46 protein-coding genes and 1 pseudogene (1 of these 47 running past the window's edge) are annotated in these 57,671 nt (G+C 37.3%); 24 read left to right on the top strand and 23 right to left on the bottom strand.

Translation table 11 applies throughout. The annotated features are described in order from the left end of the window. Positions 1–344, top strand: a pseudogene (locus H592_RS21735) (putative bifunctional diguanylate cyclase/phosphodiesterase) (its annotated part extends 1,138 nt beyond the left edge of the window); the annotation flags it as partial. Positions 345–626: 282 nt separating this feature from the next. Here H592_RS21735 and H592_RS23235 read toward each other — a convergent pair. After that, positions 627–2,645 carry a methyl-accepting chemotaxis protein gene (locus H592_RS23235; RefSeq protein WP_051369072.1) on the bottom strand — a complete coding sequence of 673 codons (2,019 nt, stop codon included), beginning with the start codon at positions 2,643–2,645 and terminating at the stop codon, positions 627–629. An 851-nt stretch (positions 2,646–3,496) separates the two neighbouring features. Between H592_RS23235 and H592_RS0107450 the strand changes: the two genes are divergently transcribed. The 4 genes from H592_RS0107450 to acuI all read left to right on the top strand — a co-directional run bounded on the left by H592_RS0107450 (position 3,497) and on the right by acuI (position 8,792). After that, entirely contained in the window at positions 3,497–5,176 is a 1,680-nt protein-coding gene (locus tag H592_RS0107450) for a methyl-accepting chemotaxis protein (RefSeq protein ID WP_084296224.1), read from the top strand. 368 nt (positions 5,177–5,544) lie between these two features. Continuing rightward, a complete protein-coding gene (locus tag H592_RS0107445; protein WP_028868221.1) occupies positions 5,545–6,873 on the top strand; it encodes an anaerobic C4-dicarboxylate transporter in 1,329 nt (442 codons plus the stop codon). 130 nt (positions 6,874–7,003) lie between these two features. After that, on the top strand, positions 7,004–7,636 hold the full coding sequence (acuR, locus tag H592_RS0107440; protein ID WP_028868220.1) for an acrylate utilization transcriptional regulator AcuR: 633 nt from the start codon (positions 7,004–7,006) through the stop codon (positions 7,634–7,636). Between the two features lie 172 nt (positions 7,637–7,808). Next, on the top strand, positions 7,809–8,792 hold the full coding sequence (gene acuI, locus H592_RS0107435) for an acrylyl-CoA reductase (NADPH) (protein WP_028868219.1): 984 nt from the start codon (positions 7,809–7,811) through the stop codon (positions 8,790–8,792). Positions 8,793–8,954: 162 nt separating this feature from the next. Here acuI and H592_RS0107430 read toward each other — a convergent pair whose 3' ends face one another. Then, positions 8,955–9,734, bottom strand: a complete 780-nt coding sequence (locus H592_RS0107430) for an SDR family NAD(P)-dependent oxidoreductase (RefSeq protein ID WP_037071234.1) — start codon at positions 9,732–9,734, stop codon at positions 8,955–8,957. Positions 9,735–10,218: 484 nt separating this feature from the next. Next, positions 10,219–11,589 carry an aminotransferase family protein gene (locus H592_RS0107425; protein WP_156916087.1) on the bottom strand — a complete coding sequence of 457 codons (1,371 nt, stop codon included), beginning with the start codon at positions 11,587–11,589 and terminating at the stop codon, positions 10,219–10,221. Positions 11,590–11,823: 234 nt separating this feature from the next. Between H592_RS0107425 and H592_RS0107420 the strand changes: the two genes are divergently transcribed. Then, a complete protein-coding gene (locus H592_RS0107420) occupies positions 11,824–12,561 on the top strand; it encodes a sulfite exporter TauE/SafE family protein (RefSeq protein ID WP_051369071.1) in 738 nt (245 codons plus the stop codon). Between the two features lie 909 nt (positions 12,562–13,470). On the opposite strand, the gene H592_RS0107415 is transcribed toward H592_RS0107420, so the two are convergent. The 3 genes from H592_RS0107415 to tauA form a co-directional block, all read right to left on the bottom strand. Then, entirely contained in the window at positions 13,471–14,457 is a 987-nt protein-coding gene (locus H592_RS0107415) for an ABC transporter permease subunit (RefSeq protein WP_084296223.1), read from the bottom strand. Positions 14,458–14,466: 9 nt separating this feature from the next. Further along, positions 14,467–15,306, bottom strand: a complete 840-nt coding sequence (locus H592_RS0107410; protein WP_028868214.1) for a taurine ABC transporter ATP-binding protein — start codon at positions 15,304–15,306, stop codon at positions 14,467–14,469. Between the two features lie 93 nt (positions 15,307–15,399). After that, positions 15,400–16,407: a taurine ABC transporter substrate-binding protein gene (tauA, locus tag H592_RS0107405; RefSeq protein WP_028868213.1), complete on the bottom strand. Its 1,008-nt coding sequence runs from the start codon at positions 16,405–16,407 to the stop codon at positions 15,400–15,402. A 315-nt stretch (positions 16,408–16,722) separates the two neighbouring features. Here tauA and pdxR point away from each other — a divergent pair, with 315 nt between their 5' ends. Then, a complete protein-coding gene (gene pdxR, locus H592_RS0107400) occupies positions 16,723–18,243 on the top strand; it encodes a MocR-like pyridoxine biosynthesis transcription factor PdxR (protein WP_028868212.1) in 1,521 nt (506 codons plus the stop codon). A gap of 124 nt (positions 18,244–18,367) precedes the next feature. Here the strand turns inward: pdxR and kduD are convergent, their stop codons facing one another. Next, on the bottom strand, positions 18,368–19,129 hold the full coding sequence (gene kduD / locus H592_RS0107395) for a 2-dehydro-3-deoxy-D-gluconate 5-dehydrogenase KduD (RefSeq protein WP_028868211.1): 762 nt from the start codon (positions 19,127–19,129) through the stop codon (positions 18,368–18,370). Positions 19,130–19,383: 254 nt separating this feature from the next. Here kduD and kdgR point away from each other — a divergent pair, with 254 nt between their 5' ends. Together kdgR and H592_RS23230 are read left to right on the top strand one after the other, a co-directional pair. Next, positions 19,384–20,169: a DNA-binding transcriptional regulator KdgR gene (gene kdgR / locus H592_RS0107390; protein WP_028868210.1), complete on the top strand. Its 786-nt coding sequence runs from the start codon at positions 19,384–19,386 to the stop codon at positions 20,167–20,169. After that, complete coding sequence (locus H592_RS23230; RefSeq protein ID WP_051369070.1) at positions 20,166–20,498, top strand: hypothetical protein; 333 nt, start codon at positions 20,166–20,168, stop codon at positions 20,496–20,498. The genes kdgR and H592_RS23230 overlap by 4 nt, the downstream gene beginning before the upstream one ends. Positions 20,499–20,515: 17 nt before the next feature. Here the strand turns inward: H592_RS23230 and H592_RS0107380 are convergent, their stop codons facing one another. The 3 genes from H592_RS0107380 to H592_RS0107370 all read right to left on the bottom strand — a co-directional run bounded on the left by H592_RS0107380 (position 20,516) and on the right by H592_RS0107370 (position 22,923). Next, positions 20,516–21,370, bottom strand: a complete 855-nt coding sequence (locus tag H592_RS0107380) for a universal stress protein (protein ID WP_028868209.1) — start codon at positions 21,368–21,370, stop codon at positions 20,516–20,518. 141 nt (positions 21,371–21,511) lie between these two features. Then, positions 21,512–21,964 (bottom strand): hypothetical protein, encoded by a 453-nt coding sequence (locus H592_RS0107375; protein ID WP_028868208.1) that lies wholly within the window; start codon positions 21,962–21,964, stop codon positions 21,512–21,514. Next, positions 21,955–22,923, bottom strand: coding sequence for a magnesium transporter CorA family protein (locus tag H592_RS0107370; RefSeq protein WP_028868207.1), 969 nt, complete (start codon positions 22,921–22,923; stop codon positions 21,955–21,957). The genes H592_RS0107375 and H592_RS0107370 overlap by 10 nt, the downstream gene beginning before the upstream one ends. A gap of 173 nt (positions 22,924–23,096) precedes the next feature. Between H592_RS0107370 and H592_RS0107365 the strand changes: the two genes are divergently transcribed. The 4 genes from H592_RS0107365 to H592_RS0107350 all read left to right on the top strand — a co-directional run bounded on the left by H592_RS0107365 (position 23,097) and on the right by H592_RS0107350 (position 27,658). Beyond that, positions 23,097–24,152, top strand: a complete 1,056-nt coding sequence (locus H592_RS0107365; protein WP_028868206.1) for a DUF21 domain-containing protein — start codon at positions 23,097–23,099, stop codon at positions 24,150–24,152. Positions 24,153–24,294: 142 nt separating this feature from the next. Further along, the gene (locus H592_RS0107360) at positions 24,295–25,176 is read left to right on the top strand and encodes a mechanosensitive ion channel family protein (RefSeq protein WP_028868205.1); all 882 of its coding nucleotides are present in this window, start codon (positions 24,295–24,297) and stop codon (positions 25,174–25,176) included. A gap of 221 nt (positions 25,177–25,397) precedes the next feature. Next, positions 25,398–26,258 (top strand): mechanosensitive ion channel family protein, encoded by an 861-nt coding sequence (locus tag H592_RS0107355; RefSeq protein WP_051369068.1) that lies wholly within the window; start codon positions 25,398–25,400, stop codon positions 26,256–26,258. A 53-nt stretch (positions 26,259–26,311) separates the two neighbouring features. After that, positions 26,312–27,658, top strand: a complete 1,347-nt coding sequence (locus H592_RS0107350) for a magnesium transporter (RefSeq protein WP_028868203.1) — start codon at positions 26,312–26,314, stop codon at positions 27,656–27,658. A gap of 223 nt (positions 27,659–27,881) precedes the next feature. On the opposite strand, the gene H592_RS0107345 is transcribed toward H592_RS0107350, so the two are convergent. Beyond that, positions 27,882–28,730, bottom strand: coding sequence for a LysR family transcriptional regulator (locus tag H592_RS0107345; protein WP_028868202.1), 849 nt, complete (start codon positions 28,728–28,730; stop codon positions 27,882–27,884). A gap of 238 nt (positions 28,731–28,968) precedes the next feature. Between H592_RS0107345 and rimK the strand changes: the two genes are divergently transcribed. The 4 genes from rimK to H592_RS0107325 all read left to right on the top strand — a co-directional run bounded on the left by rimK (position 28,969) and on the right by H592_RS0107325 (position 32,519). Further along, on the top strand, positions 28,969–29,874 hold the full coding sequence (rimK, locus tag H592_RS0107340; protein WP_028868201.1) for a 30S ribosomal protein S6--L-glutamate ligase: 906 nt from the start codon (positions 28,969–28,971) through the stop codon (positions 29,872–29,874). Between the two features lie 3 nt (positions 29,875–29,877). Further along, the gene (locus H592_RS0107335; protein WP_028868200.1) at positions 29,878–30,921 is read left to right on the top strand and encodes a succinylglutamate desuccinylase/aspartoacylase family protein; all 1,044 of its coding nucleotides are present in this window, start codon (positions 29,878–29,880) and stop codon (positions 30,919–30,921) included. A gap of 15 nt (positions 30,922–30,936) precedes the next feature. Beyond that, complete coding sequence (locus tag H592_RS0107330) at positions 30,937–31,377, top strand: ATP-dependent zinc protease family protein (RefSeq protein WP_028868199.1); 441 nt, start codon at positions 30,937–30,939, stop codon at positions 31,375–31,377. 233 nt (positions 31,378–31,610) lie between these two features. Beyond that, positions 31,611–32,519: a GGDEF domain-containing protein gene (locus tag H592_RS0107325; RefSeq protein WP_028868198.1), complete on the top strand. Its 909-nt coding sequence runs from the start codon at positions 31,611–31,613 to the stop codon at positions 32,517–32,519. A gap of 212 nt (positions 32,520–32,731) precedes the next feature. Here H592_RS0107325 and H592_RS0107320 read toward each other — a convergent pair whose 3' ends face one another. The 5 genes from H592_RS0107320 to H592_RS0107300 form a co-directional block, all read right to left on the bottom strand. After that, complete coding sequence (locus tag H592_RS0107320; RefSeq protein WP_028868197.1) at positions 32,732–33,280, bottom strand: hypothetical protein; 549 nt, start codon at positions 33,278–33,280, stop codon at positions 32,732–32,734. Positions 33,281–33,440: 160 nt separating this feature from the next. Continuing rightward, complete coding sequence (locus H592_RS0107315) at positions 33,441–36,578, bottom strand: efflux RND transporter permease subunit (protein WP_028868196.1); 3,138 nt, start codon at positions 36,576–36,578, stop codon at positions 33,441–33,443. Beyond that, positions 36,575–38,077, bottom strand: a complete 1,503-nt coding sequence (locus H592_RS21720) for an efflux RND transporter periplasmic adaptor subunit (protein ID WP_051369067.1) — start codon at positions 38,075–38,077, stop codon at positions 36,575–36,577. Before H592_RS21720 ends, H592_RS0107315 begins: the two co-directional genes overlap by 4 nt. 10 nt (positions 38,078–38,087) lie before the next feature. Beyond that, complete coding sequence (locus H592_RS0107305) at positions 38,088–39,347, bottom strand: TolC family protein (protein ID WP_028868195.1); 1,260 nt, start codon at positions 39,345–39,347, stop codon at positions 38,088–38,090. Positions 39,348–39,440: 93 nt separating this feature from the next. Continuing rightward, a complete protein-coding gene (locus H592_RS0107300; protein WP_028868194.1) occupies positions 39,441–39,776 on the bottom strand; it encodes a hypothetical protein in 336 nt (111 codons plus the stop codon). Between the two features lie 409 nt (positions 39,777–40,185). Between H592_RS0107300 and H592_RS21715 the strand changes: the two genes are divergently transcribed. Then, positions 40,186–40,764, top strand: a complete 579-nt coding sequence (locus H592_RS21715; protein WP_245600379.1) for a ferrodoxin oxidoreductase beta subunit — start codon at positions 40,186–40,188, stop codon at positions 40,762–40,764. A gap of 110 nt (positions 40,765–40,874) precedes the next feature. On the opposite strand, the gene H592_RS0107290 is transcribed toward H592_RS21715, so the two are convergent. Continuing rightward, positions 40,875–42,104, bottom strand: a complete 1,230-nt coding sequence (locus H592_RS0107290; protein ID WP_028868192.1) for an aldose 1-epimerase family protein — start codon at positions 42,102–42,104, stop codon at positions 40,875–40,877. A gap of 313 nt (positions 42,105–42,417) precedes the next feature. On the opposite strand from H592_RS0107290, the gene H592_RS0107285 reads away from it, so the two are divergent. The 4 genes from H592_RS0107285 (at position 42,418) to H592_RS0107270 (ending at position 46,658) form a co-directional block, all read left to right on the top strand. Beyond that, on the top strand, positions 42,418–42,687 hold the full coding sequence (locus H592_RS0107285; RefSeq protein ID WP_028868191.1) for a YrhK family protein: 270 nt from the start codon (positions 42,418–42,420) through the stop codon (positions 42,685–42,687). Positions 42,688–42,888: 201 nt separating this feature from the next. Next, on the top strand, positions 42,889–44,532 hold the full coding sequence (locus tag H592_RS0107280) for a phosphoethanolamine transferase (protein WP_051369066.1): 1,644 nt from the start codon (positions 42,889–42,891) through the stop codon (positions 44,530–44,532). A 24-nt stretch (positions 44,533–44,556) separates the two neighbouring features. Beyond that, positions 44,557–45,234, top strand: coding sequence for a response regulator transcription factor (locus tag H592_RS0107275; RefSeq protein ID WP_028868189.1), 678 nt, complete (start codon positions 44,557–44,559; stop codon positions 45,232–45,234). After that, positions 45,231–46,658 (top strand): sensor histidine kinase, encoded by a 1,428-nt coding sequence (locus tag H592_RS0107270; RefSeq protein ID WP_028868188.1) that lies wholly within the window; start codon positions 45,231–45,233, stop codon positions 46,656–46,658. Before H592_RS0107275 ends, H592_RS0107270 begins: the two co-directional genes overlap by 4 nt. An 89-nt stretch (positions 46,659–46,747) precedes the next feature. On the opposite strand, the gene H592_RS0107265 is transcribed toward H592_RS0107270, so the two are convergent. After that, the gene (locus tag H592_RS0107265; protein ID WP_028868187.1) at positions 46,748–47,941 is read right to left on the bottom strand and encodes a potassium/proton antiporter; all 1,194 of its coding nucleotides are present in this window, start codon (positions 47,939–47,941) and stop codon (positions 46,748–46,750) included. Between the two features lie 808 nt (positions 47,942–48,749). Continuing rightward, positions 48,750–49,244, bottom strand: coding sequence for a hypothetical protein (locus H592_RS0107255; protein WP_051369065.1), 495 nt, complete (start codon positions 49,242–49,244; stop codon positions 48,750–48,752). 719 nt (positions 49,245–49,963) lie between these two features. On the opposite strand from H592_RS0107255, the gene H592_RS23890 reads away from it, so the two are divergent. Both H592_RS23890 and H592_RS21710 read left to right on the top strand, forming a co-directional pair. After that, the gene (locus H592_RS23890; RefSeq protein WP_028868185.1) at positions 49,964–51,079 is read left to right on the top strand and encodes an FIST signal transduction protein; all 1,116 of its coding nucleotides are present in this window, start codon (positions 49,964–49,966) and stop codon (positions 51,077–51,079) included. A 16-nt stretch (positions 51,080–51,095) separates the two neighbouring features. After that, complete coding sequence (locus H592_RS21710) at positions 51,096–52,922, top strand: putative bifunctional diguanylate cyclase/phosphodiesterase (protein WP_051369064.1); 1,827 nt, start codon at positions 51,096–51,098, stop codon at positions 52,920–52,922. Between the two features lie 61 nt (positions 52,923–52,983). Here H592_RS21710 and H592_RS0107240 read toward each other — a convergent pair whose 3' ends face one another. The 4 genes from H592_RS0107240 to H592_RS0107225 form a co-directional block, all read right to left on the bottom strand. After that, positions 52,984–53,409 (bottom strand): response regulator, encoded by a 426-nt coding sequence (locus H592_RS0107240; protein ID WP_028868184.1) that lies wholly within the window; start codon positions 53,407–53,409, stop codon positions 52,984–52,986. A 127-nt stretch (positions 53,410–53,536) separates the two neighbouring features. Next, positions 53,537–55,456 carry a sensor histidine kinase gene (locus H592_RS23225; RefSeq protein WP_051369063.1) on the bottom strand — a complete coding sequence of 640 codons (1,920 nt, stop codon included), beginning with the start codon at positions 55,454–55,456 and terminating at the stop codon, positions 53,537–53,539. Between the two features lie 606 nt (positions 55,457–56,062). Next, positions 56,063–57,127 carry an OmpA family protein gene (locus H592_RS21700; protein WP_051369062.1) on the bottom strand — a complete coding sequence of 355 codons (1,065 nt, stop codon included), beginning with the start codon at positions 57,125–57,127 and terminating at the stop codon, positions 56,063–56,065. Between the two features lie 222 nt (positions 57,128–57,349). Beyond that, on the bottom strand, positions 57,350–57,671 hold a 322-nt coding region (locus tag H592_RS0107225; RefSeq protein ID WP_028868183.1), incomplete at its 5' end, for an IS66 family transposase.

Raw genomic sequence — 57,671 nt, 5'->3', positions numbered from 1 at the left:
AATTTGACCTATTGGGCGTGAAGTTATCAATGGATGATTTTGGTACTGGTTACTCTTCATTGAGTTACTTACGCCAATATGCTTTTGATGTGTTAAAAATAGATCGAAGTTTTATCAATGGCATCACGCTCAATGATGAAGACAGAAATTTAGTGAAAGCAGCCATCGCAATGGCACATAGTTTAGGCTTGGCAGTTGTTGCTGAAGGTGTAGAGATGCATGGACAATTACTACTTTTAGAAGAGCTAGGTTGCGATTTTGCACAGGGTTTTTATTTCAGCAAACCGGTTCCTGCAGAGCAATTTATTACGCTATCGAAAAACTATAAGTTAGATGAGCCATAAGTGATTAATCAGCGAAACCAATCTTAACCGTACACAAAAAATAAACTTTTTAGATACTAAATATTAAGACCAACTCATTTATTAATATAATGAGCTGGTCTTAATTTTATGAGGTAGTTTTAATGTTATGAGTCAGTTTTAATGTTATGAGTCAGTTTTAATGTTATGAGTCAGTTTTAATGTTATGAGTCAGTTTTAATGTTATGAGTCAGTTTTATTGTTATGAGACCGCTTTATACTTTTTAAACCATATTTTAGAGGCTACATATTTTAAATAATGGACTAAGACTTTTGATCATCACTCAGTTTAAATTGCGCCACCAATAAACTTTGTTCATTAGATAACTCGTTCAATGAGACACTGCTTTTAGCCGCATTTTCAGCACCTAGCGCAATGTCATTGGCCATATCCGCAATATTAACAATATTTTGCGCGACCTCTTTAACCACGGTACTTTGTTCCTCTGAAGCCGTTGCAATCGAGGTACTCATATCATTAATCGTATTCAGACTAAGCAACATTTCTTTTAATGAAGTACTGGTTGCCAGTGTTTGATTCACCGAGCGATCTGCATATTCGAGATTACTTTCTACGATACTTACCGCTTCGCTGGCTTTACTCTGTAAACTATCAATCATTTGATTAATTTCAGTCGCAGAGTGTTGAGTACGCGTCGCAAGAGAGCGTACTTCATCGGCAACAACAGCAAATCCTCTGCCATGCTCACCGGCACGAGCCGCTTCGATTGCAGCATTTAACGCAAGCAGGTTAGTCTGCTCCGCAATCCCCTGAATAACATTAAGCACCTCTCCAATCTGTATCGACTCTGAAGATAGTTGTTGAATAACATGGGAAGCATTGTCCAGAGAAGATTTTAAACTATTAATGAATTCAAGGTTTACATTCATATTCTCCATATTTTCTTCTGCTTGCTGAGTTACTTTAGTGACTTCATTACTGGTGTTTGAAGCATGTGATGCCACTTCATAAACGGCTGCTTCAAGTTCAGTCACTGCCGTAGAAACAATATCTGTCTGTGCGCCCTGCGCAGAAACATTTTGGTTGGTTTGCTCACTCATGGCTAAACTTTCTGCCGCGACCGCATTGATCGTGGTCGCCCCTGATTGCACTTTGTAAATGAGCTTACCTTGTTTATCGATCAAGGCATTTATATTGTTCGCCACTAGCCCCATTTCAGAATGGTATTGAGTATTAATGTTTTCAGTTAAATCCCCTTCAGAAAGACGATTCAATGCTTTAATAATATCGGCAAGTGGTTTACGAATTGCACGCACCACCGTTGTTGCAATTGTTAAAGCGATAATAATCGAGATAAAAGCTAATACTAGATTGAGAGTAAGTGAACGATTAAAAGCTTCTTCTGCATCTGACAAAGCATTACCAGAAAGAATGCGGATCCCTCCAGAAAGACTATTCAACTGTTCGCTTACTTGATCCATGTTCTGTGCATTTTCTTCAAATATTAAATGACTTTTTTCATTATATTTAATGAAGATACGTTGTTGTTGAAACAAACCAAGTGGCTTTGTGATTGCACGTTCAAGCTCACCATTGTAATAATTAATATCAGCCGCATAATCAGGCATATCACTGATCACAGTAGTAATTTGCTCTTTAAACGCTTGATAGTATTGCAATAGATCTTTTTCAAATCGTTGTGCAGATTCATTCGTCGCCAGCGCCAATGAACGCTGTAGAACTTTAATCGCTTTAGATGACAGGCTAACGGCTCCTTTAATACTTTCAACGGTAAAAATCTGTCCATTTTCTTCTGCGGTTAATGCAATATTCGCAATGTCTTCCTCAAAGAAATCCCAGGTATCGTTCAAATTACCACTCTCAGACAACGTCTTTTTTCTCGCCGTAATACGGCTATCGTGTAAATCTAAATGAGCTTCCGCATTTGCAAACAATTGCTGTGCAGAAATATCAGCTTGTTGTGTAGAAGCTAATATTTCTGGATAGTCTGCTAAATCAACTTGTAAAGATGCCAGCAGCGCAATGTATTTATCTTTTGCTGCAAAATATTTGTCTCGTAATACTTTTCTTTTTTCCGGAGTCTGAGTATTTGCATGTTCCATTAATGCTCGATTAGCATCTTGTAGGTTAAGTAGTACGGTGTTTGATTTATCCAGTAAACTGGTCAAGGTCGATGAGGTTAACTCTAATTGTTGTGCCATTTTTACTTGAGATAGATAAGCAGAACCAGAGATAGTGATCACCAGAGCAATAATAATCGAAAATCCAATGATGATCCTCTGAGTAAGTGAAATATGCATAAATAAACCTTGTTTAGTAGAAATAACATCAACATAGTAGCTAACTCAAACGTTGATGAAGTTGTAATAACTAATAGAATATTACTGACCAACAAATTAATTTGTTGCAATTAAGAGTCTCAATGTTAATTATTAACGATTAATACTCTCATTTGGATAAGGTGCTTGTTCAAACCTAGTTAACGTGACTTTTATTGCTCATTATTATTGTTCGGTAATATTGCTCAGTATGGCACCTAACTACTGAGTATTTACTGCGCATTAACAGTGCCTTTTTTACAGTCAAAGCAGTTTAAATAACCCAATAAAATCAGAGTTTACCCGCCACCAATTTGTAATACTTATAAACCTAAAAAATATCCATTATCATCATAGTACAAGGTTTCCATAAGGCTAATTTATTTAAAAGAATTACAAAAAAATGAGTAAATACTATTATTTCTTTAACTTAATTGCTCTTCTATTCGTATTTTCAGTCTGTTAGCAGATCATCACATCGGTGACTTTATGACTCATCTCCATTCATGCTTTAGTATTATTAAATAAGCGTAATTTCTTTCATTTAAATAAGAGAAATAACAAAAATATTGAATGTTTTTATACTTAAATTTCTACAACAAAAATCATTTCCCGATATTTATCAGTGAGTGCTAATGAGGCATAAAAGCACAATGTAGCCTCTATATAATGCTCAACACCAAATAAAAGATAAAAACCACATAAATACTGTCCTTTTATTTGCAATTTCGAGCAAATTTACTAATTTTTATACGACGATTAAAAACATACTCCTTTAGAGTTAACGAATTGTAATTAACTTGCTGTAATTTTTATTGTGAATAGCTGCATCTATGACAACAAAAATTAACGTAATACGTTGTAACACGATTAACCCAAATGACAGACAAACAGTGAGAACCACGATGATGATAAGAAAAAAGATGTACCTGGCTTTGTTTTGTTTAATGACAGTTCTACTTATTCAATCCGCGTACATGATCTATCAGAGTAGCCGTATCCATGAAACGTCTATCAAAATAGCTAATACCATCGAGCCTATTTTGTTTAAAAACTATGAATTAAAGATAGCCGTGATTCAAGTTCAACAATGGGTCACTGATATTAGTGCAACAAGAGCTCTCGATGGATTAAACGATGGTATTGAAGTTGCGGGTGAAAACTACGACATTGCGGTCAATCTACTTAATGAGTTAAGTGTGTTAGATACCGCTAACTCAGACTTCTACACACAAATGCTACCCACGCTTGAGAACTACTTTAATACCGGTAAGTTAATGGCAAATGCTTATATTGATGAAGGCCCAGAAGGTGGTAATAAAATCATGCCGATGTTTGATGATGCTGCAGCGGCGATCACTGATCAAGTTGAACAAGTGATGACGCTCTCCAGAGAACGTTCATTACAAAACCTCTCCAAACAGACTGATGATGCATCGGCAATTGAAACAATTGTGTATTCTTTTTCTGTTTTATTTTTATTAGCGTTAGTTGCTTTATATTTCTTAACTAGCAAAGGTTTATTAAAACCACTTGATGCGATGATGAAGATGGCCAATGACCTTGCGCACGGTGAAGGAGATTTAACGAAAAGATTAAATGAGTCTAATAAAGATGAGCTTGGCATTACCTCTCATCATATTAATAGTTTCATTACAAAAACACAGGCCGTCATTAAAACAGTCAGTGTCACTATTAAAGACCTCAGTGAAACGTCTGACTTATTACAAGATTCAGCTCAAAAAACCAAACATGATATGGCGGCACAACTTAAGGAAACAGAACAGACAGCAAGTGCAATGAATGAACTCACCGTATCTTCTAAAGAAGTTGCTCAATATACCGTTGATGCTTCTAATGAAACAACAGTGGTTAATGAACATATCGAAAGCGGCATGAACATTTGTAATTCTGCGACGATACAAATGGCTGAACTATCTGAAAAAATGACCTCTGCCCAACAAGTTGTTAAACGTTTAGGTGATGACAGTGCCAATATTGGTGCGATGTTAGAAGTGATTGTTGCCATTTCTCAACAAACAAACTTATTAGCACTCAATGCCGCGATTGAAGCAGCACGAGCAGGTGAAAAAGGGCGTGGTTTTGCCGTTGTTGCTGACGAAGTACGTTCATTAGCAGGTCGCTCTCAAGCGTCTACGCAGGATATTCAAAACATCGTTAATCGCTTACGAGAGAATGTAGAAGAAGTTGTCACCGTGTTTGCTGTGAGCCGAGATAACGCGAATCAATCACACAGTAAAGTTGAAGCATTAACACATTCATTAAGTGTTATTGCAGAGAATGTGAAAAATATTAGCCAAATGAATGAGCAAATTGCCACTGCTACTGCAGAGCAAAACCAAGTGGTGTCAGAGGTAGAACGCAGTATTGTTAATATTTCTAGCGTGTCTAATTCCAATGCAGTGAATATTGAATCGGTCAGCAGCACCGGGAAAACACTAAAAAATAATGTACTTGATCTAAATAAATTAGTGAGTCAATTTAAGTACTAATATATTGATTCTTAAGCCATCGTTAGCGTGAAGTTTACTTTACGCTAACGTTTATTATTTGTTGTTTGTTAAGAGCAAAAATTAACACATATTATTGAAAACCCATCCCCTCATCAACACCAATGATTACTAATCATTGCCAACCAACTCAAGGATAATCAAGCATTTGTGTTTTTTGTTAAATTTAAATTAACTCAAACCACGGTCACAGTTTCATATATTGGTTTTATTATCTAAATCATTGTTATTCCATATCAACTAGTCTGCAAATAATATTTCCTTCCACTCAATATAGGAAATAGCGCAATTTGAGGCTTTCACTAATAAGCTAATCTCCCTCTATAAATAGTGATTAAAGGGGTGGAATAATGCTGTATTTCGAATTTATATTTTTATTGTTTGTGTTGTATGTAGGATCTCGGTTTGGTGGGATTGGCTTAGGTGTAGTATCCGGTATCGGTTTAGTGGTTGAGGTGTTTGTGTTCAAAATGCCGCCGACTTCGCCTCCTGTCACCGTGATGTTAATCATATTAGCCGTTGTCACCTGTGCATCGATTTTAGAAGCGGCTGGTGGTTTAAAATATATGCTGCAAATTGCTGAGCGTATTTTAAGAAACAACCCTAAACGTGTCACACTCATTGCCCCTTTTGTGACTTATGCAATGACCTTTTTATTAGGTACAGGGCATGCGGTTTATTCGATCATGCCGATCATTGGAGATGTTGCACTTAAAAATGGCATTCGCCCTGAACGCCCCATGGCGGCGGCCTCCGTTGCCTCGCAAATTGGTATTACTGCTTCGCCCTTGTCGGCGGCAGTGGTCTATTATTTAGCGCAACTCGTCGATATTGATGCATCCATCACGCTACTATCTATTTTAATGGTTACCGTTCCGTCTACTTTATTTGGCACCTTGATGTTAGCACTTTACAGTCTTCGTCGCGGTAAAGAGTTAGAAGACGATCCTGATTACCAAGCACGTTTAAAAGATCCTATTTGGCGTGAAAAAATAGAAAATACAACATCAACTTCTTTAGATGAAATCCTACCGACTAAAGCCCGTAATGCGGTGTTTATCTTCTTAGGTGCCATTGCTTCTATTGTGTTAATCGCCATGCTGCCAGAAATTAGAACTATCACAGAGGGATCTGCGCCAATCAAAATGTCAGTCGTGATCCAGATGATGATGCTAGCCTTTGGTGGGGTTATTTTATTAGCGACAAAAACCGACCCACGTGATGTCCCTAATGGCGTTGTTTTTAAATCGGGTATGGTCGCAGCCATTGCTATTTTTGGTATTGCCTGGATGTCTGATACCTATTTCCAATATGCAATGCCACAATTTAAAGCTGGTATAGTGGATATGGTAACGCTACATCCTTGGACATTTGCATTATCACTATTCATTGTCTCGGTGGTTGTTAATTCTCAAGCGGCAACCGCTCGAATGATGTTACCCGTAGGGCTAGCACTCGGCTTAGAACCGGCTTTAGTGATTGGTTTAATGCCGGCCGTTTATGGTTATTTCTTTATTCCTAATTACCCATCAGATATTGCAACGGTCAACTTTGATAGCTCTGGCACAACTAAAATAGGTAAGTATTACTTTAACCATTCATTTATGTCCGTGGGTTTGATTGGTGTTGTATCGGCTTGTCTTGTTGGTTATGTATTAGGGCAAATAGTCATTGGTTAAAAATCTAATTAATGACCCAGATCATCATGGGTCATTAATTTTAAGGCAGAATAAGCGAAAATATTGATTACCTGGACGTTCAATAATAAAGTGATTGCAATTAATTAGACGATCGGTCTATTATATTAAAATGACATCATTAATTATAAAACCACGCCGTGGTAGACCCCCAAAAGTATCACGAGAAAATCGCGATACTAAAGCGGAATTGATCCGCAGTGGTCTTGAACAACTAACTGAAAGTGGTTTTGCAGCTTCTGGTATCGACCTGATTTTAAAAAAAGTCGGCGTACCCAAAGGTTCTTTTTACCATTACTTTGCCAGCAAAGAAGTGTTTGGGTTGGCAGTGATTGAGAGCTATGCAAACTATTTTGCTAATAAACTCGATACTTATTTATTAGATCAGGCTTATCCACCATTAACACGGATAAGTCATTTTGTTGAAAATGCTAAGTCAGGGCTTGCACGTCATCACTTTACCCGTGGATGTTTAGTTGGAAACTTAGGCCAAGAAGTGCATTTACTGCCTGAAAGTTTTAGACAAGTGTTGATCGATATTTTTCTGTCTTGGCAACAACGTATCAGTGATTGTTTTAAACTGGCACAAGCCGGTGGCGACTTATCAAAAACAGCAGATTGCGAGCAATTAGCTGAATGTTTTTGGGTTGGTTGGGAAGGCGCAGTAAGCCGAACACGCTTAGTACAAAGTGCCGAGCCACTTGATAACTATTTCAAACATTTTATGGCTAGTTTACCTCGATAATATTCAGCAATGAAGTCGCTGCGAGCAATCGATAAAGCATCAATAAGTGATTCACACTTAAACAAATAAAATGAGCACATAAGTTAAGCAATAGATTAGCGATATAACCAATCAACCAATCTATATGAAAAAATTTAATTATTAATAGACGATCGGTCTAAAGGGGAAAAATATGTTTAAAGGTATTTTAATCGAAAAAGACGAACAAGGTTACAGAGCTGCAGTTAAGAGTATCGACGAAAGTGTATTACCGGAAGGTGATGTCACGATTAAAGTCGCTTACAGCACCTTAAACTATAAAGATGCATTAGCAATCACAGGCAAAGGCCCGGTTGTGCGAAGCTTCCCTATGGTGCCGGGTATTGATTTAGTTGGTACTGTTGAACAAAGTGACAGTGACAAGTTTAAAGTTGGCGACCAAGTTCTGTTAAATGGTTTCGGTGTTGGTGAAACACATTGTGGTGGCTTGGCAGAAACAGCACGTTTAAAAAGCGAATGGTTAATTCCATTACCAAATGCTTTCTCTGCTCGTCAAGCAATGTCGATTGGTACCGCGGGTTATACAGCGATGTTGTGTGTGATTGCTTTAGAAAAACACGGCATTACCCCCGATAAAGGCGATATATTGGTAACCGGTGCAAATGGCGGTGTCGGTAGTTTTGCGATCAGTATTTTAGCCAAATTAGGTTACACCGTTGTTGCGTCAACAGGGCGAGTTGATCAAGCGGAGTATTTGAAAAAATTAGGCGCAACGGAAGTCATTGACCGTGCAACATTATCAGAGCCAGGCCGTCCTTTAGCGAAAGAACGTTGGGCAGCTGCAATTGACTCAACGGGTAGTCATACGTTAGCGAATATCTGTGCAAGCTTGAAATATGGCGGTGTCGTCGCTGCTTGTGGTTTAGCTCAGGGCATGGATTTAACAACAACGGTTATGCCATTTATTCTACGCGGCGTGACGTTAGCGGGTATCGATAGTGTGATGCGTCCAACTCAAGATAGAGTGGAAGCCTGGGAACGTCTTGCGACTATTTTAGAAGCAGATGTATTTGATGATATCGCCAAAGAAATCAGCTTAGAACAAGCAATTGATACCGCTGAACAATTGATTTCAGGAAAAGTACGCGGTCGAGTGGTTGTTAAGATCGCTGAATAATACCAACGGCGCCAAGTAAATAAGTAAAATAACGCTAGTTAAATAAAAAAATAGCCCGCTTAATATTCTATTAAGCGGGCTATTTTTTTGCCATCTCACACAAAATACCAATCACGTGCTTAATGTAATTGGTAGTAGGAATTGATAATTAACATTTAATGCTTACTGTTTAACGACTTTAAAGTTATCCCAAGCCTGAGAAGTGGGCATCACTTCTAAGCTATTAATATTGATATGTGCAGGTTGCTCAGCAATCCAAAATATAATATTGGCGATATCTTCAGGTTGTATTGCACTCGCTCCTTTATAGATTTGGTCATACTTTTCTTGGTCGCCTTTAAAGCGCACTAAACTAAATTCACTCTCAGCTAATCCCGGCTCTAGACTGGTCACTCTGACTCCCGTCCCGGCAAAATCACTGCGTAAATTTCTAGAAAATTGCGCAACAAATGCTTTACTCGCACCATACACATGGCTACCAGGATAAGCCCAGTTAGCAGCAACACTGGCTAAATTAATAATACTTGCACACGTTTGCGCACGTAAAATAGGTAATAAACTATGCGTCACATTCACTAGGCCTGTGACGTTAGTATCAATCATGGTATGCCAATCGGACAATGAGGCTTTATCGGCAGGTTCAGCGCCTAATGCAAGGCCTGCATTGTTAACTAAAATACCGATTTGTTTAAAATTTTCAGGTAAGTGAGTTGCAAACTCTGTCACCGCTTCACTATCTCGTACATCTAATACTGAATAAAATACTTCAGTCAACGCTGATAATTCGGCACTCAGTGTTTTTAAGCGTTCTTCTCTGCGACCAGTGATAATTAAGGGATAACCATGTTGAGCAAATTTTTTAGCAGTAGCTAACCCAAATCCCGAAGTTGCACCTGTAATTAAGACGACCGGATGTTGTTGTGCTTGGTTTTGTTCTGTCATTTCACATTCCTTTAAAAAAACGTAATACCGTCATTATTGATGAATACTTCACCAATACTAATAGAAAACTCTCTGCACTTCATATGCATTTACGATGTATTTATGATCTATTTCCATCAACGCTAAATATTGACCGTTAGTGAACTCTCTATTAGCTTTAAAGAGTATGACTGCCGATGATAATAGTGATAGAGCCAGAACGACATTTTTGTAGTCTCAATACCAGACTCACCCACTAACCTATTCAACTTAAAGCGACTTACCCTCTCACCCGGCGCTTCTGTAGTCGTGCGTGTTGAAAATAGTGTATGAAAGAGCACGTTAAAAATAGTTTAAAAGTGAAACTAAAATAGTCAACAAAAAGGCTGACTCAAGAGGTAAGAGATAAATGGGTGCCGTTGATTTTCCCGAGATAATAAAAGCTCTTCCACAATCGCTATAAGGAAGAGCTTAACAATGAGAAATAACCACTGACAAAGTGAATTTACACAGTAATTTCTGAGAATACGCTATCTAACGTCTCAATAATAAAGTCCGCTTCTTGATGGTTAATGGTCAACACAGGACATAAACACAAAGTATTATTTAAGTATTTAAAAGAGCGATTGGTACGCCCTATAATCAAACCTTTTTGCATACACATTGCAGCGACTTTGATGGCTACCGCCTCCGCGACAGGTGTTTTGCTTTCACGATCACTCACCAGCTCAAGACCTAATAACAGCCCTTTACCGCGCACATCACCAATAATGGCATGCTTTTGTTGTAACACTTGCAGCTGTTCAAACAAATAATCGCCCATCACCGCACTATTGGTCACCAACCCTTCTCGCTCTAGTATTGCTAGATTTGCTAGCGCAGCAGCTGGTCCAGCCGTACAGCCTGCATAGGTACTGACATCACGAAAGTATGCTTCTCTGTCAGATCCATCAGCTAAGAATTCATCAAATAATGCTTCAGTGGTGACAACACATGAAATGGCTGCATAACTCGATGCGACACCTTTTGCTAGCGTCACAATGTCAGGTTTAATGCCGTAGTGTTGATAACCAAACCATTTACCGGTTCTCCCCATGCCGCACACCACTTCATCCATGTGTACTAAAACATTATATTTTTTACAAATGTCCATCACTGCTGGCCAATAACCTTCAGGTGGCGTGATCACCCCGCCGCCTGCGGTAATGGTTTCAAAAACAACCGCCCCCACTGTGTCAGGGCCTTCACGTAAAATAACTTTTTCTAATTCTTTTGCCGCTAAAATACCGTAATCTTTAACTTCACCAAATTGACTTCTGTATTCACAGCAGTGCGGGAACTCCACAAAACCAGGAACAAATGGGCCGTAGTGTAAACGACGCTCCTCTTGCCCAGTTGCACTTAATGTTGCGATGGTTGTGCCATGGTAATCTCGTTCGCGGTACAGGATTTTATTCTTTTTGCCGCCGTATTTTTGTTGAGAAATCTGACGCACAATTTTGAAGGCTTTTTCGTTAGCTTCAGAACCTGAACTTGCGTAATAAACGCGACTCATTCCAGGCATTTTTTCTAATAATTTTTCAGCGAACTCTGCGCTTGGTTGGTTACCCGCCGTACTTGCAAAAAAGTTAAGCTTAACTATTTGCTCGCGCACCGCATCAGCAATTTCAGTGCGACCATAACCAACATTGACACACCAAACACCACCAGAAGAAGCATCCAAATAACTGTTGCCTTTAGCATCCCAAATACGTGAACCCTCTCCCTTCACCATAATCATTGGATCTTGGCTTTTTAATACACTGTGTTGGCTCAGATGGTGCCAAACATGGTTACGATCTTTTTCGATTAGCTCTGCTGTTTGTGAGTCCATCATGTTCTTCTCCTGCGTTAAGTATCCATTTCCGATGACCCACACTAACTTACAAATTGGCTTGTTCTTTAGCGCCAGCCATTTTATTCGATAGAGCCAGCGGTTATTTTTAAAGGCTTGTTGCCATAAATAAATTAGCTGGTTAAGTGGAACCACAATTGCTGACCTTTGGCTCTATCGATTGCGGATTAATATTGTAATAGTGTGGCCAATATTCACTAAGGCTAAGGAAGATCCGTGGAACAAATTTGGTATGTATTGCCTATCATCATCTTTGCCGCTGTAGTGCGAGGATATAGTGGATTTGGTTTTGCAGTGATTGCAGTGGTGGGCTTAAATTTGTTTTTTAAACCACAACAAAGTGTTGCTATTGTATTGTCGTTGGATCTTATTTGTAGTCTGAATTTATGGCGACAAGCCGTTAAACAAGCACATTTCCCTGCGCTAAAAAAACTAGTTCTAGGCTCTATCTTAGGCATTCCTATTGGTTATAGCTTTTTGCTTTTAATTCCAGAAGATACCCTTAAACTTTTAATTTGTTTAGGTATTTTAATGTTAGCTGCTTTGCTATTTTCAAGTTATAGGCCCTTCAATGCAGAGAAAAATAGTACTAAATTAGGTTTTGGTTTAGCGTCTGGAGCAGGTACGGCGAGTGCATCGATTGGCGGACCAATGATTGTGTATTATATGTTATCGAGTAATTTAACAACGAGCAGCCAACGAGCGACGATGATCTTATTTTTTATTGCCAGTGAAGCATTCGCAGTGATCGCTCTTATTAGTGGAGGGTTAGTTGATGACACTTTACCTAAAGCCTTATTAATACTGACTATTCCAACGTTGTTAGCGGTCTATTATGGACAATATCTGTTTAACCGAAAACCTCCTCAGTCATTAAAAAGCTTTGCTCTGCCTATTATGGTAGTTGTGTCTTTATTGGGTATCGCAAACTCAACTCATACTTTATTAACATAAGCCTTTCACTACATCTATCAGGGCGAATTTTTACTCAAAGTGTCGCCCTTTTTATCCCCTTCTTAGCTTAGGCTTTAACTTCATTAACCTAGCTCTCTACTAACCTTTTCACCATTAACCGGTCTGTACTATTCATAAATCAAGCTAATCAACTATCCTACATATTAGACCATTGTTATTTGTTACCTCGTTGCAGGGTTACTTTTATTTACTTAATAAACGTGACATGTTTCTAATGCTGTAAATTGATAAATTAAGCCTTTTTTCAACACCAACATTAACTAGTAAACACAATCAATAACGGCAAATCAGCCTCAAATAAGTGCTATAAGAACTAAAGTTAATGAGTTGTCGGCAGTTGGTTAGGTAACTAGGTCGGTAGGTAAGTAAGTAAGAAAGTCATAGATAAATAGGTAAATAGGCAAATAGGTAAATAGATAAATGAGATAGGTTTATTGATGGCAGGATCTATATAGGGGTGAAAATGCTTATGCTTGCTTATTTCAGTGAGCGTTAAATGTTCCGCCATTTAAGCTTATATAAAAAGCATAACGTAATATAAGATCCTGTAAAGAAATAGCAAAGGTCTTTGTGACCTTATTAGCATCTGTAAATCATGTCTGCGCTTGTACTTTATCAATATTTTGTATGATCATCTGTGAGTAGAGGGTTGGCAATTAAATAGAGCAGACAGAAACAGATAGATAATCAGTGAGCTCGCCAATACCTATGGCGACAGCTTTTACCTTTATAGTTTAAGGCAGCAACGAAGATCTTAGTGTGGTCAACATCGACTTCACTTCATAACAGAAATAAGAAAGCCCACTAAATCTAATAGCGGGCTTTCTGTGTCTAAACATCTACATGTTAACAGCTAAATATGAAGCCATTTATTAACTAAATATAGGTTTAATTATAACCCTTCCAAGGAATCAATTTAGCTTCTAAGTAACGCATCAAGAGGTCAAAACAATAAGCAATAATACCAATCACAATGATCCCGGCAATCACCACATCAGTCACTAAAAACTCAGAGGCATTAAGTACCATAAAACCAATACCACGTTCTGCAGCAACCATTTCAGCGGCGACTAACGTTGTCCAACCAAAGCCTATTGCGATACGCATGCCTGTCATAATATCTGGCATTGCACCTCGAGCAATAACCTGTGTAATCACTTGCCAAGGTGTTGCTCCCATTGAGTAAGCCACTTGAATTTGCTCAATACGCACTGACGTCACACCAGCACGAGCACTTAATACAATCGGCGATAACATCGCGAGAAAAATCAACGTTACTTTACTTGATTCATCAATGCCTAACCAAATGATAATCAACGGTAGGTAAGCTAATGGAGGAAGTGGGCGGTAGAATTCAATTAAAGGATCAAAAATACCACGGAAAACTCGGTTACAGCCAATGGTAATCCCCAATGGAATACCGATTAAACAGGCAAGTATAAAGGCACCAAAAATACGCACCAAACTTGCATTCAAATGCTCAACTAATGTTGCCCCTGCAAAACCATCAACAGTAATATCAATTAAACGCTGTACCACGTCCAAAGGCGAAGGTAAAAAGATAGGCTTAATAAAGCCACCTTCCGTGGCAATAGCCCAAACAGCGATAAAAAACATAGTTGAACAAACACCAATTAAACGGCTATCTCCGGCACCAGGCGTACCGAAGTATTCGCCACTTTGCACTGCGCTTGGTGCAGTCATTTTCTTAATTTTAAGTTGGATTTTATCTAACAATGAAATCGATGCGGCTGCGCTTTCTCGTTCTTCTTTACTATCTACCATTTGTGCTTCAGCAACAGGTTTATTAGTCACTACTTTTTTCTTGGATAAGCGAGTTGAGCTTGCATCCATTGATTTAGTCATACTGGTCATAATAGTTCCTTAGGCTACTGCTAATTCGTCGCCATGAATGATTGCTAATACTTGTTCACGCATTGCTATAAATTCAGGGCTAGATTTAACTTGCCTTGCATCCCTGCAATCTAAAAATTGTTGATTAAAGTTTAAGTCGAATTGATGTGTGATACGGCCAGGTCGTGGTGACATCACGACTAATCGAGTTGCCAATAACAAGGCTTCATCAACACTATGGGTAATAAAGAACATCATCTTATTGGTTTTACGCCACACGTCTAACAGCAACTCTTGTAATGATTCACGTGTTAATGCATCAAGAGCCCCCAGAGGCTCATCCAATAACAACATTTTAGGGTCATTAGTTAATGCGCGAGCAATCCCTACACGTTGCTGCATACCACCTGAAAGTTGATAAACCTTATGTTGATGGAAGTCTTCTAAGCCCACTAATTTCAAATATTCTGCGGCACGTTCACGGCGCGTTTGTTTATCTACACCCTGTAGCTTTAAACCAAATTCAGTATTTTCGATGACATTTAACCAAGGTAGTAACGCATGTTTTTGAAATACAACACCGCGATCAGCGTCTGGTCCTGTCACTTCATCACCAATATCTTTGCCACATAATACTCTTGGGTAACCTTTGACTTTGCTACTACCTAAGGTCAAGTAACCTTTACTTGGGGAAATAAAACCAGCAATCAGGTTCAGTAATGTTGTTTTGCCACAACCTGAGGCCCCCAAAGCAACCACTAAATCGCCTTGTTCCATGGTTAAATTAACATCTGATAGGGCAGTAACTGACTCACCACCGTCTGAGCCTGGATAGACAACTGATACTTCACAAACTTTCAATGTGTTCATTACAACGCTCCTAGATAGCTTTGCTTAGTTAAATGGGTAATTGGGTAATAGTTAATTGGGTAATATTTAATTGGATAATAGGTAATTGACGAGTTATAGCTTGGATGCAGCTAATGCGTATTCTGGATTAACAAACACACTGTAATCAGGCATTAATTCGTTAATTTTGTTTTCTTTTTTCAAGAATTCTGAGGTTGATTTTAATGATTTAACTGCGCCACCATCAATACCACAACCCAACCAGCTACATGATAGTTGTTGAGTAAAGGTAGGGAATTCATAAAGCGCTAATACACTTGCAACTTGGTTAATGTCACCGCCAGATATTTTTGCGATAGATTTGGCGATCGGATGTGATGCATCAAAAGTCTCTTTGCTGCTACGGTATTGTTGGTCAAGGTCACCGGCTATCTTCAGAATTTTAGCCATAAATTCTGCATTTTCTTTACCGAATTCTTTATCAACCACTAAACCATCAAAGGTAGGTTTGCCCCATGAACTTAGGGTTTTCGACGTGATCAGTACATGCCCATCTTTTTTAATCTTGCCTAACACAGGATCCCAGACAAACGCGCCATCAATATCACCACGTTGCCATGCTGCATTAATCGTATTAGGTTGCATATTAGTAAGTTTTACGTCTTTATCAGATAGTCCAAATTGCTCTAAAGCAAACAGTGCATGAAAGTGTGTTGTTGATACAAACGGGACAGCAATACGCTTACCTTTTAAATCAGAGGGTGCAGTAATACCACTATCGTTACGCACCACTAATGCTTCTGCATCCGCTATGTTTTCTAAAATCCAAACTAATTCAATGTTGATACCACGACTTACTGCGGCAGCAATTGGGCTAGAGCCTGCAGAAGCAATATCAATTGAACCAGAAGCCATTGCGGTGATCACTTTTGCACCCGAGTCAAAACGTCTCCATTTCACGTTATAACCCGTTTCTTTCTCAATTAACTTCTCGTTAATCGCATGTTTCCAAGGGTTATTCATGCCCATATAACCAATCGTGACGTCTTTTGCACTCACTGTTGATGCAAAAAATAGCGCGGCCATAGCTGTCATTAACTTTATTGATTTACACTTTCTCATCTTAAAATTCCTTATTTAACTGATGCTGTTGATGTGACGTTGGTTTCGTTATTTAAACTACGCGGTGCAAAAAATAAGATACAGAGCCAGTTTTTGAAATTCGTGGTCCACGATTATTCACTTGATTATCTGGTTCTGTTTTTACGCTCTTTTTCAGCTCTCATACTCACGCGTTTTTTCAGCACCTTTTGAATAGCCTCTTTACAAAAAAATTGGCTCAAAAATTGCGTTTATACATAGAAAGCAAACAGAAAAATTGCTAAACGCATACAAACCTATAAACAAAATTCGCTCCAACTTTTAAGCAGGTGCCATATGGTTGATTTTTTAATGAATATTGAGCTGCATCAAAACAGCACTTATCAACAACAGATCCGTGAAAAATTAGTCGAGCTAATCGAGCAAGACGCCTTTGGTGACAAGGCATTACCCTCTGGCAGAAAAATGGCGCAGTTATTAAAAGTATCTAGAAATACAGTAGTACTGGTGTATGAAAGTTTAGTGGATGAAGGGTTCCTGATTGCACGTAAACGCAGTGGATTCTTCGTGCACCCTGACTTACTTATGGTGCAGCGACTCCCCAATACGGTGCAACAAACTACAATCTCAGACTCAAAAAATCGTAATCAACCCAATTGGTCCAAACGTTTACAAAAACAACCTAGTCAGTTATCAACTCTTAATAAAGATGAAAACTGGCTAAAATACCCTTACCCTTTTATTTATGGTCATATCGACGTTAATGAATTTCCACTTTATCAATGGCGCGAATGTTCACGAATTGCAGAGAGTAAAGGTAAGTTACATGAGTGGGTTGAAGGCTATATCGATATGGATGACCCACAGCTAGTGTCGCAGATCCGCCAACAAATTTTATCAAAACGAGGGATCAGCGCAAAAACCGATGAAATATTGATCACCTTAGGTACTCAAAATTCTCTGTTTTTATTAACCAGTTTATTAGCCGATCAGTCCGTCACTTTTGGTGTAGAAAACCCAGGGTATGCAAATTTACGACATGTTATTTCATTATGTGACAGCCCAGTTAAAGCCTTGGATGTTGATGATCAAGGTTTACAAGTCGGCGAGCAACTTAGCCATTGTGACTATGTCTGCGTAACACCAAGCCATCAATATCCCACCACTGTCACCATGACCATTGAGCGTCGTAAAGCCTTGTTGGAACAAGCTTCTAAAGATGATTTTATTGTGATTGAAGATGATTACGAAAGTGAAGTTAACTTTATAGAAAAACCTTTACCGGCTTTAAAAAGTTTCGATCAAGATGGTCGCGTTATATATACTGGTAGTTTATCTAAGTCACTGAGTCCGGGTATACGCATTGGTTATATGGTGGCGGATAGTTCATTAATTACTGAGTTACGCAAGTTACGTACTTTGCATTACCGTCACCCACCATCAAACAACCAACGTATTACCGCGTTATTTATCAGCCAAGGTTATTATGACAGCCATGTGCGACGTATGCGCCGTACCTATGAACAGAAGTGGTTACAGATGCAACAAGGTATTGAACAGCATTTATTAAATTGTGAAATATACTCCACACCCGGTAGCTTCTGCTTCTGGATAGCGCTTCCCACCAGCATAACTAGCCACAAATTACGCGAAGCAGCTGCACTACAAGGTATTTTAATTGAATCAGGCGATACTTTATTTATGCAGCAAGACGCTCCAAAAAACTATATAAGGCTCGGGTTTTCCGCCATCAATATTGACAAAATATCACAAGGGTTAGCAATACTTGGTGGCCTGATCGCACAATTAGAACGTAAAGCACTTAACCATAAAACCGCTGATATCTGTTGTAGCTGATAGTTGGTAAAATTGTTGAAAGCAAATGCTTAAAACAAAGACAAAGCTTAAATCGCACATAATCAGTGATATAAAAGCTTAAGCTAGCCTCAATAATTGTAAAAAGCGCCCTCTTATACGCGACTCATCGCGCCAACCAACCGCCATCAACGGCAATTGTATAGCCATGAATATAGTTTGCGGCCTCGGAAGCTAAAAAGACACAGGGTCCAGCAACATCTTCAGGTGTTCCCCAACGCTCAGCAGGAATACGCTCAAGGATCGCAGCATTACGTGCTTTATCAGCTCTCAATGCCGTCGTATTATTAGTTGCCATATACCCAGGCGCGATGGCATTAACATTAATTGAAAATTTGGCCCACTCATTAGCCATCGCTTTGGTGATCCCCATTAATGCACTCTTTGATGCAGTATAAGAGGGAACACGTATCCCTCCCTGGAAAGAAAGCATCGAAGCAATATTAATGATCTTTCCTCCTTGCTTCTGCGCAATAAACTGTTTGGCAACGGCTTGAGACATAAAAAATGCAGTCTTAGTATTAACATTCATTACGTCATCCCAGTTTTCTTCTGAGAAATCGAGCGCATCTTCACGACGAATAATGCCAGCGTTATTCACCAAGATATCAATTTTATTAAAGCGTTGTAGTGTTTCTTTAATGATATTTTCAATACCATCTTGTTTAATTAGGTCTGCACGTAGATCAAGAAACTCATAGCCAGCAGCTTCCATTTTTTCCATAGTCTGCACTGGAGCCGAGCGATTCACACCAACCACTTTACAACCTGCTTGCGCCAACCCTAATGCAATAGCCTGCCCTAACCCAGTATTACAACCAGTCACAATCGCCACTTTATTTTGTAAACTAAATGATTCCAAAATCATAATATCTTCCTTAATTACTTTCACCTGAACAAAGAAATAACGCTAAACAGCCACACTTCAATATACACAAAAAAACAACAATCAACAAATATTATTGAAACGACGTTTTATAATTAACATTAAATAGTAAGTAACTTGCTTTCTAACAGAAAATATTACTGTTTTTAAATTTTTAAAAAGGACTTTTAAAAATACTGCACTACACTATCCCACACTATATAATGCATACAAATAGTGCTTAATAAGGATAAAAAATGGATAAACCAACTCAGCCTGAATCAGTCTCATCGGTATTAAAGGTATTTAGTATTTTAAAAGCCCTAGGTGAACAAAAAAATATCGGTGTATCCGAGCTATCACAACGCTTAATGATGTCTAAAGCAACCACCTATCGATTTTTGCAAACCATGAAAACACTCGGTTATGTAGCGCAAGAAGAGGAAGCGGATCGATACGCTTTAACGCTAAAACTGTTTGAATTAGGTGCGAAGTCGCTAGAGTATGTAGATTTAATTGGCTTAGCAGATAAAGAGATGCGGTTCATTTCAGAACAAACGAATGAAGCATTACACTTAGGCGCATTAGATGATGATTCTATTATTTATATTCATAAAATTGATTCTAATTACAGCTTAAGAATGCAATCAAGAATCGGGCGCCGTAACCCTCTGTATAGTACCGCTATTGGTAAAGTATTATTGGCTGAACGTGAACAGGCATTTATTCGCGATACCTTATCTCGCGTTACCTTTATTAAACACACTGAAAAGACATTAGAGAATACGGAGCAACTCATTGCAGAGTTAAGCTTGGTTAAAGAACAGCACTATGCACAAGATAACCAGGAGCAAGAACCGGGATTAAGATGCATTGCCGCACCAATATATGACAGATTTGGTACAGTAATCGCAGGCATTTCAATTTCACTACCTACGATACGTTTTGACGAAAGTCGCCTTAGTTATTATGTTGGCCTATTGCATCAAGCAGGTAAAAATGTGTCATCTCAATTAGGCTTTCAAGATTACCCAAGTCTATGAAAAAATCCTTAAAAGCCGTCTTAATTTCAGCCTTCATCCATCCGGGATTAGGGCATTTTTTATTTAAGCACTACGTAACTGGCAGCATTCTTATGGTGGGTTTTACTGTACCGTTATGGTTACTGATAACAGAAATGTTTACTAAAACAGAACAAATAATAATAAACATTCAACGGGGAGATATCCCCTTAACTATCGACGCGATCAGCGACGCTATTTTAATGAGCTCCGGTGCAAGCATGCAAACTCTTAATATGTACTCTTATGCGCTGCTTACTTTTTGGATTATCGGTATAATGGATATATATCGAGTTTCTTCAAAGAAGTAGGCAATTAAGACGCTTAACTACTTCTTAACCAATAAAATATCACAAGGTAACTTAGTTAATAGCGCGGTTGTCGTACTACCGATCCAGAGTTGCTCTAGTTTATTTCTGGTTACCATTCCCATCACCAAAATATTACTATTATTTTTGGCGATATATGCACTTAATGCGACCTCAGGAACACCTTCCAATAAAATGCATTTACCAGAAGAAACGCGATATTTCTTAGCAAAATCTGCTAACCCATCTCGGTGCATCGCTAATATTTTATGCTTGTATTTCACTAATACTGAGGTCACATAATAGCAATGTGCAACAACCCAGCCTGCTTTTAATAGGCGCGACCAACTCTCAGTTAATGCAATAATATTTTCGTCAATAGTACCTGACCTAGCATGCTCATGTAATGGATCAACAGCAGCCACCAATTTAATAGGGTCACTCCAAGCTTTATGGTTGAGCAATAATACAGGGCAATCGATATCTGTTAATTTTTGAAAGATTGAATGCCGTTTCTCAACCACATTATCTTCAATCACAACGAGGCTATTGGCATTGTTTTTAATGTCAGTACTAAGAACTTTAAGATAATCGGCAGATTGATTAATCACTATCTCTACATTAATGGCATTCATGTCAAAAAATTTAATTAACTGTGCTTTTTTTAACTCTATTTTTGCCATCAGTTCATCGAGTAAAGTGTCTTTTTCAGTGAATAGATGCCAATAACCACGTCCCTTTAATTGCGTACTTGCATCAATGATTATTTTCAGTGTTTTTTGATGCGGCGGAATAAGATGAACCAGCTTATCTAATGAAGTCGTTTGGTAATAAAAGCGACTATCAATAAACCAAATAAATTGTTCTGTAATCATATATAAATTCACATTAATAGAGAGTTGATCGAGTATATACCTGTTATCAATCAAGATGCAAAAATCAACAAGCTGTGAGATAAATAGATTCTAAATAAAGATGACTTGAGTATTACAATGGCACATTAACAGAATACAAAACTAAATAATAAAAGTTAAAACAATGTCGCCGAAACCCCAAGTCAATGTGCCTAAAATAAGTAAAATACCTTCACTGATCCCCGCATTAAATTTAATAGAATGCATCGACTCTTTGATCAAAACGAGATATTTTTCCTCTATATCATCTAGCTCTTCTTGCACATAGTCAGGAGTTGCTTTTAATAATCTTAATTTACGTTTTTTTTGCAATATCTCGAGGCGTTTTCGTATCGATAGCCGGCTTATTAATACCCTTTCTTCGATAATGCCAGAAAAACCAGAAATAATACCTAGTACCACGACGACACTTCCTGAACGCGAAAACCATTCTGTATCAAGTAACTGAATCAAGGAAAAGTAATAGCCTAACCCCAATATGAGTACAGTTAAAACAAATAAAACAACGTGATGACGTCTCGAAATGGGTAATGTAGTCAACAAACCTAGAGCCACCGTTTTTTCTTAAATAAAATAACTAAACTCAATGAAATAAAGCTCATAAAACCGAGTAAATAATAGTAGCCGTGGGTTATTTTTAACTCTGGAATATAGTCAAAATTCATACCATATAATCCCGCTAAAAAGCCTAATGGAATAAAAATAGCGGTGATCACGGTTAATACTCGCATGGTGGCATTTAGCTGGTGAGAAGTAACCGATAAATAACCATTGATCAGATCACTACAAATATCGTAATGCATTTGCGACAAACTCAATAATCGCTCGATACGCTCGTGTACATCGGTTACCGTATGTAGTTCAGCTTGATTGATGATAGGCGTTTCATCTGTCACTAATATTTTCAGCTCACTGCCGATATTACTATGATAATTAAACGTCCGTTTAAGCTTAGTCAAACGAGATCGGTACAGGGTAATTTCCTGCATCATTTTATCATCACCTCCCATCTGAAACTTATCTTCCAAAGACTCTAGTTTTTCTTCAAATTCAAATAGTTTTTGAAGGTAGATACCACAGCTATAATGAAAAATTCTGAGCGCTAAAGTGATCGGGCTTTTTGATAGGTACTTTTCCCCTTCAATACTAAATAGTTTATCAATAGAGATAGATTTTTTAGCATGTGAAGTGATCACAATGTTGGTGCCCACAAACATGCCAATTTGTAAGTGTTCAAAAACTAAATCATCACCAGGATGAAAAATACCGCGATAAAGCATAAATATATAATTATCAAATAATTCAATTTTTGGTGGATGGCGATCACGTTGTACGTCTTTAATGGCTAGAGAATGGCATCCTAACTGCTTCATGAATAAGCGCTCTTTCTCTTGATCATGTGAGTCAAAATCAATCCATAAAGAATCATTTGGATTCTGCTTCCAAATATCGACTAAGGATTCATCTCCATAAATGAATGATTTATCTTCTTTTAACAACATGCACCTGATCATAAGTATTCTCTTTTTATGATTTAAACGATTTTTAATCTTGTTTGTAACTCTCTTTATATAGTGAGCTAGGTTGCGCTTCGTGTCATCTTTTTATTGTTTATCAATAATAAATTCCTTTGTTTAGGTAAAGGTTATAAACTTTATTTCAACTTTATAAACTTATGCGGTGGAATATGTCCTTAGAAATTATCACCTGGGTTGCCATTGCATTATGCATCTCACAATCAGCTATTTTTTCAGGGTTGAATATTGCCTTATTTTCATTAAGCCGATTACAGCTCGAAGTTGAATCAACCAAAGGCAATAAAGAAGCCCAAAAAGTATTAAGGTTACGAAATGATTCTAACTTTTTATTAACCACGATCCTGTGGGGCAATGTAGGAATCAATGTGTTATTAACCTTATTATCTGATTCAGCCCTAGCCGGGATCAGTGCTTTTCTATTTTCAACTATCGCTATCACCATCATTGGCGAGATCACACCACAGGCTTATTTCTCAAGAAATGCACTGAAAATGGGTGCTTTATTAGCACCGGTGATCAAATTTTATCAGCTTTTATTTTATCCCGTAGCTAAACCTACGGCATTGATTTTAGACGCTTGGTTGGGTAAAGAAGGTATCACCTATTTGGCGGAGAGTGAGTTAAGTAGCATTATTCGTAAACATATTGAAGCAGAAGAAACTGACATTAACCATGTAGAAGGTATCGGCGCGTTAAACTTTTTTAAATTAGATAAAATTTCAGTTATCGAAGAAGGTGAAGTGATCGATCCTGACTCTATTATTGCCTTGCCTACCAAGTTAGATTTACCGATTATTCCTGAGATTACATCCGCACCGAATAATGAATTTTTAAGATTAATGAATAAATCAGGTCATCGCTGGATAGTATTAACTAACCCACAGGGAGATCCTTTGGTGGTAGTCGATTCAGATAGTTTCTTACGTGATGTGTTTTTTGAAACAGAAAATTTTGACCCGTATAAACATTGCCATCGCCCAACCATCATTAACGATGAGTCAACCATGTTAAACGATGCCATTATTAAAATGAAAATGAGCGAGTCCGTGGATAAATCTTTTGATGGCGCGATCGAACGAGACGTGTTGCTTATTTGGGGTGAAAACAAGCGCATTATTACTGGAGCAGATATATTTGGTTTGTTGTTAAAAGGCATACAACCGCCCGAGTTACACATTAAAACACCGACTTCAATCAACAGTTAAATCAAGAATAAGGGCAAGTTAGCAATAGCATCAACTGATAGATAGCTATCAACTTATAGATAACCAGCACTTGTCTACTAAAAAATAGATAAAATATACCGCATAACTATGTCCATATTTAAAGTCGCTTAAAGGAACTTTTATGAACTTAACACAAATCAACGAACTCTTATCGTACAAGCTCCTGACCGTCGCCGATCATGCTATTACCCTAGGCAGTATATTACTGATCCCCACCTTATTAATTACAGGGATAATATTCACTCGCTGGATAGCAAAATTGATCACCAAACGTTTAGTATCAAAGAAAACAGATCCTAATATTATCCATTTGCTACTACGCATGTTCTATGTCATTGCGATGGCGATATTACTAATAACAACACTAGATTTGATTAACGTACCGATCACCGCTTTTGCCTTTTTATCCGGTGCAATTGCCATTGGTTTTGGTTTTGGTGCACAAAACATTATCAATAACTTCATCAGTGGCTGGATATTAATGTGGGAACGCCCAATACGTATTGGTGATTTTTTGGAGGTTGAAGAAGCAAAAGGCGTTGTTGAGGAGATCAATACTCGTTCTACACGAATACGTCGAGTAGATGGCGTGCACTTGCTTATCCCTAATAGTAAATTATTGGAGAATACCGTTATTAACTGGACCTTAATTGACACCTTGGTTAGAACATCCGTTACCGTAGGTGTCGCTTATGGGTCACCAGCAAGAAAAGTGGCAGAGCTGATCATGCAAGCCACTAAGGAACAACAGAAAATCGTAATGACACCCGCGCCTGTTGTTACTTTTGAAGACTTCGGAGATAACGCCCTCATGTTTGAAGTTACGTTTTGGTTAGATTCAAGCGCAGAAGGCGGCTTAAGAGTGATGCGCAGCAATATTCGTTTTCGACTAGAAGAGCTGTTTGAAGAACATAATATCGTTGTTGCTTATCCACAAAGAGACCTACATATTGATGGCTCATTAACTCTTAATAGGCAACAAGTATCGACAAAAAAGACATGAAGCACCGATAAATAAAGACCTAACAATTATTCTAAGATCCTTGATCTTTATTATAGTGAACCGATTTAGTGGTCTGTAACTAGTAACAAACTTATCAAAAAACGGCTAGGTATTAAACGTTTAACCACCACTAACGAGTAAGTAGTGGTAGTAATAAAATAGGTTGTTGTTAAACTTCAGCAAATAAAAAATACACCCGATTTAAGCGAGCACCCGTAATTATGTTTGAAAAACTCTTTTCAATTGATTTAACAAGCAGTCCTTTTTTTCAAGCACTAATCAATAGCAATAGTGTATTAACTATTCTACTTATTCTCGTATTAATGGGCAGTAAAGTTTATATCTTAAAATTACTGCAGCAAAAAGGAAAATCTAATAAACGCTTAAAAATGAATATTGTAAATAATGCGATTACGATATTTATTTTTATTGGCATCTTTAATATTTGGGCAGCTGAATTTCATGAATTTGCTATTTCAATTGCCGCTTTTGTGGTTGCGATTGTGATTGCAACGAGAGAGTTTATTCAATGCTTTATTGGCTTTTTATATATTGTATCAAGCCGACCTTTTCGTATCGGAGACTGGATACAAGTAGGCGATAGTTATGGTGAAGTGCATTCCATTGATTGGGCTAAATTAACCTTATTAGAAGTCAATATTGATGCCTATGAGTACACCGGAAAAACCTTGTATGTACCTAATAGCAAATTAATTACATCATCCATTAAAAACTTAAACTTTCTAAAACGCTATGCCATGCATCACTTTACAATCACACGTGATGGCAGTGTTAATCCCTTTATTTTTTTAGAAGAGTTATATGAAAAAGCACATAGTTACTGCTCAGATTTTAACGATGTAGCAATACGCTACAACCAATTAATTGAAAATCGTTTAGATGTTCACATCGCAGGCCCTGAGCCGCATATACAGGTAGCCACGTCAGACATTGGAGATACCCAACTATTATTTACTATTTTCTGTCCCACTGACCGTGCGCTAGAAATCGAACAAAGCTTGACCGCTGACTTTATGAAATTATGGTTTGAGCAACAACAATTAATGCAAAATAAGAAATAAACCCGTTTTTGTAGCGGCATAAAATTCATCGCACCAATAAAAAAGGAGGGTTTATGGTAGTAGAACTATTACCCGATTACATTGAAAAAATTAATAATAGCTTTGAATCAGAGCAGGATATTAGCGAATTAGTTGCAGAAATTGAGCAACAGCTTTCCGATGAACAAATTGCAGTTTTATTAGAGTCATTTCCGGTTAAGCTAAGGATCAGCTTATGGAAAACGTTAACTGACGAAACACAGCAAAATGTGTTTATCGTGATGAAACATGAATCGAGGGAGTTACTACTTGGTACTCTGGAAGATGAAGACTGCTTTCCTCTATTAACAAAGTTGGATGCGGTAGATCTTTTAGAGTTATCTGAAAGTCTAAATGACCGTTTTGTTGATTATGCTGTGACTAACATGACAGCAAAGCAACGCAGCTTATATAAAAAGTCCTGTGATTACTCACTCGATGAAGTGGGTCATTGGCAAAACTTTACTGAGATTCAAATACCACAGCAGTTGAAGCTATCAACGGTAAAAAAAGTATGCAGTAAAAATTTACCAGCTTTTACTGATGTTATTTATATTGTGGATGAGAACGCGGCATTAATTGGTGAGATTGCGTTAAATGCAGTCTTTAAAGCCAATACCGATGAAGAGTTTCACGCTTTAATTAATACCGATGTAGAATTTGTTAGTAGTAATGATGACATCGCTGATGCTTCTGAGATGTTGATTGACTCAGATAAGTCTGCATTACCAGTCATTGATGAGAACCGGTGCTTAACTGGACGCTTAGATTTACCAACCGCGTATCGTTATAAAGAACAAATTATCGAAGCGCAATTAATTCAATCTGCCGGTTTAGTGGAAGAGGAAGATTTATTCGGTAATGTATGGCAAAGCTCCAAAAACCGGGCGGTATGGTTAGGTATTAACTTAGTAACGGCTTTCTTAGCCTCTTGGTTTATTGGTTTATTTGAAGCCACCATTCAACAAGTGGTTGCCTTGGCAGTATTAATGCCAGTAGTTGCTTCAATGGGGGGGATCTCAGGTAGCCAAACCATTACCTTGATCATACGTGGTTTAGCACTTGGACAAATTAACGATGCCAACAAAAAAGATATTATCACTAAAGAACTTAAAGTGGGTGCTATTAACGGAGTGTTATGGGCGATTGTGATTGGTGCGATCACCTTTGTTTGGTTTGATAACCCACTGCTCTCACTGACTATCTTTATTTCTATCTTAGGTAATATTTTAATCGCCTCTTTATCGGGCGTTTGGGTCCCTTGGATTTTAAGTAAATTTAATATCGACCCTGCTTTATCAGGCTCCGTGGTATTAACCACTGTGACCGATATTTTTGGGTTTATTGTGTTCTTAGGGCTTGGCAGTTTGTTACTACTATAGCTAAAGCCTAAGCATCTCTTTTAACCGAGACCTTAACCAGTGACAGCGGTTAGTGTCTCGGATTTTTATCCCGCTCATCATCAAAACCTTAAGCAGACTGTTTATGACCAAACTGTTTATTAGCAAACTGTTTATTACCAGGCTATTTATTACCAGGCTCTTACGTCAATCTTCTCACGGTATGCGCAACGCATAAATAAAATCAATCACCTTAATTGCAGGCTTACTTTCTGATATTAGGAAATAATTTTAAGGCTTGTTCAATCATCTCTCTTTTTTGATTATTAGCTAAATAATTAGCATAAATATCACGGCTGAAGACAGGTGCATTTTCCACTAAAAAGAGTTGGTTATCAGATAAATACTTAAAGGTTATTTGACGAGGTAAATAAGCAGCACCACCCACTTCTAAAATAAAATTCAATGCAATCTTAGGTTGACTCATAAAGTGCTTTGCTTCTGGAGCATCTTGAAATTCGCGTAAGTATTGGGCAGTGATAGACTCGCCATAATCCACCATAATAAAATCATTCAGGGGCGTTGAGTTACGAGCATGTTCAGGATCTGTTGTCACTAAGTGTAAGGGGACAGTGGCCACTTTTTCAGAAATAATTTCTCCCACAAAAGTCGGCTCAAATAGGAAACCGATATCGATAATACGATTTAATAAACTTTTGCGTAATTCCGGCGCACTATAGGTGCTGGTTAACAAGCTAACATCTTCAATATTAAGATGGATTTTTTGCAGCCAATTTTGCAAAACTATATCCCATATTGTACTTTTTGCGCCGACCACTAACTGCATTGAGTGTTGTGCGGTGATCCCTACATCTTGCTTAGTTTTTTGCCACATAAAAATTAACTCGTTGGCATGTTTAATTAAACGATGCCCTTCCGGCGTTAATTTTAAATGCTTTTTGCTACGGTCAAAAAGCAAAACCCCCAAGTCATCTTCCAATAATTTAATACGAGCACTCACTGCCGATTGAGTAATAAACAAGTTTTCTGATGCAATACGAAAATGTAAAGAGCGACTGACTTCTAGAAATGTTTTTAATAACTCTATTTTCATACACTTACCCACTAATCAAAATTTTTAATCAAAGACCCGAAAACAATTAATTTTATTATATAGCGTTTTGTTTATACACTCTACGAACTTAATCTGAGTCCGAATTTAAAGCCACTTTTTAACAGTGAATTTGTTGGTTTGCATATGTAACCCAACCTTGTTTAAACAATTCTAATACTCAGTATCAACATGCTAACCATCTAATGCATTAATGGCATTAAATACAGGAATAACACTTATGAAAATTGCAATTTTATCTAGAAACCCAAAATTATATTCTACTCGTCGCTTAAAAGAAGCTGGCGAAGCGCAAGGCCATGAAGTGGATATTATCGATACATTACATTGTTATATGGATATCACCAGTAGCCGCCCTACTGTTCGTTATCACGGTAAAGAACTACCTCATTATGATGCGATTATTCCGCGTATTGGTGCTTCTGTTACATTTTACGGTACTGCTGTTGCACGCCAATTCGAAATGATGGGCACCTATAATGTCAATGAATCAGTAGCAATAAGTCGCTCACGTGACAAATTACGTTCAATGCAATTATTGTCTAGAAAAGGCATTGGTATGCCACGTACTGGTTTTGCTAACAAACCAGATAACATCAAAGATTTAATTAAAAATGTAGGTGGCGCTCCGGTTGTTATTAAATTGCTTGAAGGTACGCAAGGCATTGGCGTGGTACTAGCTGATACCGCTAAAGCAGCAGAAAGCATTATCGAAGCATTCATGGGTCTTCAAGCTAATATTTTGGTACAAGAGTTCATCAAAGAAGCTGGTGGTGCTGATATTCGTTGTTTAGTAATTGGCGGTAAAGTGGTTGCAGCAATGAAGCGTCAAGGTGCAGAAGGCGAGTTCCGCTCTAACTTACACCGTGGTGGTTCTGCTGTGGTGGTAAAACTGACCAAAGAAGAGCGTGAGACAGCGATTAATGCGGCAAAAATCATGGGCTTAAATTTCTGTGGTGTAGACTTATTACGCTCAGAAAGTGGCCCAATGGTAATGGAAGTAAACTCATCACCAGGCTTAGAAGGTATTGAGAAAGCGACTGGGAAAAACATCGCAGGCATGGTCTTCGATTTTATTGAAAAGAAACCAAAAGCGGTGACCAATAAAACGCGTGGTAAAGGATAGAGCATGAAAAAATTACGCATAGGCGATTTTGATATTTTACCAGGTACACAATGTAAAATTGAACTGCCGGTAGCGAAACTTTATACCGATGCAGATGTTTCATTACCTGTACAAATTATTCGTGGCGCAAAAGATGGTCCAACTATTTTTATTAGTGCTGCTGTACATGGCGATGAGTTAAATGGCATTGAAATCATTAGGCGCTTAATTAACAAACCTAATTTTAAAATTATTCGCGGTACCGTGATCGCGGTACCTATGGTTAATGTTTATGGTGTAGTAAATCAAAGTCGCTATATGCCGGATAGACGTGATTTAAATCGATGCTTCCCAGGGTCGTCAAAGGGATCCTTAGCTGCACGTGTAGCGCATATTTTTTTAACACAGATTGTAAAACATTGTGACTATGGCATTGATTTGCATACGGGAGCGATTCATCGTTCCAACTTACCGCAAATCCGTGGTGATATGACCGACCCAGAGACCAAAGAATTAGCACAAGTTTTTGCTGTGCCAGTTATTTTACACTCTAATGTGCTGGATGGTTCTTTACGCGAGTCTGCCGTCGAAAATGGTACCAAAGTACTATTGTATGAAGCAGGCGAAGCATTACGTTTTGATGACTTCTCTATTCATGCTGGTATCAAAGGGATAGAGAATGTATTACGCCACCTTAAGATGATGCGTAAAACAACCTCTAAGCGTAAATTAAATGAACCCTATATTGCTAATAGCAGTGGTTGGTTACGCGCTAACGCCAGTGGCGTTGTAAAGCACTTAGTAGAACTTGGAGACCGAGTAACTGCAGGCGATAAACTCGCAGAGATTGGTAGCCCTTATGGTGAGATTTTAGGTGTTGTTAAAGCCATTCGCTCTGGTATTTTGATCGGCCAACAAAATATACCGTTGGTACAAGAAGGTGAAGCAATGTTCCATATTGCATATTTTAAAGAAGATGATGAAGCGGTGCAGGAACACATTGAGTCAGTACAAGATTTTCTGCGTCCTGAAGATGATATGAATACTCATAGTGCAGTAAGAGCGTAATAAGAGGTCGATAACATGGTATCAAAAGAAAAAACAATTATTGGTCGTTTAGAGTCAATTGCATTACCTGAATTAGGCATTGATGATATGCAGGTACGGGTCGATACTGGCGCGAAAACATCGTCACTGCATGTAGATAATATTGTTAAATATATGCAAAACGGTAAACCTTGGGTAAAATTTGATATTCACCCAGATATTCATAACGTAGAGAAATTAATTTCATGTAAAGCAGTGATCAGTGATATTCGTAAAATAAAATCATCAAATGGCACTGCAGAACAACGTTATGTTATCGAGACGCCAATGACATTAGGCAAAGAAACTTGGCCAATAGAAATTACCTTAACAGATCGTACTGATATGAACTATCTAATGCTTTTTGGGCGTGAAGCAATTGGTAAACGCTTATTAGTTGACCCTTCTAAGGTGTTTTTAGCTACACCAAAAAGCTGATTTCAATATTAAATTAAGTGGGTTTTGTGTCAATATTTGATGCAAAGCCTCCTTCTCTCACTAGCGCTTACTGAAAATGCAAAACTGGTCCTGTTAAACAATCTTGATTACGGATAATCTATTTAAGGTCGGGACAATAGAAACATCTCCTCCATCTAAACCGACAGTTAAACTTTCAGCTCATCCTGCAGCTAGCTTGATTGGTTATTTTAAACATAGTTAAAGAGATATTTATGATAGAGCAACGCTTACATTTAATGATTATCTGTGAAGATGAATATTTTTTTAATTGGATAGCATCGACAATTAAAGTCTCAGATATGATGGTCAACGCAATAACGCGAGTGAACATAGACAAGCTATCCGAGATCTGCATATTACCCAGTTGCGACCAACTACTCATTATACAAGAGACACTTTATTTACAAAACGTCAAAAAAATTAACAGTAATTACGCTTCGATGGGACATGAGTTTCCATTATTGTTGGTAACAGATAGCTATGCTGATAATAATGATCGCAAAGATGCATTCACGATCATTGATACGATTGTCAAAGAGAGTTTATCTATTTACTCGTTACGGCACGCTATTCGATCTTTATTAAAAGACTACAAATTAACTAAACGATTACAACGCCTTGCTCATTATGATGCATTAACTGGGGCAGCCAATCGCTATTTATTTGATGACCGCATGAATGAAACGCTCAAAAAGTCGAAGCGTAATAAAGAATCGTTTTCCTTGTTATACTTTGATCTTAATGGTTTTAAAGTGGTTAATGATACCTATGGGCATCAAGTTGGGGATTTATTTCTTAAGCATTTTGTCTTGCGACTTAACCAAGTAAAAAGAGAAACAGATACCTTAGCCAGATTAGGGGGAGACGAGTTTTGTATGCTGCTACCTAATACTAATGAAAAAAATCTAGCTAAGTTTATTGTCAGAATCATTGATTCTTTTTCAACGCCTTTTTTAGATTTCAATATTCAATTACCAATAAAATCAGCAATCGGCGGTGTCACGATCAGAGACCAAAATGAGAGTATGCTTAGCCCGCAAGAAATTGTGAAGATTGCAGATAAATGCGTTTACGAAGCCAAACAATCAAAAGAAACACATTCAGTGGTAAAAGTCATTTAATAGCCATTTTAATCAATATGGATCTATTTTAGCCGCTCCCGCCGGCATCTTTGCATGATTCATTTGCTAAAAAAGTAATCCTTTCCCCCCTTTAATTGACGTAAACAGGCTCTCTTTCTAATCAAAATCCAAATCATACGCTTACTATCAAGATAAATGTAAGCGCTAATGCCATGGATATAAAGTCACTTGATGGTCGCTTATGCAGCTGACTATTTTTTACAATTTTGACGAAACTGCTTATGACCTTTTTTAGTTTGTGCTTGGATTTTATTTAAAATTGCTTTGATTTCAGTTTCGTCTTTTGTTGCATTTAGTGCTTTAAATAAGCTATTTAACTGCTTTATTTCTATTGCGTACTTTTTCTTTTGATTATGTTGCTTTTGATTATCTTGCTCAATGCTCATGCCTTGCATATTCGACATAGCAGACATGTCCATCTTGCCATGCTCCATCTCTTTCATTTCACCTTTGTCTGAATCAACATGCTGCATTTTAGTGATCATAACAGGTGTATATTGGCTCGCCCTGTCGCTTAACATTAATAGCTCATTCAAGTGCTTTTGCATTTTTTTAGCGTCATCAGCTTTAAACCCTTTTACATAAGCTCTCAGTTCACTCTTCATGTACTTCATTGTGTCACCAAGCTCAGTATCTTTGATTTCACAATGCTCTGCATGTGCAAAGGCTTGGCTCATTGGTAATGAGAATAATAATGTACCAGCCAATATGAATGTTAATTTGGTTTTTTTAATTGTCATTTTTATAGCCATCGTTGTTATTTATAAAGAAGATAGAGTCATGTAAGCCTACTGTTTTAGTTTATTTTATTGTTAATTAAAGCAATAAAATAAACAGGTAAACAAAAGGCTCACAATAGAGTCATTTTTTATTTCATGACTTTTTTGATGTCATGATAGTTTATTGTTGTGATGGCAAGTGTAATTGTTTACGCATACTTATTTTTTTCCATTGGAAATAAACCGCAGGTAAAATCAATAGCGTTAAAATAATTGCACTGACCATTCCGCCAATCATCGGTGTTGCAATACGTTGCATCACTTCAGAGCCAGTGCCATCACCGTACATAATAGGCACTAAACCGATAACCACCGTTGCTACCGTCATCATCACTGGCCGTACACGTAGTCCAGCCCCTTCCATCACTGCGTCTTTTAAATCCACAATAGAAAACTGCTCAAGACGTTGCAGCTTCTTAGCCGCCAGCGATTGATTTAAATACAACAACATGATCACACCTATCTCAATGGAAACGCCCGCTAATGCAATAAAACCAACACCAACCGCAATCGAGAAGTTAAACCCAAGTATGAACATTAACCAAATACCGCCCATTAGTGCAAAAGGTAAGGTGGAGAGGATTAGCAATACTTCACCTACGCGTCTAAAGGCCAAATAAAGTAAAATAATAATGATTAAGATAGTAATAGGGATCACCTTCGCTAACCGTGCATTGGCTTTTTCCATATATTCATATTGACCAGACCAAAGTAATGAATAACCTGCAGGTAAATTAATCTGTTCATTCACAATATCTCGGGCTTCATTAACATAAGATCCTAAATCGCGATCTTCAATATCTACAAAGATCCAACCATTTAAACGTGCATTTTCTGTTTTTATCATCGGCGCACCCGACTCAATATAAACATTCGCCACATCATTTAAGCTAATGGTCATTTTTGAAGGAGTAATAATAGGTAATGATTTGAGCGCAGAAACAGAATCACGATAATCATTTGGGTAACGTAAATTAACAGGGTAACGCTCTAATCCTTCAATCGTTTCAGTGATGTTTTGACCACCAATCGCAACGGCGACTAACTGCTGAATTTCAGCAATATTAAGTCCATAACGTCCGGCTTTTTCACGGTCAATATCCACTTTCACATAGCGCCCACCGGTAACACGTTCGGCATACACAGAAGCTGTTCCGGGTACCGTTTTTAAGATCTGTTCAACTTGTTTACCTATCTTTTCAATTTCTGCTAAATCACCGCCCGCTATTTTAATACCAATCGGCGTTTTAATGCCCGTAGCTAACATATCGATACGTGTTTTAATCGGCATCACCCAAGCATTCGTTAACCCTGGAAACTGAATTAAACTATCAAGCTCCTGTTTTAACTTATCTTTAGTCATGCCCGCTCGCCATTCGCTTTTAGGCTTAAATTGAATCGTCGTTTCTATCATGGTTAACGGCGCAGGATCGGTCGCTGTTTCTGCTCGACCAATTTTTCCCCATACCGTTTTAACTTCTGGTACGGTTTTAATTAACTTATTGGTTTGTTGTAGTATTTGACGCGCTTTGCCCACCGATACACCTGGGTAAGTGGTTGGCATATACATTAAATCGCCTTCATCTAACGGCGGTATAAATTCACTACCAATTTTATTCACGGGGTAGAAACCCACGACTAATAAACATAAAGCAAAAATTATCAATAATTTTGGAAAGCGTAAGCTAAAGGTTAAAAAGGGTTTATAAATAGCCACCACGAAACGATTTAAAGGGTTTTTCTGTTCAGGTAAGACTTTACCGCGAATGAAGTACCCCATTAAGACGGGAATCAAAGTAATCGCTAAACCAGCCGATGCCGCCATCGCATAGGTTTTAGTAAAAGCTAACGGTGAAAACATCTTGCCTGATTGTCCTTCTAACGCAAAAACAGGTAAGAAGCTAAAAGTAATGATTAATAATGAAAAGAATAAAGCTGGTCCAACTTCCGTGGCTGCTTTTGCAATCACTTGCCAACGGTTGTCATCAGTTAGTGGTGTTTTTTCCATGTGCTTATGTACATTTTCAATCATCACTATCGCACCATCAACCATCGCCCCGATCGCAATCGCAATACCGCCTAAAGACATAATATTGGCGTTAATACCTTGCCACGACATAATAATAAACGCGACAAAAATACCCACAGGTAAACTCAGTAAAACCACCAGCGATGAACGAAAGTGAAATAAGAAAGCAGCACAAACTAACACCACCACAATAAACTCTTCTAGCAACTTATCGTAAAGGTTTTCTACTGCTGAATTAATCAGTTCAGAACGGTCATAAGTTGGGACGATCTCAACCCCTTCTGGTAAACCATTTTGTAACTCATTCAATTTATCTTTAACTGCTTCAATTACCCCTTGGGCATTTTCTCCAAAGCGCATCACCACCACACCACTGACCACTTCACCTTCACCATTTAGCTCAGTAATACCACGGCGCATTTGCGGTCCTAAACGAATTTCAGCAACATCGCCTAATAACAAAGGAGTGCCTTGGTCATTAACACGTAAAGGGATATTTTTAAGGTCATCAATAGAAGAAATATAACCCGAAGTACGTACCATGTATTCGGCTTCAGCCATCTCTATTACACTTGCACCAGATTCTTGATTGGCACTTTTAATAGCATTACTAATAGTCGTTAGCGATAAGTTGTAAGCACGTAGTTTATTAGGGTCAACACGGACTTGATACTGTTTCACCATACCGCCGACCGTTGCCACTTCAGACACACCCGCGACGGTTTGCAGTTCAAATTTTAAGAACCAATCTTGTAAACTACGTAATTCACTTAAATCGTGTTGCCCGGTTTTATCAACTAGCGCATAACTAAATATCCAACCAACTCCCGTTGCATCTGGCCCTAACGCTGAGCGGGCTTGCGATGGCAAATTTGGTGCAACTTGTGACAAATATTCAAGCACGCGCGAACGTGCCCAATAAATGTCAGTGTCATCATCAAAAATAATATAAACATAAGAGTCACCAAAGAATGAATACCCTCGCACAGTCACGGCACCAGGCACACTTAACATGGCAGTGGTTAATGGGTAAGTCACTTGATCTTCAACTACTTGTGGTACTTGACCTGGGTAAGTCGTTTTAATGATCACTTGTACATCGGATAAATCAGGCAAGGCATCAATCGGTGTTTTTTGTAATGAAAACACCCCGTAAGCGACAATCACCGCAGTCATCAACAGCACCATAATGCGGTTTTTTATCGACCAATTAATAACGTGAGCAATCATAATGTCATCACCCTTTCGTTAGAAGGTAAAGGAGTAGTGAGTAACGCACCGACATCTAATGAATCCAAATTATCTGTATTATTTAGTCCCACTTTATTTTCACTGTTAGGCTGCGAGTGGTTGCTCATCGCATCTTTATTTTGATTTTGGCTCTGATCATGCTCAGTGCTTTTTTGTTGCTCTAACATACGCTCAAAATCAGCACTAATGCTAGATTCACTATCCAATAAAAATTGTGCGGAAGTAACAACTTTCTGCCCAGCTTCTAGGCCAGATATAACTTCAATAGTTTGTTGGTTTTCAAGCCCCACTTTTACTAATACCGATCTGAATTTACCGTCTCCCATCGCTAATACAACACGATTCATATTACCTGCATAGATAACCGCTTCACGTGGAATTTGTAGGCGCTCTCCATCCATCTTAGGGCTGATAACCACCGAGGAAAACATATTAGGCTTAAGCTCTTCGTTAGGGTTATCAAACTCTAATCGAACACGAAGCGTGCGATTACTTTGACTCATTTCAGGGTAGATAAAATTCACTTTCCCTAACCATTGTTTACCCGGAAAATAATCTAAGGTCATGGTTGCCGTATCCCCTAATTTAATTAAAGAGACTTGCGCGGCAAAGACTTCTACATCGACCCAAACAGTATCTAAATTAACCGCCGTGATCACTGTGGTAGAAGGTGAGATAAACGCACCTTCATTCACTTTTAAGTCAGTAACGGTGCCTTTTTTAGGCGCGTAGACATCAATCCGTTGCTTGACTTTTCTGTACTTGATCAACTGATTGATTTGCTCAGAACTCACACCTAGCACCGCTAAGCGTGTTTTTGAAGAGGCCACTAATGCACTACGATTAAGCTGCACAGCATTCAATAGCGACTCCTGTGCTTTTACCAATTCCGGAGAATAAAGCGCATACAGTTTTTGGCCTTTTTTTACTTCAATACCGACAGATTTTACATAGAGTTCTTCTATCCACCCTGAAACACGACTATTGATTTGCCATAAGGCATCCTCATTAGCTTGCACACTGCCTAGACTTTTAATATTTAAATGGAACTCACCTTTGACTACGCGAGCGGTGCGTACGCCAAGGTTATTTTCAACAGCAGAAGAGATCATCACAGTACCTTCTTCGCTATTACTATCCGCTTCTTCATACACAGGAACTAAATCCATTCCCATTGGCGATTGCCCAGGTTTATCACGACGGTAATTTGCATCCATTGGTGCAACCCAGTATTTGATTTTAGGTTCCGCTTTTTGCTGTTCTTCATAAACAGGGACCAAATCCATCCCCATTGGTGACTTACCGGGTTTATCTCGACGATAGTTCGCATCCATCGGTGCAACCCAATACTTGATTTCAGGTTCATTTGTTAATGCTTCAACTGTCATATTTGCACTGAACCATCCACTTTGGTGAGTAAAAAATCCAATGCCGATGCCAGCAATTAATGCCACAACCAGTAATAATAAATAACGCATAATGTATTCCTTAAAGTGCCTGAAAATAACGAATTTTAGAAAGACTTTTCAGGCCATCAAAATAGAGTTGTTGATATTCGATAGAGAGATTCAATTCATCCATATAAGCTTGAATAACCTCAGTAAAAGGACGAGTATTTGATTGGTAACTTTGTACGTATGCTCGAGAACGTGACTTGGCTTGCTTTAATAAACTGTTTTTATAACGTAACTGACGTGAAAGCAGTTGCTGATAATTAACAATCTCAGCTTGAAGCTGTGCATTGAGTTGACGAATTAAAAGGCGATGTTCAGCTTGCTTTTGGCCTTTATTGTGTAGCGCTGCAATCATTTGCTGATCTTGGCGTTGATCAGTAAAGATTGGCAAATCCATAGAAACAAAACCACTCAGTAAATCAGGCCGAGCCTTACCATTATCAAATTCCGACATCCGGTGTCCATAACCTAATTCAACTTTAAAGCTGGGTTTATAACTCTGCTGTGCTAAATCAATATCACTGCCTGCTACTAAAATATTTTGTTTTAAAGCCAATACTTTAGGGTGCTTAGCTAATAACTCATAATGCTCTATATGATGAGTTTCACTGCCTTTAATATAAGTTAAAGTATCAGTCCAAACAGGAATAGTGGCTGACAATTTATCGTAGGCTAACGGCCCTATCCATTCGCTTAATAAACTACGGTATGTCAAAGACTGCTGTGATAATTTAGCTAACTTTTCATCGAATAATCCAAGCTCAATATCTGCATTAATAAGGTCTTCATTTTCAATAAGCCCTAATGAATATTGTGATGCTAAGTCTTTATTAAGGCTGTTAAATAGCTTTTTATTTTGACTCACAAGCTGCTTCGATTTTTCAATAAATAAGATGTTAAACCATAAGTCTCGTACCGTTTTTTTCACTAATAAACGTCGGTCTGCTCCTTGAAAAACAACCGTTTCCGACTGTAATTGAAAACCTTGTTTCGTAATCGCTAATGAATCACCACGACTGAACTGCTGAGAAATGCCCAGCGTTAATTGAGTCATGGCCTCATTATCTAGTGAAAAGCTATCGGTAGGTAAATTGGCGACACCTAGTTTGATCATGGGGTCTGCAAGGGTTGCACTATTGTTGCCCTTGGCAATTAAAGCACCTTGTTGCGCTTGATATATTTTTTGTCCAGGATCTTCTTTTAATGCAATCTGCAGAGCATCTTGTAGTGTCAGCGCGGAGACTTGCAATGTGATCACTGTGAATAACAGCGCAAATAAGTTACGGATTCTCATCTATTTTCCTTTATCCAGTTAATGGATAACTAATTAAGTTTTAAAATAAGGGTCACGTCATCTCAAAAAATAGAGAGATCACGGCTCAAAAAATTAACTTAATAAAGGAGGACGATAGAGGCTTTTAGGGTGAGCATGGAGAGGAGATAGGTTTAAAACAGGGTAATTAAACGGGCTATGAGCAAACGATAACATCACAGTACTTTCAATGAAATGCGTAACAGAAACAACGCTCATTAAGTCACAATTATCATTACAGTCCTGCATATTTATCAACATGTTCGAACAATCCACTGTGTTCATCATCAGCATATTACAATGTTTCACTGCTTGCGTATCACTTTCAAAAACCGGCACAGAAGCCATCACTTTTTGCATAAAAGTAACTTGTATAGTGATCATTAAAAGTAATGTGATGAATTTTTTCATTAACTAAGCATTAATATTCATGAGTGAATTGATAAAAGCGCAATGATAGCCGCATAAGTTATTAATATTAAGGTATCCCCTTAGGGAAAGGTCAAACAAAAAATCCGCAATTTGATGAAAAAATAATGTAACTACTCAGCACTCATTAAAACTGAGTGCTTTTTACCAAAATAAAAACGTAAATGCTCAGGGCTAAGCTATTTATGCTTAGTTCAAGGCGAAAAAGCGCAGTTTAGTGGTTTAAATGAGCATTTTTCAACGAAGAAATAGGCTTAAATAGCGACGGCCTGAGTAGTTACAAAATAATACAGATAAACCATACCACAAATAAGCTGCTCAATAAATGTTCAACAAGCGATTAGGATTGGTATAAACTTGCAGTTCCACCTCCTTTGATAAAGGATTAAAAATGAAATCATTACTTTTAGCGCCACCCCTATTCAACTTTCTAGGTCAGGTCAATTTCCTAAGGCAGCCTAATCCCCTACGACAAATCAGTTTTCTTCTTCAAATACTGCTGCTTGGATCGTTTGTTTCTTTTTTCTTCAATAACAGTGTGTATTCCGCATCCTTAACGGCGGGCAGTAAATCAGTAGGCATAAAGTTAGGCTCAGCTTCGAGCGGAAGTGAACACTACAAGGTCGCCGGTGCCTCACTGCAATACTTTGCATTAGATAATCTCGCCGTTGGAGCGGCCTATGAATATTGGTTTTCAGGTAATCCCACTATTTCAAAAGCGTCTTTGCAATCCACTTATTACATCCCTTTCACAGCACAAATAAAACCTTATGTCGGAGTGTTGTATAGTCACTATTTTGTTGAAGACAGATCTGATGTTGATGCTTATGGATACCGACTTGGTGTTGCTTATATTAAATCGCCAATGATCTTAAGTGCAGGTATTAAACAAGAGAGATATACATCCAATAGACCCGTATATTTTGATCAAGACCCAAAGTTAGAATTTATGGTGGGTTTTTCTTTTTAAGAGGCATAAAGCTGCATGATAAAAATGCTCGTTCTACAATACACTCTTTGCAGAATGAGCATTCTCTCTTAGCCTAATTAAAAACTTACCTCATTTCATTCTATTCGGTCTTATTCGACCGTATTTAAATCGACAATAGGGGTTGTAACTTGTTTAACCTCTGCACCATTTTGAATGGTAGCCACCTGTTTAAGTGCTGATTTAACATCATTATTGTTAGCTAAAATAGTATAAGTCAGATCAAAGTGCTTGGTTTCACCCGCTTTAATCGTTGGCACTAAACCTAATGGACGTTGGTATTTGGTGTTATAAGCATAACTGGTTCCAGGCTCAATGCCGGTCACATAACCTTGCTGTTTGGTATCTGTATTTTTCCATAATGTTAAGACGGGTAATTGTTGCACATTGTAACCGACTGCAACCCCTTTATTCGCTTTCGCATTATGCAGTACAGCCAGCGTTTCGCCATTGTCGTTACCAATAGGTTTAAAGTTAAACACCATTTCATCATAACCTTTTGTAGGCCCTAAATAAGTTTGCCAATCTTTTAAGCCCGCTTTAGCATAATCATTAAATGGTGATATTTCACTCGCTGCAGCAATAAATTTAGCACCTTTTTCTAGGATCGGCGTACCAAAATTAGAATGGTAAATAATTTGATATTCGTTATCGTAATCCGCTTTATTAGTTAACTGATCATGCAGTGAGAAAGTGGTTGACCCGGGCACCACTTCCAATTGAGTTAAGGTCACTAGCTCCGCCATTTTAAAGGTACGCTCACTGACTTCACCTTGAATTGTTATTTTATGTGGCGGTTTATCATCTATGATCACTTTCACGGTTGAAGCAGGCGTATTTTGTACTCGTCCATGTAAACTAAGTAGCTGCCCATTATCATCAACTCCAGGGTGACCTGTCCATTCATAACCACAACGTACCATCATTTCGTTAAAACCATCTAACCAGCCTAAACCATTACGGCTTTCTAACTCAATAAATGCAGGGTTAACAATTTCTTTGACCGGAGAGTCCCATCCTAGTAAACGTTCACCATCCATCTTCACATCAAAAATCCCCATGCCACGAGTTGGTATTAGGGTAATGCTCACTTTTCCATTATTAACGATAAGAATATCAACTCCGGCTTGTTTACCACCGTGTAATTGACGCTTTTCGACAGAGAATGTTCCACTATCAGTAAAACCTAATGTTTGATTAGTGACTTTCCAGTCGCCAACATCCGTCCCTGATAACGAATCGGTTAGAGTGAATTCAGCAGCATTGACAGTCAGAGTGCCTAAGCCAAGCAGAGTAGAAATAAACAGTGTTTTAAGTTTCATATCACGTCCTAATGTTAATCATTGATTAAAATCCAGCAACTTGCTGAATCGATTCAGCAAATCTTTGTGCAATGTACTCGCCCCCTACTCGATATTCAATGTGATTTATTTTTGATGTGACTAATTACACATAAAAATGGGCAGTGAGAGAAATAACTGATTGCTGAATCACCTTCAGCTAAAAATGCAGAAACAGTAAGTGAGGTTAATAAGAAAAAGTGAATGATAGTTGCTTAAGTCGATGTATTTGCTAGGCTGAGTACATAAAAATAATCTGCTTAAACCTAGTACAACAACTAAAAAATGAGAACATATGAGTTTAAATATCAATGAATTAGAGTTAGATTTAGGACAAGAGCACATTATTATTCAGCGTCGCTATGAAGCATTAGGCGCCTTTAATGATTTTTTAATTGCGGTGTGGTTTTTAATCGGTAGTTTTTTCTTTCTATCCAATTCACTGGTTGAAAGTGGCACTTGGTTATTTATCGTAGGCAGTGCGCAACTATTGATAAAACCAATATTAAAATTAATCAGCTTGATCCACGTCAGCAAAGTTTATAAAGATAAAATAAAACAATAATTCACTATCAAGTAACTCTGAAACGTACAGACAGGCTACTGTAGATAGCGCTGTACGCTTTAATAAAGAACATTATCTCTTCTCTTCAAAAACTGCATTGTTCGCGGCCAAAACTCAGTAAACTTTCAGTTTGTCTTCAGCCAACCTTAAGCTTTAAAACATAACATGTTTACATTCTCCTAGAATGTGGACTTGAACTAAATGAACAATAGTGTGATTAAAAAATTAACCTTACCAACTGAATTTTCTTTGAATATAAATATCCTCGTGATCCTGCTTGCAAGTTATTTTGCAATGGTCTTTAACCACCCTATTATTCAACGGGTTTATGAGTTATCTGGCAATGATTTCACGCTGTATTTAATTAGCCACCTTTTATTAACGAGTGCTTTTGTTATTATTTTTACGTTATTAGCTTGGCCTTATGTATTTAAAATAATACTAATTCCGCTACTATTGACCTCTGCATTGGCTTTTTATGCAAGTACAAAATATAACATCATGTTTGATTACACCATGATGGAAAATATATTTGAAACAAATACAGGGGAAGCTTATTCATACCTTAATTTAAGCTCTGTTTTATTCTTTCTCTTACTAGGCATACTACCGGCTTTATTATTGTTAAAAGTTAAAATAACTTATAATCAAAGCATCCTTGAAATTTTGTTTTTTAAAGCAGTATTTTTAATTAGCATGGTCAGTATCATCGCTTTAATCGCTGTTTTTTATTATAAAGATTATGCCTCTATAGGCCGTAATAACTCATATTTGAATAAGATGATTAATCCCGCTCATGTTTATAATACATTCAAGTATGTGAAGAAAAATTACTTAAATAAACCGATTGTTTACTCAAAATTAGGACAAGATGCGAAACTTATTCCTGCTGCGAATAACAAGCCTACCTTAATGGTTTTTGTTGTTGGTGAAACAGCACGAGCTCAAAATATTGCTTACAATGGTTATGCTCGCAATACCAATCCTTATACAGAGAATATGGGCATCATTTCATTTCAGAATGTCACTACCTGTGGCACTGCAACAGCCGTTTCATTGCCGTGTTTATTTTCAAATATGAGCCGTTCGAATTATAAAAAAGAACGAGCAATAAATCAGGATAATGTATTAGATGTATTGAGCTATGCAGGGGTTAAAGTGCAATGGTTAGAAAATGATGGTGGCGATAAACAAGTTGCACAAAATATAGTAAAATTAAACGTTAATAAAACAGAAAATAGCGATTTGTGTAATAAACATAGCTGTTACGATCAAGTGCTATTACGTCGTCTTCCTGATTTGATAGAACAAGACACACAGCAAGATAAGCTCTTTGCATTACATTTAATCGGCAGTCACGGGCCCACCTATTATCAACGTTATCCAAAGGATAAAGCATTATTTAAACCCGCTTGTGAACGTAGTGATATCGAAAATTGTAGTGACCAAGAGATCCTTAATGTTTATGATAATACGATCGCTTATACCGACTATATATTGGCAGAAACAATTACTCTGCTTAAGCAATATCAAGACACGTATAACGTTGCACTTTTCTATCTTTCAGATCATGGCGAATCATTAGGTGAAAATGGTTTATATTTGCATGGTACACCTTATGTTGTTGCACCAAACGAACAAACTCATGTGCCTTGGTTTATGTGGGCTGCAGATGATTATTTTGCGAATAAAGGCATCAATAAAAACTGTCTTGAGCAGCATGCAAAAAACGAGGCAGTATCACATGACAATCTATTCCATACCTTATTAGGGTTTTATGGTGTGAATACGAAACAAAAACAAAGTGCACTAGATATCACCACAACTTGCAAAACGAATGCTTAATAGGCATCTAAAAGAGATATAAAAATGAAAATTTTAGTGATTGAAGACTCTCAACATTTACGTAGAAGTTTAATTGTAGGGTTGAGTAACTTAGGGTTCACTGTAGAAGCAACAGGCGACGGCAGTGAAGGTTTAAACCTTGCTCTTTATAATCACTATGACCTTATTATTTTAGACCTAATGCTGCCTAGTATTGATGGTATGACTTTACTGAAAACCATCCGCCAAGAGAATATTCATAGCAAGGTGATTATTCTTTCGGCTCGAGTGACCGTAGATGACCGAGTGAATGGTTTGCTAGCAGGTGCGGATGATTACTTAGTGAAACCCTTCTCTTTTGATGAACTACATGCACGTATCATGAGCATTCAAAAAAGAGGGGAAATTTCTTACTTTAACAATGTCATCAAACAAGATAATTTTGTCCTCGATACCCAACAAAAAAGTTTTGCTTACCAAAATAGCCTGATTGACCTAACTAAAAATGAATTCAAAATTATTGAAGCTATTTTTAGCGCCAAAGGCAATATAGTCAGTACCAGTAAAATAAGTGAAGCGGTCGTTGGGCATTTTGATGAGTTATCAAAAAATAGCATCGAGGCGCACCTATCATCGGTAAGGCGAAAAACTAAGTTACTTGGTGGTGTATTGCCGATCAAAAATAAACGTGGCTTTGGTTACTTATTAGAGCAAACAGAATGAAATCGATAAAAAAAGATATTGTTCGCGCGATCACTATCATTCCAGCAATCATATTATTTAGCATTTTTATTGCTATCGATATTGTCTTAGATGATTGGGTAAAAGATAAATTTGATGAGAGTTTAACCACTAAATCTAACTATCTAAAAACATTGGTAGAAGTAAATAAAAATGGTGTCGAGTTTGACTTTTCCGATGAGTTTATGCCGGAATTTTCAAACCCCAAAAAATCTCAATATTTCCAATTATGGGTTGATGAGAAACCCTTTGAAAGATCGCGCTCTTTACGCGCCTTTCCTGAAGAGCAATTAGTCAAACAAGCTCTGCCGATTAATAGCTCAAAAATGATTGATGTTGAATTACCCGATGGTCGTTCAGGCCGCGCCATAATGAGCTACTTTCATCCACAGGTTCCCAAACGTTTACGGAATACTGTGGCTCCTTTTCAACACACAGCTTTTTTTACTGTCACTGTCTCTGATGAAGATTTTTCTCAGGCTTTGCTTGTGCTTGATATTGTCTTTTGGTTATTGTTCTTTACCTTAATCATCGGTATTCGTTATTTGGTCATTGCGCAGATAGATAAAGGATTAAAACCCCTCATTTTACTAAATGATGAAATAGCCCACTTAAAAATAGATAAAGCAACGTCGTCGCTCTCTAAAGTACCTAATGAACATATTGAAATAGCACCAATACGGGCAGAATTATTACGCTTTATTGAGTTTTCACAACAAACATTGCGCGAAGAGCAACGTTTATCAGCAGATATCGCACATGAACTTAAAACCCCTATCGCAGAAATTATTAGTCTGAGTGAATTACATATTCAATATCCAGATGATCATCGTATTTCAGATACCTACTCTCAGGATATGCTTTCTATCGCACAACGCATGAAACATATTGTGAATAACCTAATGATGCTTAATCAAAGTGATGAGTATTTATTAAAACAGCAAAATGAGCATGTTCACCTCATGGAGCAGATCAATGACATCCTGACAACGATTCAAAGTACTAATATTAATGCGCTAAAAAGAGTAGAGGTCACTAATTTATTAGCCAAAACATCGCTTAATTTAGATATCATAAGCTTTAATATTATTATCTCGAACCTAATAAACAATGCGCTATTTTACAGCCCAGCTCAATCAACGGTTGATTTAACTATTACTAAACAAGATGACCGAAAAATATATATCATTATACAAAACAAGTTAACACAGCCGATTTCAGCAGAGCAATTACAACAACTCTTCAAACCTCTCTATCAAATAGATTCTGCGCGTACTGAAAATCAACATTATGGTTTGGGATTAGCCATTGTAAATAAATTGTGTTTGCTGAACAATTACTCCATCGAAGTCTCACAACCAGACCAAGAAACAATTCAATTCACACTTGGGCTTAATAAAATATAAATTCATTTTATAGCCATTTTCACTTAACCGCTTTTTATTAACCAGGAATAAGTGGCTATAAAAAGCGGATATAAAAGCTCAAAATTCTTCTATTCTTGTTCAATATTAAGCTGTAATTTTTTAGCCAAAGGTTTAATCGCAGCCCCTTGCAGAAACACTGATATTAAGACAATAAAAAAGACCATATTAACAATGGTTAAAGACGAAGTAACACCCGCAGCAGCGGGAATCAATGCAAAAACGATTGGCGTCGCGCCTTTAAGGCCTATGGATGAAATAAATAAACGCTTTTTCCAACTGGCTTTCGGGAAAAAAAGATAGCAAATTTGTACGGCTAAGGGCCTCGCAACCAGTATTAATAATGCGGCAGGTAATAAAGAAGAATAAAGCACATCAAAAAGATGCTGCGGGAAGATTTGCAAACCAAGCGCGATAAACATGAGTGCCTGAGCTAACCAAGATAAGCTATTGAAGAAGTGTTTAGTGATCTCTTTCCCCCGTTTAATGCCGTTACCAATCACTACCCCTGCCACATATGAAGCTAATAAAATATTACCGCCAACAAGCTCACTACCGTAGGTCGCTAAGACAAAACTCACCAGAACAAACACAGGAATTAAACCGTATTCTTCAAGCTTAATATGGTTAAGTAACCACACACATAAACGCCCTACAATGAAAGCAATAATTAATGCACTAAAAATTTGTGTGATTAACTCAATACTAATACGACTTGCAGAAATGCCACTCTCAGGAGTAAGTGCTAACTCAGTTAATAGAACAACAAGAATCAGTGCGATGGGGTCATTAGTAGCGGATTCAAATTCTAATACGGTATCTGTTTGCTCTTTTAATTTAATTTTTTTGGAATGTAGGATTGAGAAAACAGCGGCAGCATCGGTTGATGAGACAATGGCTGCAAATAAAAGACAAACAATAAAAGAAAAATCTAAAATATAAGAAAGTAGAATGGCAAAAAAGAAGGTCGTTAACAGAACTCCTAAGGTTGAGAGTATTCCCCCTTCTCGATAAGCAACGCGAACGCTTTCCTTGGATGTATTTAATCCGCCAACAAAAACAATAATGTTAAGTGCAATACTGCCAACTAGAGAAGTTAAAGCAAAATTATCATAGATAAAATTAAACTCACCATTACCAAATAACAGCCCAACTCCCATAAAAATTAGCAAAGAAGGAATGCCAAAAGTCCGTGATGGATGATGCAAAAGAATGCCAATTCCAATTAAAGCCGCAATACAGATCAGTATGAGTTGATATGACATTTTTTCTTTATCTTCCTTTTTAATTATTAACGAATAGTGATGATGAATATTAGGAAAAGAGGCGAGCGTTTCATAAAAATAAGTCGTTTAAAATCAAGATAACGGCCTTTTATGTGTACTGTTTTCCTCCTGGATGATGATGTTTTAGTTAATCACAAATAAAGACTGTAATGGCACTTATCAATGTCGCTCAAGAAAAATAGACTCTAAGCACTTTGACCTTTTGCTCTTTTGATAAAGAAAGCAGTAAGTCATTTAATGATATGTTAAATTTTCAGTGGTTAAGTTCTAACTTTTTTATACATAATACCTAGTAGGACTGTATTTATAAAGGGCTTTATCGACTTACGAATAGGTAATTTTTGTGGGTATTGAAAATCAGATCACCCCATTTACAGGCGATCAAGGGTTCTCGATTTGTAATATCGATTTTAAAGAAATTAATAGTGGAAAACGTTAAATTAAAAAATCTTATCTCTCAAATAAAAGGTATTAAATAAAAGGTTTACAACACTCCGGCTTTAAATGCATTAAGCTTTGGCTATCATGGACTTTATTCGGCTTCAGTTGGCTGGATAACGAGACTCGTCATGTTTGCAATGCTTTGCTTGTCGTTTTGATTTTGATTTTGGCTATGATTACAACTGTGATGCCGCTTAGCTAGACAATAAAACTTGCCCACGATGTTCTTAAAGACAGTTGTCACTGGTTAATGCGAATCCGAAAGACTGTATGCCCCTGTGTCAGATTAGCTTTCACCCCTTAGTTTTCACTTAACAATAAACTCAGCAACACATCTAACAATAACTTAAAAGTCTAACAGGCTCCAATACAGTGTATGCTCATTTTCAATCGGTTGAGATAAAAAGTGATGTAAAACTAATGTTTCTTTAGCGAGATCTAGAAATACTGAAGCCACAATATTTTCTTGATTTAAAATCCAATTTTCATGCTGGTGACTATTTAATGAAATAGCCATTTGGTTCACGCCTGTTTTCATCCAAGTATTAGGGATATGGACATTTTGCCCATATAGCCGTTGCCGTTTTATTCCATTAACGAAAACATGAACATGTCCATATAAAAAACCATCTTCTGAGATTGATGCGCTAGGGGCAAGATCTGGCGCGCCAAGTATATAGTTTGCCACTGTTATATGGATATTAACACCATCCATACTATCCCTAAATACACTCAGAGCTATCTCAGGCACCGGTATATCTTCATCTATTTCTCTGGCTTTATGTTGATGAATTTCAGTACTTGCTGCATACAGAGCAGCACTGAAAAAGTAACTCAACAATTATTAGACAAAGTGAATCGTTTTGCTGATATATTTTGGCAAACAAAAGGGGTCGCGACTTATACGGCTAAATGCTCTTACCCTCCGCAACAAGATGTAATATATCCAGACTTGAAAACAGCCACGATTGAATCTTAATGTGTTAAGTGTCAATAAAGTGCTCGGAGAGAGCATGTTTCCGATCAATGCAGCTAATAGCTACCTGATTTTTCATCATTTTATTTATCGACGGTTTTTAACCGTAGGGAAACTCGTTAGGGTACAACATCCAACCTATGGAGCGATCGTCAAAAGGATCTGTCATCTTAAGCAGTAAGGAGGTTATCGATTAGAGGGGTTAAATGAGCAAAGTGTTAGCAGTCAAATAATTACCAAATACCAAATACCAAATCAAATAATTATCATACACCCAGTCAAATAAAAGCCGATATTCCATTGAATAATCAGTAAAACATAACGACTTCACAATTCAAAAATAGCACTAAAACATCTAAATGTGAGTCAATATCGAACAAAATAACAGCAAATTAAATCATACAATTAATAAATGCGAATAATTATCAAAAGTGCGATCAATCACAAACAAATAAATACAAATCAAAACTTTATAGGATTTTCTCTACAAATTAGATAAAGTTATATATATGTATTTTATCAATATATTAGGTCATCATTTTAATACCCTAAAATTGATACCCTAAACTTAGGAAATAGACTTTATGTCCCCGGCTTCTATCATAAAATTTACAGATAGCCCTTCTTTAGATGAATTGAATAAGGCCATAAAGAGTGTAATAAACGCAGGTGCTAACAGCATATTACTACTTACTTGTATTAACAATGCTTATAATACTGAAAAAGTAAACAAGACATTAAAAGCATGCCCATTGCCTTTATGCGGCGGAATATTTCCTAAAATAATTTACCAAGGTAAAAATTATACTCAAGGAGCCATTGTACTGGGATTAATGGTTGACCCGAAAATAGTCAACTACGACATGCTCAACAAATCTGACCCTGACTTAAAGCATTACATTCACAGCAAAAGTAAAATCATTGAAAAATATCAGGATTTCATCATCATCTCCGATGCACTATGTAGTAAAAGTGAAAACTTTATTGACCATTTTTATGATTTCATGGGCTCTGGTGTCACAACCATTGGTGGTGGTGCAGGCTCTTTAGATAACGCAAATAATCCAGTTATTTTTACCAACCAGGGGTTGGTTAGAGGCATCACACAAGTGATTGCTTTACCTTGCCCAATCAACAATAGTATTGGACACGGCTGGGAGCTACTTGATGGCCCTTATTTAGTTACGTCATCCGAGGGCCACTTTGTTTATTCTTTAAATTATAAGCCTACCTTTGATATTTATAAGGAAATAATACAAAGTAGGCATTTTACGCCGCTGTGTGCAGATTTCTTTGCAACATTTGCGAAAAAGTACCCTTTAGGCATTATCTCTTTAGATGGCGAAATATTAGTTCGAGATCCTATTCAAACCAATGGTTCATATTTAGAGTGTGTAGGAAATGTACCTGTTAATTCAATGGTCTACCTATTGCAAAGCAGTCAAGATAAAATGATCGACGCAAGTAAAGAAGTCGCTCAAAATTTATTACGGCAAGGCCCACTCAACACGCTATTATTATTTGATTGTATCAGTCGTGATTTTTTCATGGGCGATAGCATCGATGATGAACTTGAAGCAATACAGTCCCCGTTTCCCAACATCTGTTTAGTCGGTGCGATGGCAATAGGAGAAATAGCTAATACCCCTTGTGGTTCAATACGCTTACTTAATAAATCAACCGTTCTCGGTTCTTTTTAATTATTCTGGATAATTTATGAATACAGCGATGCACATTATGTCTATCCAACACCAGTTAGTACTGGCGATAGGTAAAGACTCTGATCTAAAAAAAATGTTGCATCAATTTTTACGCCTCTGCTGCCTCAGTTTAAATTCAACTAATTGCCATGTTTTTCTAGTACAAGATAAAAATAAAAATCCAGTCCATCAAAAGAGCAAAGATTCAAATTTGAAATTAGGTCATTATTTAAGTTTCCCAATGAAAAAATATGGGTTGCTAGCAAGTAATAACCAACCACTCGCCAATATCGTTAATACTTTCTTTACAAATAACTTAGCGATTGACGTTATTGAATATGAATCGAGTCTTTACCACTTATTTAAAATTGGTGGTTTTGGTGTATTAGCTATTGAGCGTAAGCAGCCGTTAGGTGAAGCAATTCAAAATGCCTTAACCCCAGTATTAAAAAAACTGGCAACAAGCAGTATCGGCTCTATTAATCACCGCTCGCTAGTCTTAGAAATTAAAACCAGAAAACAGATTGAAGAAAAAATCAGTTACCAAGCCTCTCATGATTTTCTCACCGGCTTATTCAATAGAATGGAAATGCAGCAACGCTTAGCTAAAGCCATTGATAATTGTGCAGATCAGGCAAGCACTGGTGCCATATTATTAATTAATTTGGATAAGTTTAAAAATATTAATGATGTGATGGGCTATCATGTGGGTGATAAAGTGTTACGACAAGTGGCAAATAGACTACGTCATACAGTGAAAAAACTTGCTACCATTGCGAGATTTGATGGCCATGAATTTATCGTTTTATTAAAAGACTTACCAGTTAGCCCCCTTGAAATGAAATCTATTATTAATGGTGTTATTGCAGATATTGTATTTGCCATTGAGATACCACTTGAGCTATCTGAAGGACGATTTTCTGTTTCTTGTTTCATTGGTTATGAAACATTTAATGATAAGAGTAAGAGCGTTCAGGATGTACTGAAGAATGCGAGCATTGCCATGTATGAAGCCTTTAAAAAAGGTAAAAATAAAGCGCTTGCCTACAACAGCGACATGTCAGTACAACTTAATGAACACATCACTTATACACAGGAAATAAAGCAAGCCCTCAAAAATAATAACTTTGAATTACATTATCAACCGCAATATGACCACCTTAAAAACATAGTTGGGGCGGAGGCATTACTGCGCTGGAATAATCCATTACGAGGTTACGAATCCCCGGCAATTTATATCCCTATTGCAGAAGAAAGTGACCTGATTATACAAATAGGGAGCTATGTATTAAAGCAAGCATGTGCTGACATCAAAAAGTTAGAACAGCTCGACCTGCCTGATTCTTTTAAGCAAATTTCAATTAACATAAGTGCTAAACAATTAGCAAAGCACAACTTTGTGCAAACCATTATTTCAGCGGTAGAAGAAAGTCAAATTTCGCCTTTTCGTTTAAAAATAGAAATTACTGAAAGCATAATGATGGGCGATATAGAGTTATCAATAGAGAGCTTAGAAAAATTACATCGTTTTGGAGTGGAGTGCGCAATTGATGATTTTGGAACAGGTTATTCTTCGCTAGCTTATTTAAAACGCTTACCTGCTACATTACTTAAGATTGACCGTTATTTTGTAACCGATATTCACAAGGATAAAAGTAATACTGCGATTGCAGGTATGATTATCGAGTTAGCTAAAAGTTTGAACATGACAGTGATCGCTGAAGGAGTTGAGAAAAAAGAAGAGTTAGACTGTCTAGTCCAGCTAGGCTGTTATCATTATCAAGGTTACTATTTTAGCCATCCTATCGCATTTGATAAGCTACTGATGGCTATTAAATTGTAAGCGAATAAAATAACCATGTAATTTAAGCACTTATGCAGTCTATATTAAAAAGCAATATAAACTATGTAGGTAGCATCACTACTCGCCAATAACAATCTAACAACTTAATGACCTTATCAAAGCCACCTTTTACATCGGATTTAACGATATAACCGGCGATATTTTCATTATAAGCAGCAACTAAGTCTTGGTCAGCCGATGAGGTAGTCAAAACAAAAATGATAGTATTTTTTAACTCTTCATCCTGACGAATTATTTTTAGAAACTCTAATCCCCCCATGATCGGCATATTAAGATCCAGTAGAATCAAATATGGTCGCTGTATTGCATCTGGTTGTCGCAACAGCTGTAATGCCTCTAAGCCGTTTTTAGTTCTAATAATGGGATTAGCTAATTTTAATTTAGCAAAGCCTCTCTCTACTGCTTTTGCATCTATTTCATCATCTTCTATTAATAAAATGCTGACTTCTGCATAATTACTACTCATTATAACTATATCCTTTTAACTGTATTATCCTGATAGAACCGCTGCATTTAGTGTTCGTTGAAAATCACTAGTGCATTATTTCCATTAAATAGAGCACTACTTTATTGATATTGCGATTATACCTTAACTATTTCTGCTCCATCATGCTGGACTCTATTTCCCCTTTCGGCCAACTAAAGTAAAAAGTACACCCCTGCCCTAGCACAGATTTAACAATCACTTCACCAGAGTAATGCTCAACAATTTTTTTGATTAATGCCAATCCCATACCACTGCCTTCAGTTTCATCGCGTGGTCTTAAGGTTTTAAACATTTTAAATATATCTTCATGATAATTAGGCGAGATACCAGGACCATCATCTTCTATACTGAAGACATAAAATTCATCTGTTTCTGTACATCCAATCTGAATATGACCTTGCTCTTTATCATGATGTTTAATCGCATTGCTGAGTAAGTTTCTCACTACCTGTTCAAAAGGTGCTCTGTAAGTTGAAAAACGAGGAAGGTTATCCTTAATCGTTAACGTAAAACCTTCCAGCGGTGCAACTAATGAGAACAGATCATTAATGACAACCTTACTATCAATATCAGAAATACTATTTTGTTGGCGGTTTGCACGTGAATACGTTAATAAATCATTCAATAACGTTTCCAAACGCTTTATTCGATTGCGCATCATTTTAAGATGAGCAGGTATTTCCTCTAAATTCCCTTCCTCAAGATCTTCCACAACCCAAGTCGCTAACTGGTCAATACCACGTAATGGCGCTTTTAAGTCGTGAGATGCGACATACGCAAATTCATCCAAGTCTTTATTTGAACGGGCAAGGTCAACAGAACGCAACTCAGCAAGTACTTTTGCTGCATCGGCTTCTTTCATTAAACTAGATAAAAGTGCTCTCTGTGTTGTTAGCTCATCAATATTTGTTTTTAATTGGACATTTTTATCGGCTAAAGACTGAGTCCTCTCGACCACCTTTTTCTCTAATTGACTATTTTGATTCTGCAGAGCCTCACTTAAATGACTAATATTTTTAGCTCTAAAAACAGCAACTTGTAATGCATAGATAGCAAAAGCTAATAATAAGCTAATCACAATGCCACCGAACAAAATCCATTTAATGACTGCTGGAGACTCAATATCTTTTAACAACAGATCATTAAGCGCGATATTTAACTGCCACTGACGATCCGGAATTTTAATATCAAAACTAAAAAAATCTTTATCTTCTATTTGACCATAAAGCAAACCACCATTTTCTTGGTTAATATCTAATAAACTCAACTCTAAGGCTTCAATATCCGCTCGTGCTTTTGCATTTTCCATTAACGTGTCAATTCTGAACACACCCGTTACGTAACCAATCAATGCCGTAATACGTTGTACTTTTGTATCAATCGGGAGATCTTGTTGATATACCGGTGCAATAATTAAAAAACCAGCAGAAGAGCCTGTTTCTTGTATTAGTTTAATTTTTGCAGTGGTTGTCATTCTGCCGCTGTCTCTGGCCAATTCCAACGATTGGCGACGTATATCATTACTATTGAGATCAAACCCTAATGCCTGTTTATTAACTTGGTAGTTGCTAACGTAAGCCACGGGAGTGTAATGAGGTCTAACTTTGCTTTTAACCAACTTACCTTGAGCATCTCTTTCCATGATATCAAAATCAGGTTGTTGAGCCCTAATGAGCGCTTCAAACCGCTCTTTTTCACTGGATTTAACCAAAGGAACCCAACTCATTGCCTGAATATATCCTCTCTGATTAATATCAAGTACATCCATATATTGATTAAATTCAAGTTGTGAAAAGTGCTGTTTATTAGCACTATAAAAGGCTTGTAACCCTTGTAAATCATTGATCGATTTATCAATCGCATCTTGAAAGTGACTAGAGACCTGTTTTGCAATATTTTCTATTTTTTCATAACTTTCAGCTTTTAACTGTTCAGTTACTTTTAATGAAATAGTATAAGTAGAGAAAATACCAATAAAACTGATAACAATCGCTAGTAATAATGGCTTAATTGAAAATATATTCACTTTTTAGACATCCTTGTTATACCCAATTGTATGAAATAAGCGTTGTAAATATTGCACAGAAAAATCGTTTAGCTTAAAACATAATTTGATGTAAATGATGACTTCTTTGATGAAACTTAACAACTCAGTCTCAAACCGAAGTTTATTTAGCTTACTGCTTACTTCTTTTTGTATTTTTAATCGCGATACCAATTCCGCTAAATAGCAGATCAACCTTTCTAGTTAAAATGCATTACTTCTGCGCTGGAAACTCTGCAGATAGCATAATTAATTGACGAAATCTACACTTTAAATTGACAGGATTTTCCTACGCAATATTTGATCACATACTTAATAGCGTTGCTATAACGGGTATAAATATAGATAACTATTATATGTACATCAGAGAATAGTGCACGAAAAAAACTCATAAAATCAATGATGAGGGATCAGAAAAAACAATAAACACATGCCAATAAGTATAAAAAAACAGCGAATTATAATGTTCTGGTAAAAGGAGGAGGTCGTTTTTATAGGGTTAATAAGAGCTGACTTAGTTCTATAGATTATAGAAAAATGAGAAAAAACTCTCCTAACGAGTTAGGAGAGTTAAATTATGCAAGTATATTAACGAGTAACTGGCACTTTACGAGTTTCATCGATGTTAATTTCGATTCGACGATTCATTTTGTGAGCAGCACGAGTATTACTTGTATCAAGTAGATTTGTTTCACCGTGACCAACAGCCTTCATGCGATTTGCATCAATACCGTATTTAGACGTCAACATAGCAGCAACTGCGTTAGCACGTTTTTGTGATAACTCTAGGTTGTAATCTGCTTTACCTAATACTGAACTGTAACCGTCAACCGTAATGTCTACGTGTGGGTAAGTTTTAAGGAATGTTGCTACTTTATCAAGCTCAGAAAAGTACTCAGGTTTAACAACAGCTTTGTTATTATCAAAGTTAACAGCCAAGCGGTATGAAAGATTTTCTTCAGCAAAAATAGTACAACCTACTTCGTCTACTTTATTAGACATAGGTGTAGCTGGACATTGGTCAGTACCGTCAACAACACTATCTTTATCAGTATCGATCGCAACAGGTGCAACGTAAGCTACTGGCTCAGCTTTAACAGGTGGTAGTGCTTTTTCATTTTTATCAAAGAAATACACTAGACCTACTTGAGCGATTGCATCAGTAAATTTTTCGTCAAATTGGTAGCTACCTTTACCTTCAACATAACCAGCAAACTGGTCAGTGAAGTATTGACGGTAACCAAGACCGACGTTAACCGCTGCTTCTGCATCAGCTTCAAAATCTAATGCACTAATACCACCTAGTAAATAAACGTTCTTTCCGGTTGGGAAGAAAAGAGCATCAAATGTGTATTTGTTTAGATTATCAAGATCACTACCTTGCTTAAGATCAGCAGTAAAGTTTGTGTAAGATAAACGCAGCTCTAAAGGAGCTGAAACACGATAACCTAATTCAACACCAGCACCGCCAGCGTTATTGAATTGATCGCCAGTAGCATCTAAACGGTCGTTATCAGCTTTAAGATAGGCGCCGTGGATACCACCGTAAACGTTTCCAACTAACGTTTCAGCATCAGGTTGATCTGCATGAGCAGGAAGAAATTGGCCAAGTAGCAATGTGCTAACAAGAAGGGGTAATTTACGTTTAATCATATCCATGTTCCATATAGTTAATTTAGCTGGTAAAAGTACCATCAAACTAAGGTGAAAAAATATCATAGTCGTTATTGATTTGCAAAGTTAAAATTAGATATATTATTAATTTTTTTAGCCTAAAATTCCTAGAAAACAAAGCCAAACTTCCAACTCATTGAATAAATTGAAATAAAAGCAAAAACAATACGTTAACGCCATACTTCAATAGATTACGTGTAACTACTCAGCAGGGATAAAAATATTAGGTAGCATGCCATTCAACAATAGCGTTAAAGCAGTAGAGCCACTTACTCCCTGCTTTTTACAGCTTGATAAGTAACTACGAAGACCAAAAAACATTTCTGCTCCATATTCGCTCCTGAAGCAGCCCGAGATCTTCTGCTGAACTTTTGCCATCCTCAAGTCATTTTCGCCTTGATTATTAGTAAAAGGTACGGCTTTATCGATCATAAACCTGAGTACGTCATCTTCATAATTTTGTAAACGCTCAAGTAAATTTCTAGATTTTGTTTTTTTCACCCTGCCTCGTTGGCGGGTAGTT

The sequence above is a fragment of the Psychromonas arctica DSM 14288 genome (assembly GCF_000482725.1).
Taxonomy (GTDB): Bacteria; Pseudomonadota; Gammaproteobacteria; order Enterobacterales; family Psychromonadaceae; genus Psychromonas; species Psychromonas arctica.
The sequence above is the reverse complement of the archived record's forward strand: the minus strand, read 5'-3'. Positions and strand labels throughout refer to the sequence as shown.

Bases quoted from the DNA above. Each gene is read 5' to 3' on its own strand.
- H592_RS23235 (WP_051369072.1), bottom strand. From the start codon at position 2,645: ATGCATATTTCACTTACTCAGAGGATCATCATTGGATTTTCGATTATT.
- H592_RS0107450 (WP_084296224.1), top strand. From the start codon at position 3,497: ATGACAACAAAAATTAACGTAATACGTTGTAACACGATTAACCCAAAT.
- H592_RS0107445 (WP_028868221.1), top strand. From the start codon at position 5,545: ATGCTGTATTTCGAATTTATATTTTTATTGTTTGTGTTGTATGTAGGA.
- acuR (WP_028868220.1), top strand. From the start codon at position 7,004: ATGACATCATTAATTATAAAACCACGCCGTGGTAGACCCCCAAAAGTA.
- acuI (WP_028868219.1), top strand. From the start codon at position 7,809: ATGTTTAAAGGTATTTTAATCGAAAAAGACGAACAAGGTTACAGAGCT.
- H592_RS0107430 (WP_037071234.1), bottom strand. From the start codon at position 9,734: ATGACAGAACAAAACCAAGCACAACAACATCCGGTCGTCTTAATTACA.
- H592_RS0107425 (WP_156916087.1), bottom strand. From the start codon at position 11,589: ATGATGGACTCACAAACAGCAGAGCTAATCGAAAAAGATCGTAACCAT.
- H592_RS0107415 (WP_084296223.1), bottom strand. From the start codon at position 14,457: ATGACCAGTATGACTAAATCAATGGATGCAAGCTCAACTCGCTTATCC.
- H592_RS0107410 (WP_028868214.1), bottom strand. From the start codon at position 15,306: ATGAACACATTGAAAGTTTGTGAAGTATCAGTTGTCTATCCAGGCTCA.
- tauA (WP_028868213.1), bottom strand. From the start codon at position 16,407: ATGAGAAAGTGTAAATCAATAAAGTTAATGACAGCTATGGCCGCGCTA.
- pdxR (WP_028868212.1), top strand. From the start codon at position 16,723: ATGGTTGATTTTTTAATGAATATTGAGCTGCATCAAAACAGCACTTAT.
- kduD (WP_028868211.1), bottom strand. From the start codon at position 19,129: ATGATTTTGGAATCATTTAGTTTACAAAATAAAGTGGCGATTGTGACT.
- kdgR (WP_028868210.1), top strand. From the start codon at position 19,384: ATGGATAAACCAACTCAGCCTGAATCAGTCTCATCGGTATTAAAGGTA.
- H592_RS23230 (WP_051369070.1), top strand. From the start codon at position 20,166: ATGAAAAAATCCTTAAAAGCCGTCTTAATTTCAGCCTTCATCCATCCG.
- H592_RS0107380 (WP_028868209.1), bottom strand. From the start codon at position 21,370: ATGATTACAGAACAATTTATTTGGTTTATTGATAGTCGCTTTTATTAC.
- H592_RS0107370 (WP_028868207.1), bottom strand. From the start codon at position 22,923: ATGATCAGGTGCATGTTGTTAAAAGAAGATAAATCATTCATTTATGGA.
- H592_RS0107365 (WP_028868206.1), top strand. From the start codon at position 23,097: ATGTCCTTAGAAATTATCACCTGGGTTGCCATTGCATTATGCATCTCA.
- H592_RS0107360 (WP_028868205.1), top strand. From the start codon at position 24,295: ATGAACTTAACACAAATCAACGAACTCTTATCGTACAAGCTCCTGACC.
- H592_RS0107355 (WP_051369068.1), top strand. From the start codon at position 25,398: ATGTTTGAAAAACTCTTTTCAATTGATTTAACAAGCAGTCCTTTTTTT.
- H592_RS0107350 (WP_028868203.1), top strand. From the start codon at position 26,312: ATGGTAGTAGAACTATTACCCGATTACATTGAAAAAATTAATAATAGC.
- H592_RS0107345 (WP_028868202.1), bottom strand. From the start codon at position 28,730: ATGAAAATAGAGTTATTAAAAACATTTCTAGAAGTCAGTCGCTCTTTA.
- rimK (WP_028868201.1), top strand. From the start codon at position 28,969: ATGAAAATTGCAATTTTATCTAGAAACCCAAAATTATATTCTACTCGT.
- H592_RS0107335 (WP_028868200.1), top strand. From the start codon at position 29,878: ATGAAAAAATTACGCATAGGCGATTTTGATATTTTACCAGGTACACAA.
- H592_RS0107330 (WP_028868199.1), top strand. From the start codon at position 30,937: ATGGTATCAAAAGAAAAAACAATTATTGGTCGTTTAGAGTCAATTGCA.
- H592_RS0107325 (WP_028868198.1), top strand. From the start codon at position 31,611: ATGATAGAGCAACGCTTACATTTAATGATTATCTGTGAAGATGAATAT.
- H592_RS0107320 (WP_028868197.1), bottom strand. From the start codon at position 33,280: ATGACAATTAAAAAAACCAAATTAACATTCATATTGGCTGGTACATTA.
- H592_RS0107315 (WP_028868196.1), bottom strand. From the start codon at position 36,578: ATGATTGCTCACGTTATTAATTGGTCGATAAAAAACCGCATTATGGTG.
- H592_RS21720 (WP_051369067.1), bottom strand. From the start codon at position 38,077: ATGCGTTATTTATTATTACTGGTTGTGGCATTAATTGCTGGCATCGGC.
- H592_RS0107305 (WP_028868195.1), bottom strand. From the start codon at position 39,347: ATGAGAATCCGTAACTTATTTGCGCTGTTATTCACAGTGATCACATTG.
- H592_RS0107300 (WP_028868194.1), bottom strand. From the start codon at position 39,776: ATGAAAAAATTCATCACATTACTTTTAATGATCACTATACAAGTTACT.
- H592_RS21715 (WP_245600379.1), top strand. From the start codon at position 40,186: ATGAAATCATTACTTTTAGCGCCACCCCTATTCAACTTTCTAGGTCAG.
- H592_RS0107290 (WP_028868192.1), bottom strand. From the start codon at position 42,104: ATGAAACTTAAAACACTGTTTATTTCTACTCTGCTTGGCTTAGGCACT.
- H592_RS0107285 (WP_028868191.1), top strand. From the start codon at position 42,418: ATGAGTTTAAATATCAATGAATTAGAGTTAGATTTAGGACAAGAGCAC.
- H592_RS0107280 (WP_051369066.1), top strand. From the start codon at position 42,889: ATGAACAATAGTGTGATTAAAAAATTAACCTTACCAACTGAATTTTCT.
- H592_RS0107275 (WP_028868189.1), top strand. From the start codon at position 44,557: ATGAAAATTTTAGTGATTGAAGACTCTCAACATTTACGTAGAAGTTTA.
- H592_RS0107270 (WP_028868188.1), top strand. From the start codon at position 45,231: ATGAAATCGATAAAAAAAGATATTGTTCGCGCGATCACTATCATTCCA.
- H592_RS0107265 (WP_028868187.1), bottom strand. From the start codon at position 47,941: ATGTCATATCAACTCATACTGATCTGTATTGCGGCTTTAATTGGAATT.
- H592_RS23890 (WP_028868185.1), top strand. From the start codon at position 49,964: ATGTCCCCGGCTTCTATCATAAAATTTACAGATAGCCCTTCTTTAGAT.
- H592_RS21710 (WP_051369064.1), top strand. From the start codon at position 51,096: ATGAATACAGCGATGCACATTATGTCTATCCAACACCAGTTAGTACTG.
- H592_RS0107240 (WP_028868184.1), bottom strand. From the start codon at position 53,409: ATGAGTAGTAATTATGCAGAAGTCAGCATTTTATTAATAGAAGATGAT.
- H592_RS21700 (WP_051369062.1), bottom strand. From the start codon at position 57,127: ATGATTAAACGTAAATTACCCCTTCTTGTTAGCACATTGCTACTTGGC.